The organism is Caldicellulosiruptor sp. DIB 104C (assembly GCF_028198085.1).
GTDB classification, from domain to species: Bacteria; Bacillota; Thermoanaerobacteria; order Caldicellulosiruptorales; family Caldicellulosiruptoraceae; genus Caldicellulosiruptor; species Caldicellulosiruptor saccharolyticus.
The window spans coordinates 1,321,886-1,379,556 of sequence record NZ_CP116337.1 but is presented as its reverse complement, the minus strand read 5'-3'; the positions used below and the strand labels follow the sequence as shown (position 1 = coordinate 1,379,556).

The window sequence follows — 57,671 nt, the reverse complement described above, 5'->3', positions numbered from 1 at the left end:
CAAACTTTCACACCACACAGCTTATTAAAAAGGAAAGGTATATTAAAATGAAAAACATTGTCCTAACAGGCTTTATGGGAAGTGGCAAGACAACTATAGGGAGATTAGTTGCAGAAAAATTGAATATTGATCTTGTTGATACCGACTCTGAGATAATAAAAGAGTTTGGACTGACAATTGACCAGATATTCGAAATACATGGCGAGAAAAAATTTAGAGAATGCGAAAAAAGAGTTATTGAAAGAGTTTCAAAGCTTGAAAATGTCGTTATATCAACAGGTGGAGGGGTTGTTTTAGATCCTGAAAATGTAAAACTTTTAAGAAAAAATGGAGTCATTTATTTTTTGTACGCATCTCCTGAAAATATTCTAAAAAGATTAAAAGACGATAACACAAGACCCCTTCTGAAAAATGGTGACAAGCTTAGCACCATTATAAGACTTATGAACATAAGAATGCCGTTTTATAAAAACTGCGATTTTGAGATAAACACAGATATCCTAAGTCCTGATCTTGTAGCTGAGAAGATAATTTCAATCCATATGGCAAAGGAGAGTAAGAGATGACAAGGTTTGGACCAGCAGGTAACTCTCAGAGCTTTTACGATGCAGGGCACAAATCGAGTGTTGAAGTACCAAGATGGCTTTATTCTATTGGGCTTTCGGCATATGAATACCAGTGCAACAAAGGCGTAAACATTTCAAAGGAAAAGGCAAGACAGATAGGAGATGAAGCTAAAAAATACGATATACTTGTGTCAATTCATGCTCCGTACTATATAAACTTTGGCAGTCAAGAAGAAGAGAAATTGCAAAAGTCTAAAGAATATATTTATGAGTGCGTAGAAGTTGCAAAAGAAATGAGAGCAGAGAGAATTGTATTCCATCCCGGGTCTTGTGCAAAAGTTGACAGAAAAATTGCCTTTGAGACTGCCAAAAAAGCTATACTTGAAGTTGTAAATGTGGTGAAGGAAATGAAAGCAGAAGGAATTTTTTTATGTCCAGAGACAATGGGAAAGAAAAATAATCTTGGAAGTGTTGATGAAATAATAGAGATATGCAAAATAGACGAGATTCTTCTACCAACAATTGATTTTGGACACATTAATGCATTCACTGGTGGGGGGTTAAAAACCAGAGAGGATTTTGAAAATCTTTTAAAAAAATTCATAAACCAGCTTGGATACGAGAGAATGAGAAGATTTCACAGTCACTTTAGCAGAATTGAATATACATCCCAAGGAGAAAAAAAACATTGGAATTATGAGGACAAACAATATGAGCCGGACTTTGAGCCACTGGCAGAGGCTCTTGTTGAGCTAAAGCTTGAACCTGTCATCATCTGTGAATCAAAGGATTATATGAGTGAAGACGCACTTGTGCTAAAGAAAATTTACCATGAAATATTAGAAAAAAGGATGTGAGGTACAGGGTGAAGAAGATTCTAGTGATAAATGGGCCAAATCTAAACCTTTTAGGTATCAGAGAAAAAAATATATATGGTAACACAAACTATGATGAGCTTTTGGAGATGATATCAAAAAAGGCAATAGAGCTTAATCTAAATATACTCTTTTTTCAGTCAAATCATGAGGGTGAGATTGTAGATAGAATCCACAAAGCTCTTGATGAAAATATAGATGGAATAATTATCAATCCAGGTGCTTACACCCATTACAGTTATGCCATTCACGATGCAATAAAAGCTGTAAATATTCCAACAATTGAAGTGCATATTTCCAACATCTATGCAAGAGAAGAGTTTAGAAAAAGAAGTGTAATTGCACCAGCATGTGTAGGACAAATCTCTGGTTTTGGTATAAAAAGCTATATAATTGCACTTTACGCATTAAAGGAGATTTTAGTTTGATCTAAAAAAAGTTACAAAAGTGAGGGATATTATAAATGACTGACAAGAGAATTGAAAAGGTTTTTACAAGGGATGAAAAAGTAGAGGCGGTATTTATCACAAAAAAAGAAAATGTGAGATATCTTAGCAATTTTAAAGGAGATGAGAGTTTTTTACTTCTCACCAGAGATAAAAAAAAATACCTACTTACAGATTTTAGATACGTTGAACAAGCAAAAAAAGAGGTAAGTGAATTTGAGATTATCGACTATAAGGGAAAGCTTTATGAAGCCATTTTGGATATTCTCTCTCAGAATCATATAAATTCACTTTATTTTGAAGGATACAACCTTACTTTTTCAACATTTTCTGATATGAAAGAGAAGATAGGGGATAGAATTTATCCTCTTTCCTTCAGCATTGATGAAATAAGAGCTGTGAAAGATGAGGAAGAGATTGAACTTATAAAGAGAGCTATTGAGATAACAGATAAGGCTTTTGAGCATATTTTAAGATTTATAAAACCGGGCGTATCGGAATATGAGGTTGTTGCAGAGCTTAACCATTTTATATTGAAAAACGGAGCCAAAGGGTTTTCATTTGAACCAATTGTAGCATCTGGAAAGAGAAGTTCGCTTCCGCATGGCACAGCTACAAACAAAAAGATTGAGTATGGAGATGTAGTAACAATAGATTTTGGCTGCAACTATGACGGCTACATGTCGGATATGACAAGGACAATATTTGTTGGAAAGCCTGACGACTCGATGATTCGAATATACAATATTGTAAAAGAAGCTCAGCAAAAGGCAGAAGAATTTATAAAAGAAGGGATAAAATGTCTTGAAGTGGACAAAATTGCACGTGATTATATAGGTTCCTTTGGTTATATAGAAAAATTTGGTCATTCATTAGGTCATGGAGTGGGGCTTGAAATACATGAACTTCCAAGACTTTCGCCAAAGTCAGAAGCAATTTTGAAAGAAAATATGGTTGTAACAGTTGAACCAGGCATTTATCTTGAAGAGGTGGGTGGTGTAAGAATAGAAGATTTAGTCGTTGTGAAGAAAAATGGATGCGAAATTTTAACAGGCTCCACGAAAGAAATAATAATATTGTAGGTTTAAAGTAAAAAAAGAAAATGATGTATGTAACCTGCTAACAAAAACAAATGATGATAAGATGTTCAAGAGGGGGAATAGAAACATCCACAGTATAGCAAGCAAAATTCCAAGATTTTCTATTGCCAACTGTCAACTTTTTTGATATACTAAAAATAACAGTTAGAGGTGAGAATTTTTTAGTTTTTGAGCTGAGACGAGATGAGAATAGAAAAGATGAGAGGAGATGAGCTACAAGATGAATAAGGTGGCAAATATGCGCCCCGATAGCTCATCGGGGCTTTTTTGCTATCAAGGTGTAAGTATAAATATTCCTTCCTTTGAGGAATATATTGACAGTTCAGTTGACATATCTCATATTGATTTTGAGTCAATAGGGGAAGATTATTTCTACTTTGAAAATTCCCAAATACTGGCATTTTGCTATGATACTCTTTTGGTTATAAAGGTATTTGAAAACAGAATTGAGATTGAAGATGGTTTCAATAAAGTGGTTGAACATGAAGGGGTTTTAGAAAAGCTCAATAAAATCTTAACGTATTTGATTGAGAAAAATGCATTTATATCAGCGCGTTTTAATTACCATGCTATAAACTTGATAGAGGACATTTACTCGACTGATGAGCCATACATTGTGTTTACTATATACAAAAAGAATTTCATAGTTGACAAAAACTTAGGGAATGGCAAAGTGCTTGTTTCCAAAGGCTTTGAGTTCAAAGGGGAAAAATTTAACAAGTTCAATGGGAAAAACCAAAAAGTCACGAGCAAGGTTTTGTACAATACTCCAAGAGATTACTATATCAGTATAGTTAAACAAGCAAAAGAGGATATAAGAAACGGAGAAATTTTTCAGATTGTACTGTCTCAAGTGATAAAGATAAAAAGCGATATTTCAACAAACCAGCTCTTTTACACAATGAAGGAAAAGAATCCGTCTGAGTACTCTGTTGTAATAAATACCAAAGATGAGCAGATTATTTGTTTTTCACCAGAGACACTGATTAAAAAGGAGAAAAACATAGTAAAGACGTTCCCTATTGCTGGCACATATAGAATCAATGATGGCGATGATGTTGCACAAAAAAAGATAGAGATATTAAAAGACAAGAAAGAAATCAGTGAACATGTGATGCTTGTAGACCTTGCCAGAAATGATTTGGGGAGAATCTCAAAACCCGGCACAGTAAAAGTAGAGGAATATCTACAAATTAAAAAGCTTTATAACCTCATACACATCTACTCAGTTGTCACAGGTGAGCTTGAAGAGAAAAACCTTGTGAAAGCGATACTTTCAGTATTTCCAGCGGGCACGCTGACAGGTGCACCAAAGGTAAGAGCAATGCAGCTGATAGAGAAGTATGAAAGGCAAAGACGCGGACTTTATGGAGGTGCGATAGGTTACATCTTCAAAGATTGTTTTGACTTAGCAATTGCAATCAGGATGGCCATAAAGGACAAGAAAGAAGATACATTCCTACTTCAAAGTGGAGCGGGAATTGTTAATCTTTCTGTTCCTGATAATGAATATCAAGAGTGTTTGACCAAGCTAAGAGCATTTTTGAAAATTATGGAGGTGGATGAGAATGATATTGTTAATAGATAACTACGATTCATTTACATTCAATATTTATCAGATGATTGCAAGCAAAACCAAGGTAGTAGTTTTTAGAAACGATAAGGTTACAATTGAAACTATACAAAAACTAAATCCTGCAGGAATAATAATCTCACCAGGGCCAGGAAGCCCAAAAGTTGCAGGGATCTCGTCAGAGGTAGTAAAGAGGTTTGCGGGAGTAGTCCCAATATTGGGGGTATGTTTGGGACATCAGGTGATAGGTGAATGCTTTGGAGCAAGAGTTGTGCATGCCAAGTCAATATATCATGGGATGAGGTCTCGAGTTGACTTATTAGAAGCAGGTAAAAGAAGTCCACTTTACAAAGGTGTGCCAGACAGGTTCTTTGCAGGCAGATACCATTCTTTGGTTGTAGAAAAGACAGCATCATTGCAGGGACTTGAAATAGCAGCAGTAAGTGAAGATGGTGAGGTTATGTCAATTTTGAATGATGAGCTAAAAATATATGGAATTCAATTTCACCCTGAATCAATATTGACACCTGATGGGGAAAAGATATTACAAAACTTTTTAGATTTGTGTTATGGGCAGGTGAAAGAAGATGCTCAAAGAAGCGCTTGAGGTTATAACAGCAAAAAAAGATTTGGATTATGTCCAAGTAAAAAGACTTTTGGAAAGCATACTTGATGGCGAGCTTGATGAGATAAAGTTTGGAGCTTTTTTGGCAGCACTTAAAACAAAAGGAGAGACAAAAGAAGAAATTTCTGCTTTTGTCGACGCGTTTTATGAAAAGGCTCAAAAGATTGAATATACTCATCCAAAGACGATAGACACATGTGGGACTGGTGGAGATGGCAAAGGTACATTTAATATTTCCACTGCAAGTGCAATAGTTCTCAGCTGTTTTGATTTAAAGGTTGCAAAACACGGTAATAGAAGCATTACAAGTAACTCTGGTTCTGCAGATATTTTAGAAAATTTAGGCATAGATATCCAGGCACCACCTCAAAGAATTTTAGAAGGTTTGGAGAAGCACAATTTTGCGTTTTTATTTGCTCCCAAGTACCATCCAGCAACGAAAAAAGTAGCAACTGTAAGAAAGTCGCTTGGTATAAGGACAGTTTTTAACATCTTAGGTCCACTTTTGAACCCTGTAAGTTTGAACTATCAAGTTGTTGGTGCTTTTGATTTTGAAGCACAGGAAAAGATAGCTTCTGTTTTGAAAGGAAAAAGAAAAAGAGCAGCTGTTATTCACAGCCTTGATGGGCTTGATGAAATTTCGGTTTCACAGAAAACAAGAGTTTTAGAGTTGCAAGGTGATAATATCAAAGAATACTACATAGACCCAAAAGAGTTTGGTATAGAGTACAAGCTTGATGATATTAAGGGGTATACCCCGCAAGAGAATGCGAAAATTTTGATGAGTATTTTAAATGGTGAGGTTTCTGCTTATTATTGGGCAGTTGTTCTAAATTCTGCTTTTGCTCTTTATATTGCAGAGATTGCAAATGATATTGAAGAAGGCATTGCCTTGTGCCAAAGTGCAATAAAAAAGGGTGATGCTATGTTAAAGCTTAAAGATTTACAGCAACACTACAAAGTGGGGGCTTAAAAAAGTGAGTGTACTTGAAAAGATATTAGAGGTCAAGAAGAAAGAAGTCGAAAAGTGCAAACAATTAGTTCCAGTTGAAAAAATGAAAAAATTAGCTATTGAAAAATGCACTTCTACATCTTGTGAGAACAAGTTCAGGAATATCTTTAAAAAAGAGAATTTTTGTATCATTGGTGAAATAAAGCGTGCATCTCCATCTGAAGGTATAATTTCTGAAAAGGTTGATGTCAAAGGAATGGCAAAGCTTTACGAGAGCTTAGGGTTTTTTGCAATATCTGTGCTGACAGAAAAAAACTTTTTTAAAGGCTCTGAACAGGACTTGATGGATGTCAAAAGTGCTACTTCTCTTCCTATTTTGAGGAAGGATTTCATCATCGACATATGGCAGCTGTACCAGACAAAGATGATAGGTGCAGATGCCGCTTTGCTTATCACAAAAGCCTTGAATGAGAAGCAGCTTGGCATTTTTATAAAGGTGTTAGAGATTCTTGACATTGTTCCTCTTGTTGAAGTTGAAAACGAATATGAGATTGAAAAAGCTTTAAATTGCGGGGCTAAATTGATAGGGATTAATAACAGAAATTTGAATGATTTAACAATTGACCTTAAAAAAAACAGAAAGACTTTTAAAATATATTCCAAAAGATGTAGCAGTCATAAGCGAAAGTGGGATAAAATCAAGAGAAGACTTTGAGTATATCCGTTCTTTGGGTGTAGATGGCTGTCTTATAGGAACATCTTTTATGAAGACTCAAAATCCTGTTGAGATAATTGGTGAGAGAATATGATAGTGAAGTTCTGCGGAATAAGAAGAGAAGAAGATGTTGAGTACTGCAACATCTTAAATCCCACTATGATAGGTTTGATCTTTGCCGACAGTCCAAGGAAAGTTGAAAAAGACATTGCGAAGAAACTGCTGGCCATGAAAAATTCTTCTATAAAATCAGTTGGAGTTTTCAAGAACCAAACTCTCAGCGAAGTCTTAAGTATCAGTAAAGATTTAAAACTTGACTTTATACAACTACATGGCAGTGAAAGTATCGAGTTTATCACATGCTTAAAAAGCCAGGGTTTCAAGATTATTAAAGCAGTTGAGGTAGAGAATATAAATGACATTGAAAGATCAAAAATTTATAAGGACATAGCAGACTTTATTCTTCTCGACAGACCAAAAGGAAAGGATGTAGATATAATAAAGCTTGCAAAAAATGCCGATTTTGATTTTATCATTGCAGGGGGAATTACACCCGAAAATATTGAAAAATATCTTGCGCTCAATCCTCTTGGGGTTGATGTTAGTTCAGGGATAGAGACAAATGGATTTAAAGATTTTAACAAAATGAAAACTATCATGGAAAAATTAACAAAATGCAAGGTTGGTGAAGTTAAAAATGGATAGGTATTTTGGCAGGTTTGGTGGCATGTATGCACCAGAAACATTGATGCCGGCTCTTTTAGAAATAGAAAAAGAGTTTGTGAGACTAATCGAAGATGAAAATTTTAAATCTGAATATGAGTTTTATCTCAAAAATTATGTGGGAAGACCATCTCCCCTCTACTGGGCAAAAAATTTGAGTAAACACCTTGGTGTCAAGATATACCTAAAAAGAGAAGATCTGAACCACACAGGCGCTCATAAGATAAACAACTGTATAGGCCAAGCACTTTTAGCAAAGCACATGGGCAAGAAAAGACTCATTGCTGAAACAGGTGCAGGTCAACACGGTGTTGCAACAGCTACAGTTGCAGCACTTTTTGGCATGGAATGTGAGATATTCATGGGCGAAGAGGATGCAAAAAGGCAGTATCATAATGTGCAGAGAATGAAAATGCTTGGCAGCAGTGTCAGAGTAGTTGACAAAGGTAGCAAAACGTTAAAAGATGCTATAAACGAAGCAATGCGTGACTGGAGTGAGACATATGATTACACTTTTTATCTTTTTGGTACTGCTGCAGGACCACACCCTTTTCCAAGGATAGTAAGGTATTTTCAAAGTGTTATTGGCAATGAGACAAAAAAGCAAATTTTAGAACAGGAGGGAAGACTCCCTAACTATGTTTTTGCATGTGTGGGTGGTGGGTCAAACGCAATTGGTATTTTTTCTGCCTTTTTAGATGAGCCTGAGGTAAAGCTGATAGGTGTTGAAGGTGCAGGCGAAGGTGTGAATACCGGAAAGACTGCTGCAACACTTTGCAGCGGCTCTGTGGGCATCCTTCATGGTGCAAAGACGTATGTACTGCAGGATGAAGATGGCCAGATTTTAAATACACACTCAATTTCAGCAGGGCTTGACTATCCAGGGGTTGGTCCTGAACACGCTTACTTAAAAGAGGTAGGAAGAGTTGAGTATGTGGGAATAGAAGATGAAAAGGCAGTAGAGGCATTTTTGCTTTTGTGTAAGTTGGAAGGGATTATTCCTGCTTTAGAGAGCTCTCATGCCATTGCAGAGGTTGTAAGAAGGGCAAGAAATGGTATGTTCAAAAAAGACGATGTGGTTGTTATAAATCTTTCTGGAAGAGGAGATAAGGATATTGCTACTATTTTACAGTTTTGGAGGGAAGATTAAAGGTGAATTTGATTGATAAGAAATTTGAGGAGCTAAAAATGAAAGGGAAAAAGGCGTTTATAGGTTATACAACATTTGGCTATCCAACTAAGGAGGAAACTCTTGATTATATAAAGCTTATCTATTCATATGTAGATGTTTTGGAGCTTGGCTTTCCATTTTCTGATCCTATTGCAGATGGTGAGGTTATTCAAAGAGCGTCGGTTAAGGCCTTGAAAGAAGATGTAAAATTAGACCATCTTTTTTATAGCATTGAAAAGTTTAAAAAGGACAAGCCCATTGCAATAATGCTTTATGCAAATACAGTTTACAAAAGGGGAATTGAAAAGTTTTTCAAAGACTGCAAAGACTTTGGTGCAGATGCAGTGATTATACCTGATGTTTCGTATGAAGAAAGCGCTGAGTTTAAGGCTGCTTGCAGGGAAAATGGAGTACATTATATTGACCTTGTATCTATAAGCTCAATTGAAAGAGCAAAAATGATTGCAAAAACTTCAAAAGGGTTTGTTTACTGTGTTACAAGAAAAGGTGTTACAGGCTTTAAAGGCGAAATTGACAAAAGCATTTACGAACTATTAAGTGAACTAAAAAAAGTTACTTCAACACCTCTTGCTGTAGGGTTTGGAATCAAGAGCAAAGAAGATGTACTGAGGCTTAAAGGGGTAGCAGACGGCATTGTCATCGGAAGTGCTATTATAAATAAGATTGATGAGGGAAAGGAAGATTTAGTAAGTTTCTTAGAAACAATTAGAAGTGTTTTATAGAAAACAAAAACAATAGGGCTCCATATCAATTTTTTTGGCTGTTGATATGGAGCCCTTTTTTTTAAATCATTTCATATTCTCCCTAAACACACAAACACCATAATAGCCTTGTGGGCATGAAGCCTGTTTTCAGCCTCATCAAAAACTTTGGATTGAGGACCGTCAATAACCTCAGGAGTAACTTCAAAACCTCTATAAGCAGGAAGACAGTGCAAGAATATTGCATCCTCTTTTGCAAGTTTCATTAGCTCTTGAGTTACCTGGTAACCTTCAAAATCTTTTATCCTCTTTTCTTTTTCCTCTTCTTGCCCCATCGAAACCCACGTGTCTGTGTAGACAACATCTGCATCTTTTACAGCCTCTTTTGGATTGTCGGTAAATATAAGATTGCTACCACTTCTCTTTGCCTCATCTTTAGCAAAGTCAACAACTTCTTTTTTTATTTCATATCCTTTTGGTGTTGCCACTGCTATATCAAGTCCAAGTTTACTTGCACCTACCAAAAGTGTTGCTGCAACATTATTTCCATCGCCAATGTAGGCAATTTTCAAATCTTTTAGTCTTCCTTTTTCCTCAAAGATTGTCTGAAAATCAGCTATTATCTGAGTTGGGTGATAGTCATCTGTAAGACCATTTATAACAGGGATTGAAGAATACTTTGCAAATTCTTCAACCTCACTTTGAGCATATGTTCGAATTACAATCAAATCAAGATACCTTGACAAAACCTTTGCAGTATCTTCTATTGTCTCACCGCGGCCAAGCTGCAAATCATTTTTACTAAGATAGAGCGAGTATCCACCCAGCTGATTGATTCCCACCTCAAATGATACCCTTGTTCGTGTAGAAGCCTTAGTAAAAATCAAACCTAATGCCTTGTGTTTAAGGTAAGGAAAGAAAAAGCCTCTTTTTACTTCACTTTTTAGCCTACAAGCAAGGTCAACCAAGTACAATATCTCATCTTTTGTCAATTCATTTAAGGAAAGAAAATGTCTCATATTGTTTCATCCTTTCTCCTTTGAATAAATCATTTAAACAGTAGATATCTCTTTCAAGCTCATCAAGTGATGTCAGTACGTCTACATAGTAAGTTGCTGTATCAATTGAGGTCAGGGTAGTGATGCCAAACTCAACAGAAAGTCTTCGCATTTTGAACCCAAATTCGTAATTTGAATCTTTTGATGGAATGTTTATAATAAATGAAAATTTATCTTCCATTAGCATTTTTTCAGCAATTTTCTCATCTATAAACTGGACATTTAAACCTTTTACAATATTTTTCATACTTTCAGGCAGATATACTCTATAGTTTATTTCATACAGTTTTCTTATAATCTGCAAAATTGAATCTCTTTCACTCTCAGGTGCCATGATAAAACAACTACCCTCTTTTACAAACTTATGATTTGATGCAACAAAAGCTTTGTAAAGAGCAACCTTAAGATTTTTAGAAATTCCAAGTACTTCACCTGTTGATTTCATCTCTGGTCCTAAATACGCATCCACTTTCGAGAGTTTTGAGAATGAAAATACAGGTGCTTTTACTGCGAAAAAGTCAGGCTCTTTTACAAGACCAGTTCTGTATCCCAAATCTTTAAGTTTTTTACCGAGTATCAATTTTGTGGCAATCTTTATCATTGGAATTCCTGTTACTTTGCTCAAGATTGGCACGGTCCTGCTTGCTCTTGGATTTACCTCGATGACATATACATTTTCATCCTTGTCAATTACAAACTGGATGTTAAAAAGTCCAACAACTTTGAGGGCACGTGCAAGTTTTATTGTGTAATCAATAATCTTTTCTTTTACCCTTTCTGAAAGTGTATGAGGAGGGAAGACTGCCATGCTGTCACCTGAGTGAACGCCAGCTCTTTCAATATGTTCCATAATACCAGGGATTAAAACGTCTTCACCATCAGAAATTCCATCAACCTCTGCCTCTTTGCCAACGATATACTTGTCAATCAAAATAGGATGCTTTATAGAAATTTCCATTGCTGCTTTAATGTACCTTTCAAGTTCTTGTCTGTTATAGACTATTTCCATTGCCCTTCCACCAAGTACATAAGATGGCCTTACCAAAACAGGATAGCCAATCTGCTCAGCTACTTTAATTGCATCTTCTAAGTTGTAAGCAGAGCCGCCTTGAGGATAAGGTATCCCAAGAGATTTTAAAAGATTCAAAAATTTGTCTCTGTCCTCAGCGATGTCAATGCTTTCCATTGATGTTCCTAAAATCTTTACTCCATTTTTAGCAAGGTAAGAAGCCATATTGATAGCTGTCTGCCCACCAAACTGGACAATTACGCCCATAGGTTTTTCTTGCTTTATAATATCAAGTACGCACTCTTTTGTAAGAGGTTCAAAAAAGAGCTTGTCAGATGTGTCAAAGTCTGTTGAAACAGTTTCAGGATTGTTGTTTATTATTATTGCCTCAACACCTTCTTCTTTGAGCGCAAATATTGAATGCACACAGCAATAGTCAAATTCAATGCCTTGCCCAATTCTAATAGGACCAGAGCCAATAACTATTGCTTTTTTGTTTGAGCTAACTTGAAGGTCGGTTTCACTTTCATATGTTGAGTAAAAGTAGGGAGTTTTTGCCTCAAACTCACCCGCACATGTATCAACCATTTTAAATGAAGGTTTTAATTTACACTTTTCTCTTATTTCAATTACATCATCTACGTCTTCTTTTAGAAGGTTTGCAATATAAGAATCGCCAAAACCAAGCCTTTTTGCCTTTTTTAAAAGGTCGTAGGGCAAAGAGTCAAGGTCATACTTTTTAAGCTGTTTTGACACCTCTACAATATTTTTGAATTTTTGTATGAAGAACAAATCAATTTTGCTAAGCTCACTTAAAAATTTGGGATCATAGTTTCTTGCCAGTGCTTCACAAATTGCAAATACCCTTTCATCATTGGGGATTTTTATATACTCCAAAAGTTCATCATCTTTCATTTCCTCAAATTTTTTAAGTCCAAGCTGGTAATTTATTTTGACATCTAATGAATCAATTGCTTTTAAAAATGCTTCTTCAAATGTTCTTCCGATTGCCATTACCTCGCCTGTTGATTTCATTTGTGTTCCCAGTCTTCTATCAGCTTTTTCAAACTTGTCAAAAGGCCAACGTGGAACTTTTACAACTACATAGTCAATAGAAGGCTCAAAACTTGCATATGTGTTTTGAGTAATTGGATTTATTATCTCATCAAGTGTAAGACCTATTGCAATCTTTGCTGCGATTCGAGCAATAGGGTAACCTGTTGCTTTTGATGCTAAGGCAGAAGAACGGCTCACCCTTGGATTTACTTCAATAACAACATATTCCATACTGTTTGGATTTAGGGCAAACTGCACATTGCAGCCACCTTCAATTTTGAGACTTCTGATAATATTTAATGCTGCGCTTCTTAGCATTTGATATTCTTTGTCAGAGAGCGTCTGGGATGGAGCAACAACAATACTGTCACCTGTGTGAATTCCAACTGGGTCAATGTTTTCCATGTTGCACACAGTAATACAGTTGTCTTGACTATCTCTCATCACTTCGTATTCTATTTCTTTCCACCCAAGAACGCTTTGCTCAATCAAAACCTGATGAATTAGAGAAAGTTTCAAACCTTTACTTGCGATATATTTGAGTTCTTCTTCATTATGAGCGATTCCGCCACCTGTGCCACCAAGAGTATATGCAGGGCGGACAATTACAGGATACCCAACCTCTTTTGCAAATTCTAAAGCTTCTTCCACATTATGTGCAATGATACTCTTGGGTACTGGCTCGCCTATCTCAAGCATTGTCTTTTTGAAAAGCTCTCTGTCTTCTGCTTTTTTGATTGTTTCTAATGATGTTCCCAATAGTTTTACATTGTATTTATCAAGCACACCGGCTTCAGCTAATTCAAATGCCATGTTTAAAGCAGTCTGTCCGCCAAGTCCTGCCAAAAGTCCCTGTGGCCTTTCTTTTTTTATTATTTCTTCAATATAGTCAACAGAGATTGGCTCAATATACACTCTGTCAGCTATTTCAGTGTCTGTCATAATTGTTGCTGGATTTGAGTTGACAAGTACAACCTCTATCCCTTCTTCTTTTAAAGCACGGCAGGCCTGAGTCCCTGAATAGTCAAACTCAGCAGCCTGCCCAATTACAATTGGTCCAGAACCAATGATTAAAACCTTTTTTATATCTTCTCTCTTTGGCATCTTTTGCTACACTCCATTCAAAAGCTTTGTATATTGGTCAAAGATGTATTTTGAATCATGTGGACCAGGGCTTGCCTCAGGGTGGTATTGAACAGAAACAATTGGAAGGTCTAAATGAGCAAATCCTTCAACAGTTTTGTCATTGACATTTATATGGGTTATCTTTATTTTGTCATATTCTTTGTACTCAATTGCATAGTTGTGATTTTGTGAGGTAATGTAGACTTTGCCAGTTGTTAAATCTTTTACGGGATGATTTCCACCATGGTGACCAAATTTTAGCTTATATGTCTTAAGTCCTAAACAAAGGCCCAAAAGCTGATGTCCTAAACATATTCCAAGGATAGGCTTTTTGAGGCTTATAATACTTTTTAGAGTATCAAATATTTCTTCAAGATCAGTAGGATCACCCGGGCCGTTTGAAAATACAAATCCATCTGGATTTACTTTCATTACTTCATCAAGTGAAGCATTGTATGGAAAAACATACAGATCAAGTCCTCTTTTTGACAGCTCTCTTAATATATTCTGCTTTATTCCAAAGTCAAGGACGGCAACCCTCTTGCCATTTCCTTTTATTCTATACATTTCTTTAGTTGAGACTTCTTTTACTAAATGAGGTTTTTGATTCTTGTATTCTGCAATTTTATTCAAAAGAAGCTCTTTGTTATCAGTTTCTGTTGAAATTATTCCAAACATAGAACCTTTGTTTCTTATATACTCTGTAATTGCACGTGTATCAACTCCTTCAATTGCAACTATACCATGTTCTTTTAGATACTCGTCTAACGTCTTTTTTGATCTAAAGTTAGAAGGTGCTTTACATGCTTCTCTTACAATAAAACCTTCAACGTGAGGTTTGTATGATTCAACATCTTCATCGTTTATTCCATAATTTCCTATTAAAGGGTAAGTCATTGTGACAATCTGTCCATTATAAGAAGGGTCTGTGAGTACCTCTTGATAACCTGTCATACATGTATTGAAAACAACCTCACCAATTGTTTCACCTTCTGCACCAAGTGAGATTCCTTCAAATGTAAGTCCATCTTCTAAAACAAGTATTGCTTTCTTCATTTTCATTCTCCTTTTTGACTTTTTGTATATAAGAGTACCAAAATAACATCGTAACTTCAATACTTAAATATTGCCTGATAAAATTATATCTCAAAGTGAATAAAAATACAACAACAATTTTATTTTTATTCGAAGTTGACATTATAGTTTTTTATCCAAAAGTCAAGTTGTACAATATATCCAAAAAACTGAGGAAGTGTCATGAGCTGCCCAAACCATGGTTTTTCAAATGTAAAGTTAAGATTATCTAAAATTTCTTTGAGCTGCTCTTTATTGATAATTTCAAAAATTGGTGAAGGAGATTCTACAATCTTTTTGACTTTTTCACTTACATTTTTTAAATATCTTGGATTATAGGTTTTTGGATAAGGACTCTTTTTGCGATTTCTTGCAATTTCAGGTATTAAGCCTTCAAATGCACTTCTTAGAAGTCCTTTTTCTGCATTTTCGAGATATTTTACTTTCCACGGAATGTTGTAGAGAAATTCAACAAGTCTATAGTCTGCAAACGGGACTCTTACCTCAAGAGAGTTTGTCATACTCATTCTGTCTTTTCTGTTTAAGAGAGTGAGCATAAACCATTTGACGTTTAGATAATAGAGGATCCTTTGACTTAGTTCTTCTTCCGGATCAGATTCTGGTAAAATAATTTTTGAAATTGATTGCTGATATTTAGAATTTACATACTCTTTAAGCTCATCTTTTGAATATTTTTGAGACAGGAGTTTTAACCTAAAATCCAAGGATGGCGACCATGGAAAGGTACTTACATCTTTGTAAATGCTGTTCCAATACCATGGGTATCCGCCAAAAATCTCATCGGCACATTCACCGGAAAGAGCTACTTTTGCATATTTTCTCACTTCTTTTGTAAATAGCAAAAGTGATGAATCAATGTCGGCCATTCCTGGAAGATCATTTGCAACTGTGGCTTGATAAAGACTTTCTGAGAGTAAATCGTTGTCAATTTCAATTATGGTGTGTTCTGTTCCAATTTCTTTCGAAGCTATTTTTGCAAAGTCTGTATCAAGCGTGGGCTGAAACATATTAAAGGTGTAATACCGTTTATTTTCTTTATAATCAATGGAAAATGTCTTTAACGTTTTGCATTCTCTTTTTAAAGCTTTAGCAGCTACTGTTGTAATAATTGTAGAGTCAAGTCCACCAGATAAGAATGAGCAAATTTCAAAGTCAGATACAAGCTGTCTTTCAATTGCATCAATTACAAGACTTTTAACCATCTCTTTTATTTCATCAACATTTTTATCAATACTTTGAGGCTTTAATTCCCAATATTCTTTTATTGTTATACCTTTTGGATCATATATGACATAATGTGCAGGAGGCAGCTCTATTATATCTTTAAAAATAGCACAAAAGGGTGACCTTGCAGGACAAAGTCCTATAAGTTCATATACTCCTTCCTTGCCGACTACAGGAGAGATAAGAGGATGTCTCAAGAGTGCCTTGATTTCGGAAGCAAACAAAAAGTTACCATTTTTTAAAGAGAAAAACAGAGGTTTTACTCCTAAGTGGTCACGAGCTAAAAAAAGTTCCTTGGTAGTTTCGTTATAAACTGCGAAAGCAAATATCCCATTCAAATGTTTTACACACTCTTCTTTCCAGTGAATATATGATGTTAAAAGTACTTCTGTGTCAGAGTAAGAAGAGAATGTATAACCTTGAGTTTGTAATTCTTTTTTAAGCTCTGGGGTATTGTACAACTCTCCATTGTAAACTATGATATACTTTTGATTGTTGTGCTCTTTTACCATTGGTTGTTTCCCACCTTCAGGATCGATTATGGTAAGTCGCCTGTGACCTAAAAGAGCATTTTTTGAAAGATAAAAACCACCTTCATCAGGGCCACGGTGTAAGAGTACATCTGCCATATTTTTTATGATGTCATCACAGTTTGAAATGTCCTTCCAGTAACATACCCAGCCACTAATTCCACACATGATGTTCTCCTTGTGCGTAGCTTGAAAAAGAATTTCATTTACAATATATTAAACAAGTAACAAATTTGTGATTTAAGGTTTTCTGATGCTTTGAACTTTTTAATTCCCTTTGGGGTTATTGACATATACGATAAGATGTTTTATAATAAATCTTGCTTTGAGAAAAAAATAGAATTGAAAATAAGCGGAAGGGTGTCCGAGTGGTTTAAGGAGCTGGTCTTGAAAACCAGTGACCCGCTTACGCGGGCCGTGGGTTCGAATCCCACCCCTTCCGCCATTAATTTTTTAAGGGAGACTTTTTGGATGGAATGACTTAATAAAAAGGCTTGCAAGTCTTAAGATAGATAGTGTAATATTATAATTGAGCATTATGTATTAAGACCATTAAGTAGAGTGGTCTTTTTTTATTACATTCCTATTCTTTAATTTTGGCACTTTGAATAAGATTTTTGATAAGCATTCCTAATATTTCTACAATTTTTTTGATAAAATAACTAAATAGAGAATACAATATACAACATCTTGCTTTTAATTACATCATTGCGAAAGGTGTGGAATGAATTGATACTAAAGGCTTATGCAAAGATCAACTTGACATTGGATGTGCTTTCAAAAAGAGATGATGGTTACCATGAAGTCAGAACAATAATGCAAACAGTGGATTTGTATGATATAATAAATATTGAAAAGATAGAAGAAGATAGTATAATTGTTACAACTTCAAGTGAAAACATTCCAACTGACAATAAAAACCATGCTTACATTGCAGCCTCTCTTGTCAAAGAACGTTTTGGCGTAAAAGAAGGAGTTAAGATACATATTCAAAAGAATATTCCAATTTCAGCAGGCTTAGCAGGTGGTAGCACTGATGCTGCGGCTGTTTTAAGAGGGTTAAACAAACTATTTGGCTTGAATTTAAGCCAAAATGAGCTAATTGAGTTGGGAAGAGAAATTGGAGCTGATGTTCCATTTTGTTTAATTGGTGGTACAGCACTTTGTGAGGGAATAGGCGAAAAGGTTAAAAAACTAAAATCAGCGCCAAAGATGAATATACTAATAGCAAAGCCAGAAGTGTATGTATCCACTCAGGCTGTTTATGAGGCTCTTGACCTTAGCAAAGTCAAAAAAAGACCCAATACAGATGCTATGATTGTAGCAATTGAAGAGGGCAATATTCGTGAGATTGCAAAAAATTTGTGTAATGTTTTAGAAACTGTTACAGTCAATCAGTATCCTGTGATAAACAGAGTAAAAGACATTATGAGGAACCACAACGCGCTTGGCACAGTCATGACAGGAAGTGGGCCTGCTGTATTTGGGATTTTTGCTAATAAATACGATGCACTAAAAGCTGCTGACAGACTTAAAGTCTTTATCAAGGAAATAATTCTGACAACCACGTGTGAAAACGAATTTTTTAGTAATGAGGAGTAGGAGTTGTGAGAAAAATGAATGAAAAAAATGATTCACACTATTTTTTGATTGAAAACTATAAGCCTTTGAGGGAGATTGTGTTTGAAAAACTCAGAGATATGATTGTCAATGGAGATTTGAGACCTGGAGAGAGGCTGATGGAGATAAAGCTTGCAGAGATGCTTGGTGTTTCCAGAACGCCCATCAGGGAAGCTATCAGAAAACTTGAGTTAGAAGGACTTGTGGTTATGCTTCCACGAAAAGGCGCTTATGTTGCGGATATTTCTAAAAAAGAGATTATGGATGTTTTAGAGATTAGAGCAGCTCTGGATAAATTAGCAGCAGGCCTTGCAACTCAGAGAATGACAAAGACTGAAAAAGAGGAACTCAAGAAAGTGCTTGCTTCATTTGAGAAGAATTTCAAATTGGGAAACATCGAAGGAATGATAACTGATGATATTAGGCTGCATGATATAATATATATAGGAGCAAAAAATGAAAAACTGCAACACATTATAAATAATCTCCGTGAACAGATTACAAGATTTAGAATTATCTATTTAAAAGAAATATACAGAAAAAATGAAAAACTATTAGACGAACATAGAGAAATTGTAGATGCAATCTTAAGTGGTGATATAGAAAAAGCCCAGAAGATGGCAGAAGAGCATATAAAGAATCAAGAGATGGAACTTATTAAAAGCTTAAAATTTTAATAAAAAAGGTGAAAATTATGGTAAATGCTATTATATTAGCGGGGTCTGATAAAAACAAATCAGGCACCCCTTATGAATGCAAAGCATTGATAAAGCTAAATAATAAGTTCATGATTGAATATGTATTAGATGCGGTGTGCAGCTCAAGGCATGTATCGCGAATAGTTGTTGTAGGACCGAGGAAACTTAAAGATTTATTTGAAACAAAATATCCAAGGGTAGAATTTGTAGAAGAAGATACTTCGATAATGAAAAATGCAAAAAAGGGAATTGAGTATCTAAATGACACTAAAAAAATTTTATTTTTAACTTCAGATTTACCATTTATAACCGCTGAGGCGATAGACCATTTTATTGAGGAGTCAATAAAAACAGGTGCTGATATTTGCTATCCTATTGTTGAAAAAAGTATAAATGATGAGAAGTACCCTCAAATGAAAAGAACATATGGTACTGTAAAAGAAGGGACGTTTACAGGGGGAAATGCAATAATAATCAATCCTTCAATATTTGACAGATGCTATAGTCTTGCCGAAAAGCTTGTAGAAAAGCGCAAAAACCCTATTGCGATGGCAAGATTGATAGGGCCAACCATTCTTTTACTCTTTTTGACAAAAAAACTTTCCATTCAAAAGGTTGAAAAGAGAGTTTCAAAGGTTTTTAAAGTGAAAGCAAAAGCCATAATCTCTACATACCCTGAAATTGGACAGGACGTTGACAAGGATTCTGATTTGACTGTGGCAAAATTCTATCTTGAAAAAAAATGATAGAATTCCTATTGAAATTGTGGTATAATATTTACATGTCAATATCCAAATAAAGGAGGCAAAAAAGATGCCAAGGATAACAACTGATACAATTATTGCGGATGTGCTCAGAATTGACAGAGGAACTATCCCTATATTTTTGAACAATGGACTTCACTGTTTGGGATGTCCATCAGCGCAAGGGGAGAGCATTGAAGAAGCTTGTGCTCTTCATGGGATAGACGCACAAAAGCTTGTTGATGAGCTGAATGAATATCTCAAGAGTAAGGGTCTTTTAGATTAAAAAACTCTTTACATCTTCAAAAAATAGTATTAAAATATAATTGCAGTGCGGGTGTAGTTCAATGGTAGAACACCAGCTTCCCAAGCTGGTAGCGTGGGTTCGATTCCCATCACCCGCTCCAGATTTAAAAAAAGAAGGGGGAGTAAATAAACCCCTTTATTTTTGTAAATGCCCACGTAGCTCAGTAGGTCAGAGCGTCACCTTGGTAAGGTGGAGGTCACCGGTTCGAACCCGGTCGTGGGCTCCATTTTAGTTATTGACAATTTTAATTGTTTATGATAGATTTAAAAAGTCAGACAAAGATGGCTTATTTTTTTTTGCTAATTTTTTGCTCTGATAGGTAAAAGGAAAATTGCAATACCAAATCTTAAAGAGAGTAAAAAGCAGCTTTTTTCAAAGGTTTTAGATAGTGGAGGTGAATAGAATAAGATGGCAGCAAAAGGAGCGAGAATGATAATCCATCTTGAATGTACAGAGTGCAAGAACAGAAACTACACAACAGAGAAGAACAAAAAAAACGATCCTGACAGGCTTGAACTCAGGAAATACTGTAAATTTTGCCGAAAGCACACCCTTCATAGAGAAACCAAATAGGAGAAAGAGGATGTGTGGATAATGGTGGAGAAGAAGAAAATAGAGAAGCCAGTTACAAAGCCTAATACTAATAGGAAAAAGGTAACATTTAAAGAATGGTGGACAAAAACAGTAAAGTTTTTTAAAGATGTTAGAATTGAAATGAAGAAGGTTGTATGGCCTTCTCAAAAACAGGTTATTAAACATACCATTGTTGTTTTGACATTTACATTATTTTTCACAGTGTTCATTCTACTTGCAGATGTGATATATGAACAGCTTATTTTCAAGTTCTTGCTAAAGATAAGATAATCAGTCCATTTTATTAACCAATTAAAGAAAAAGGAGGGCGGGCTTTTAGCCCTTCAAAATGAGTGATAAAAGAGCAAAATGGTATGTTGTTCATACCTATTGTGGGTATGAGAATAAGGTAAAAGCAAATTTAGAGAAGATAATTGAAAATAGAAATCTTTCTGATAAAATATTAGATATTAGAATTCCTACTGAACTTGTAACAGAGATTAAAGATGGTAAAAAGATTGTAAAGGAAAAAAAGAAGTTTCCTTCATATGTGCTAATAAAGGCAGTAATGGATAATGATATCTGGTATACAATTAGGAATGTCAGAGGAGTAACAGGATTTGTAGGACCTGAGTCAAAGCCCACACCTCTTACTGATGAAGAAATTGAGGCAATGGGGATAAAAGAAGAAGAGGTTGTTGAGGTATTTGACATTGAAGTGGGGGATAATGTGAAAATTGTCGCTGGTCCATTTGCAGATTTTTATGGACCTGTTATTGATATAAACAAAGAAAGAAAAAAAGTGAAGGTAATGCTGAACTTGTTTGGACGAGAGACTCCTGTTGAGTTTGATTATCACCAAGTAGAAAAGTTTTAACATAGACAAAAAGGATGATAGGAGGTGACAGCTTAATATGGCGAAAAAGGTTTTGACACAGATTAAACTTCAGATTCCTGCAGGAAAAGCAACACCAGCACCACCAGTTGGACCAGCATTGGGTCAACATGGTGTTAATATTATGCAATTTTGTAAAGAGTTTAATGAAAGAACAGCGAAAGATGCTGGGTTGATTATTCCAGTTGTTATAACAGTATATTCTGATAGGTCATTTACATTTATAACAAAAACTCCACCAGCATCAGTTTTGCTAAAGAAAGCTGCAGGAATTGAAAGTGGTTCACCAAAGCCAAACAAGCAAAAGGTTGCTACTTTGAAAAGAGATGTAATTAGGAAGATTGCTGAACAAAAGATGCCGGACTTAACTGCTGCAACTTTAGAAGCAGCAATGAGGACTATTGAAGGTACTGCAAAGAGTATGGGAATTGTTGTAGAAGATTAATTTATCCTCGCACAGGTTTTTAGATGTGGGAGGTTATTTGAAAGTAACCGCAAATACCACAAAGGAGGTTTTAAAGTAAGAATGTTCAGAGGCAAGAAGTATCAAGAAGCAGCAAAGCTTGTTGACAAAACCAAGTTATATGATCCAGAAGAAGCTATTGATTTGGCTTTAAAGACATCTTATGCTAAATTTGACGAAACAGTTGAAGTACATGTCAGATTAAACGTTGACCCAAGACATGCAGACCAGCAAGTAAGAGGTACAGTTGTCCTTCCAAATGGAACTGGAAAGAATGTAAGAGTACTGGTATTTGCAAAAGGTGACAAGGCAAAAGAGGCTGAAGAAGCAGGTGCTGATTATGTAGGTGCAGAAGAGCTTGTTGCAAAGATTCAAAATGAAGGTTGGACAGACTTTGATGTATGTATTGCAACACCTGATATGATGGGATTAGTTGGAAGGCTCGGTAAAGTATTAGGGCCAAAAGGTCTTATGCCAAACCCGAAATCGGGAACAGTAACAATGGACATTGCAAAGGCTGTCAAGGAAGCAAAGGCTGGTAGGGTGGAGTTTAGGCTTGACAAGACTGCAATAATTCACTGTCCGATTGGGAAGGTTTCATTTGGTAAAGAAAAACTTCTTGAGAACTATAGAACGCTTATGGATGCAATAATTAAAGCAAGACCAGCAGCAGCAAAGGGCCAGTTCATAAAGAGTATTACGGTTGCAACTACAATGGGTCCTGGCATAAAGGTAAATCCATTAAAACCTCTATAATTTTCATTGAAGATTAAAAAGTGAATATTCTACAACCGAAGACAGTAGGTGCAAAGCACTTTTTCAAAGGTGCTTTGCTTAAAGTTTGCCTACCGAGGTTGTAATTATTAAATCCGTCGGCTGATAAAAGCTTTTTTTAAGTGGTATTGTTAGCCGAGGGGAAGGGTAATTACAGCCTCTTTAAGGTAAACTTAAAGAGGCTTTAATAATTTTTATGGGTAGGAGGTGAGTTTAGTGCCAAAATCAAGAGCATTGAAGGAACAGCTTTTAAATGAGTACAAAGAAAAGCTCTCAAAGGCAAAAGCGGGCGTTATTGTATGTAATCATGGAATCACAGTTGAGCAGGATACAGCTTTGAGAAAAAAACTCAGAGAAGCAGGAGTGGAATACAAAGTAGTAAAGAAAACGTTATTTACCTTTGCAGTAAGAGAAAACAACTTGTCAGAACTTGAACAGTTTTTTGAAGGACCAATTGCAATTGCCCTTTCTTATGATGATCCTGTAAAGGTTGCAAAGGTTTTAAAAGAAGGTGCAAAAGACCTTGAAAAGTTAGAAATTAGAGGCGGGTTTATTGAAGGCAAAGTAATTTCTGCAAAAGAGGTTGATGCACTTTCAAAACTTCCATCAAAAGAAGAACTTGTTGCAAAGATGCTTGGCGGCTTGAATGCGCCTATGTCCGGGCTTGTTTATGTACTCTCTGGTACTATTCGAAAGCTTGTTCTGGCACTCGATGCTATTGCTAAGAAGCAGAGTGCTTAACATAAATAAAAAAATTTTAAAATGGGAGGTTGTTTAAAGATGGCAAGCGAGAAGGTTCAAAAATTAATTGAAGAGATTAAGACTTTGACAGTTTTAGAGCTTTCAGAAATGGTAAAAGCATTAGAAGAAGAATTTGGTGTTACAGCAGCAGCTCCAGTTGCTGTTGCAGCAGCTCCAGTTGCAGGTGCTCAGGCAGCAGCTCCAGCAGCTGAGGAGAAGACAGAGTTTAATGTTATCTTAGCAGATGCAGGTAGCGACAAGATTAAAGTTATCAAGGTTGTAAGAGAGATTACTGGTCTTGGTCTAAAAGAGGCAAAAGACCTTGTTGATGGTGCTCCAAAGCCAATTAAAGAAAATGTTTCAAAGGACGAAGCTGAGCAGATTAAGAAGAAGTTAGAAGAAGTTGGTGCAAAGGTTGAGCTCAAGTAATAAAACACAAGTAGCGTAAGTAAAAAACATAGCTTTTTGAAAAAGGGTGGGGAGTTTTTTCTTCCTGCCCTTTTTTAATTTTTGGGATGAAATTTTACTGAGATTGTGGTATTATAAAAGCATATAAAATTAGCCTTAAGTAAATTTAGAAATTATCAAAAGAAAGGTTGAGACAAAGAAGATGAATGAAAGGTACTTAGAAATTGTCCAAAGGATAAATGAGCTTACATCGACAATGTCAGAGGCTTTCGACCACATTGTAAATATCCAGATTCCAGAGCTCAGGTTTGAAGACTCTTTTTATCTTCTAAACGATATTATTGAGGCTTTTTTGAGTATTTCAAATGCCTTGAGAATAATTCAAGATGAGTTTGAGTTGCAAAATGTTATGTCTTTGGGAGATAAGCTGCATCAGAATTTAGAGGAACTTCTTGAACTATACAAAGAACCTGTTGAGGAAAGACTTTTGAAAAAATATAAAGATGACATAATTCCATCGTATGAAATGTGGCTAAACGAGCTTTTGGTCTCTATAAACAAATATCAAGCTTGAAAAAATTTGAAAGCTTAGAAGATATCTGAAGGACTTAAATAAAAAACAAATGGGCTGCACAAAAGTGAACTTGCAGCCTCTTTTTAAATAAAATCTTCTGCTCTTTTTCATTTTTCAAAGTATTTAAACTGTGATGTGTATAAATTATAATAGAAACCTCTTTTTTCAAGAAGCTGTTGATGATTTCCTTCTTCCACAATCTGTCCATTGTGTATTACGAATATCCTATCAGCATTTCTGATTGTTGAAAGCCTATGGGCAATAATTATTGAGGTTCTATCTTTTGTGAGCTTTTCAATAGCCTCTTGAATGAGAACTTCTGTTTGAGTATCCACAGCAGATGTTGCCTCATCCAGTATCAAAATCTTTGGGTCTGCTAAAAGAGCTCTCGCAAATGCAATGAGCTGTCTTTGACCGATAGAAAGCCTGCTTCCTCTTTCATTTACTTCTGTGTCATATCCATTTTCCATTTTCATTATAAATTCATGAGCATTTACAGTCTTTGCAGCCTTTATTACTTCATCCATGGTGGCGTCAGGTTTTGCGTATCGAATATTGTCTGCTACCGTTCCAGAGAAGATAAAAGTGTCTTGAAGCATAATTCCCATCTGTTTTCTTAGGGACTTTAAGGTTACATTTCTTATATCATGTCCATCAATTAGTATCCTTCCCATTTGTGGATCATAGAATCTTGCAAGAAGGCTTATTATAGTTGTTTTTCCCGCACCAGTTTCGCCAACTAAAGCTATTGTCTCTCCTGGTTTTATTGTAAATGACACATCTTTTAATACAGGCTTTCCTTCTTCATACGAAAAAGAGACATTCTCAAACCTGATTTCGCCTTTAATTGGGGGCAAATCATAAGCATGAGGGCTATCTTTAACATCAGGTTGGATATCAAGTATTTCAAATATTCTCTCTGTTGAGGCCATAGCAACAAGAAGCTGATTATAAAAGTTTGAGATATTGTTTATCGGCTGCCAGAACATACCCATGTAATTTGAAAATGCTATAACTGTGCCAAGTGTTGTATACCCTCTTTTCATCATCCACACACCAAATAGAAATATAAGAACAGTTGAAAGTGTTCCTGTAAAGTCAATTGTGGGCCAGAACAGGTTGTTTACCCTGATTGCTTTCATCCATGTATTTTTAAATATGGTGTTAAGTTCTTTAAAGATTTGCAAGTTTGTCTCTTCTCTGACAAAGGCTTGTGTTATCTTCATTCCTTGAATACTCTCGTGTATGTATGCATTCAAAGTGGAAGACTTTTTCCTCACATCTTGCCATCTTACCCTTATAGAGTTTTTCAAAAACATGATTACTACTATTAAAAAAGGTAGAACAAAAAAAGCAACCAACGACAGTTTGACATCAATAGAAAGCATTATTATTATGATAAAAGAAAGACTTAGTGTGTCAATCAGCACATTTAAAATACTATTTGACAAAAGCTCTGACAGAGAGTCTACATCATTCATTACTCTTACCATAATTTTCCCAGCAGGGCGGTTATCAAAAAAGTTAAGAGACAATTTCTGAAGGTGAGTAAAAAGATGCATTCGTATATCTGAAACAACATTGTTACCAAGTTTTGTCATAAAGATTGTACGAATTCTCAGGCTCAGGACATACAAAAGCGTCAATACCACATAAAAAGAGGCTTTATAAAAGAGGCCATGAATATTTCTCTTTGGAATGTCAATGTCAATTACAAGTCTTATCAAATAAGGTCCAGCAAGGTTGTAAAAGGTAGCAAGAATCATCAATAAAAATGAGTACAAAAAGTATTTTTTGTATGGTTTAATATAACTTAGTAACCTTATGAACTGACTCCAGTTGAAAGGTTTTGTTATAGGTTCATCTTCTTCAATTCTGAGTCTTTTTGATGTTGTGCTCAAAGCTTAATCACCTTCTTTCTGTGTGCTATAGATATCTTTGTATTGCTGGACAAAGATGTTATAATATTTGCCTCTCATTGCCAAAAGCTCATTGTGAGTGCCTTGCTCCACTATCTTACCATTTTCAAGATAAAATATGACATCACAATCTTTGATCATTGAGATTCTGTGAGCAATTATAAAAACTGTACAATCTTTAAAATACTCTTCCAAAGCCTGATGAATAAGATATTCTGTTTCCATGTCAACTGCAGAGGTTGCATCATCAAGTATTAATATCTTTGGCTTTTTTAAAAGAGCTCTTGCAATGGCAATTCTTTGCTTTTGGCCGCCTGAAAGTCCAATTCCTCTCTCACCAACAAGTGTCTCGTATCCTTCTGGAAACTCCATAATAAAATCGTGAGCTTGGGCAAGCTTAGCTGCCTTTACTATATCCTCAAACGTTGCATTTTCAACACCATAAGCAATGTTATTGGCAATTGTATCAGAGAACAAGAAAGTTTCTTGAGGAATAATAGATATCGCACTTCTTAGTTTTTTTAAGTCATATTCCCTTACATCAACTCCATCTACTAAAACTTTTCCTGCTGAAACATCATAAAATCGAGGTATTAAATTTACAAGTGATGATTTTCCTGAACCAGTTGGACCTATTATGCCTACTTTCATTTTCGGCTTTATATCAAAATTGATATCTTCTAAAACAATGTTTCCAAAGTGTTTAAAGTACACGTTTTCAAATTTTACAGAACCTTCTTTTAGTTCATATTGGGTAGGTTTTCCTTTAATTTTAATTGGTGTGTACAGAAGACTAAAAACTCTTTCGCATGAAGCATTTGCTCTTTCAACCATACTAATAATCCATCCCAAGGACCTGAGCGGCCAAACGATTGCCCACAAATAGCCTTGAAAGGCCATAAGAGTGCCAATTGTGATTGATTTATTTATGACCATAAAACCACCCAGTGCAAAGATAATTAAAACAAGCAAAGAGGTCACAGCTTCAATCATCGGGAAAAATCTTCCCCAGATAAGTCCCACTGTGATGTTCTGTTCTTTGTAATCTCTATTTGCAGACGAAAACTTTTCAATTTCAAAATCTTCTTGGGAAAATGCCTTTACAACCCTTATACCAGTTATATTCTCTTGTGTTGCTGTGTTCAGTTTTGAATACTTTTCGCGAATCTTAATAAATTCAGGTCTTATTGTCTTATCAAAAAAGTAAACAAGGACCAACAAAAGTGGAGTTGAAAGAAGCAATGCAAGAGTGAGCTTAACATTTAAAAGGAACATAATTGTAAGGGAAATTGAAAAGTTTAAAATGTTTTCAACAAGCAGGGATATAGCGGTTGAAAAAAACATCCTGATGCCTTCTAAATCTCCTGTCATACGTGCCATTAGTTCACCCGTTCGTGTTTTGTCGTAAAATTCATAGGTTTGCCTTTGTAAAAATTTGTAAAGGCTTTCTCTTAAATCATATAGAATATTCTGGGAAACGTTTTCAAATATATAAGAGTGTGTATAACGAATCAAGCCCCTGATAAGACTCACAAGAAGCATGCTTATTAAAAGTGGAGCAAGTAAATTATATTTTCTTTTAGTGATTGATTCGTCAATCACCATTTTCGAGATATAAGGATTTATCATACCGAGGGATATTGATAAAGCAATTAAAGTAAATCCAATTACTAAAAGCTTTTTGTATTTTTCAAAATAAGGTGATAGTTTTTTTAAATTGTCCACTTAATCAACACCTACCAACATCTGTTTAGTAATCTTATGAGTAAATTTTCACTACTTTAATACATTATAACCTCACAGTTTTTAAAAATAAATATAAAGATTTTAATATTTAGCTCAATTTTTTAAGATACATTTTGTTCATCATAAAAGTTTAAGTCCTTTAATAATATTGTTTATAGATACTTGCAGGGATATGAATTTTAGAAATGGTGAATAAGCTACTTGAATTTCATGGAAGTGGACTTTCATCAAATGAGGCAGAAAAGAATATTGAAAGATTTGGGCTAAACGAGATAAAGCTTGAGAACAAAAAAAGTGCTCTCTCAATATTTTTTGACCAATTCAAAGACATTTTAGTTGTAATCTTAGCCCTTTCTACGGCTGTGTCATTTTTACTTGGTGAGTTTTTAGATGCTGTGGTCATCTTTTTCTTGATAATTCTAAATGGAATATTAGGGTTTGTGCAGGAATTTAGAGCAGAAAGGGCTGTAGAATCGCTCAAAAACTATATCTCGTACAAAGCAAAAGTAATAAGAGATAGAAAGGTAGATGTGATAGAGACAAAATTCGTAACAATAAATGACATTGTAATAATTGAAGAGGGGGACAGAGTTCCTGCAGATGGCATTTTAGTCGAGGGTTTTTCTTTGTCTATAGATGAATCAATTTTAACTGGCGAGTCAATTCCGGCTGAAAAGGACGTAAAAGGCGAAAACAAGCTTTATATGGGTACTTATGTTATAAAAGGGAAAGGTGTGATGAAAGTAACATCAATTGGCCTTGACACAAAAATGGGCGGGATAGCTAAGGCTTTAACTGAGATTAAGGAAACTAAAACTCCGCTGGAGCTGAGGCTGAATCAACTTGGAAAGTTATTGGCCTTGATTTGTCTTAGCGTATGTGCCATTATAGTTATACTGGGGATTTTAAGAAAGCAGAACATTTATGAGATGTTTATGATAGGCATTTCTTTGGCAGTTGCGGCAATTCCAGAAGGGCTTCCTGCCGTTGTGACAATAACCTTAGCAATAGGTGTCCAAAGAATGGCAAAAAAGAATGCTCTTATAAGAAAACTTTCATCGGTTGAAACCTTAGGATGTGTGAATATTATTTGTTCAGATAAAACAGGGACATTGACAGAAAACAAGATGACAGTTAAGAGAATAGAAACAGTTGATATGAGCGTTGAAGTTGAAGGTACAGGATATGACTTAAAAGGAAGAATATTGTCAAATGGAAGAATTATAAAAAATCAATTACTTGACTACATAATGCTGTGTGCAATTAATTGTAACAATGCTGAGTTTGAAGACGACAAAAATGAACAATTTAAAATTTCAGGTGATCCAACAGAGATAGCACTTTTAGTTCTTGCTAAAAAATACCGCGAAAATTTAAATAAAGGTGTCAGAATTATAGAAATTCCATTTGATTCTCATAGAAAGTATATGGGGGTTGTTGTCAAATATGATCAAAATAGTATTTTATTTGTCAAAGGGGCCTTTGAAAAGCTAATTGATAAGTGCAAATATTACATGTCTGAATGTGGTACAATAAAACAATTAGGGTATAATGAAAAACGAATTATTACTAAGAAAAATGAGTCAATGTGTATGTCTTCTATGAGGGTTTTGCTTTTGTGTATGAAATACGGTTCAGATACAGTAGATGGCATGATTTTGTTAGGGCTTGTTGGGATGATAGACCCAGCAAAAAGGGGTGTTAAATTAGCAATTGAAAAGGCAAGAAAAGCAGGTGTAAAGACAATTATGATTACAGGTGACCACAAACTAACAGCCTTTTCAATTGCAAAAGAGCTTGGTATTGCATCTTCATTTGAAGAAGTAGTGGAAGGAGAAGAATTAGAGAAAAACGAAAAAGTATTTGAAAGAAATATTGATAAAATTTCAGTATTTGCGAGGGTTGACCCATTGCACAAACTAAAGATTGTAAGGATGCTCAAGAAAAAAGGGAATATTATTGCAATGACAGGAGATGGAGTAAATGATGCGCCGGCAATCAAAGAAGCGGACATAGGAATTTCAATGGGAATAAGCGGTAGTGATGTTACAAAAGAAGCAGCGTCAATGATTTTGCTTGACGATAACTATACCACCATTGTCCACGCAATTGAAGAGGGAAGACTTATTTATAACAATATAAAAAAATTTATAAAATACCTACTTGCCTGCAACATTGGAGAAGTTTTGATAATGTTTTTTACATCCCTTTTAAATTTGCCAATTGCACTTTTGCCAATGCAAATTCTATGGATAAACCTTGCAACAGATGGTCTTCCTGCAGCAGCTCTTTCAATGTCAAAGAGTGAAGATAGTCTCATGAGACAAAAGCCAAGACCCAAAGATGAAAGTATTTTTGCGGAAGGACTTTTAAAAGAAATAGTTTTAAGAGGTTTTGCAATTGGCTGCTTTGCAACTTTGTCATTTTACCTTCCTATTATGAAAGGATATGATATAAAAATGGCAAGAACAATTGCATTTGCAACACTTGTTTTATCCCAGCTGATTTATTCATTTGAGTGTTCAACGCAAAAAAGGAATATCTTCAACATGTTATTTGGAAATTTATATCTATTATTTAGCGCAATTATATCATTTGTATTATTTTTACTGGTAATATATATACCACAGCTGGGTATAGTATTTGAGATAAATCGCTTGGGATATCTGGAATGGGGGATTATCATAATTTGTTCATTATTTCCTTCTCTGCTTCATTCTATATTTGCAAAAAATATCTAAAGTGATAAAATAATATAAGAAGGTCATTTGATAAAAAAATGTCACATTCAAGATAAAAAAACACCGTGAGAAAGGAGATTTGTAAGAGAATGAAGATTGTCATAATTGGAGGCGTTGCAGCTGGAGCATCTGCTGCTACAAAAGCGCGCAGAACTAATGAAAATGCTCAAATTATTCTCTTTGAGCAAGGTGAATATGTATCTTTTGCAAACTGTGGTCTTCCTTATTATGTTGGTGGTACAATTCCAAAACGGGAAAGCCTTTTGGTGGTAAGAGAAGAGCTGTTTAGGAAAAGATACAATATCGATGTGAGGGTGCTGTCTCAAATTACAAAAATCAACCGAGGCAGAAAAACAGTAACAGTTTTTGATAAGAAAAACAATACAACTTATGAAGAGAGCTATGATAAACTGATTATAGCAACTGGTGCAAGGCCTTTTGTTTTGCCATTTTTAAAGGATTGTGAAAATTCTTATACCTGTTTTACACTATATGATGTGGATAAAATTAAAGAAACTCTCACAAACAAGCTGATAAAAAAAAGCTGTAGTAATTGGTGCTGGGTATATTGGTATGGAACTTGCTGAGCAATTACGTGAGATAGGGCTTGAATGCACAATTGTAGAGTTAAAAGACTCAATCTTGCCACAGTTTGACAAAGAGATGACAAATCCAATTTTAGATATACTAAAGACCAAGGGGATTGAGGTTAAAACTGGGGTTTCTGTAATTGATGCTAAAATTGAAAATGACGTTGCAAAGAAATTGATACTTTCAAATGATGAAGAGATAGAATGTGATGCAGTATTTCAGACAGCAGGGGTAATTCCAAATGTAGAGCTTGCAAAAGAGGCAGGGCTTGAAGTTAACAGAGGTATTGTTGTCAATAGCAAAATGCAAACATCTGATCCTGACATATATGCAGCAGGAGATGCAGTTGAAGTCAAAAGCATTATAACAGGCAAAAATGTATGGATACCACTTGCAGGTCCTGCTAACAAACAAGGAAGAGTTGCAGGGTGTAACGCAGCAGGTGGCAATTTGGAGTTCAAGGGCGTTATAGGTAGCTCTATTATTAAAGTGTTTGATTGGGCATTAGCAAAGATAGGTCTTAGTGAGAATGAATGTAAATCTCTGGGGCTTGACTACAATGTAACAATTGTTCATCCTCTTCACCATGCAGGGTACTATCCAGGTGGCAAACAACTAACCATAAAACTTATGTTTGATAACAAAACAGGTAAGATTTATGGTGCAGAGATTGTTGGAAAAGAAGGAGTGGACAAGCGCGCAGATGTAATTGCAACTGCTATATATGCAGGGCTTACAGTATTTGATTTAGAAAATCTTGACCTTGTTTATGCACCGCCTTTCTCTTCAGCAAAAGACCCTGTTATAATGGCAGGGATGACAGCTGCAAATATCATTAGAGGCGAGGTCAAGAATATCTTACCTGATAGAGTATATGACCTTCTTGATAACAAAGAATATTTTATACTTGATGTCAGAACTCCAGAAGAATATGAGTTTGGGCACATTAAAGGTGCTGTGAATATTCCCGTTGATGAGCTAAGAGGAAGGATAAATGAGCTTCCGAAAGACAAAAAGATAATTGCTTATTGCGGTGTTGGATTTAGGTCATACCATGCATGTTTAATTTTGAAGGCAAATGGATTTGACTGTCTGAATATGAGTGGTGGCTGGACTTCGTGGAGAATGTACTATCCTGATTTTGTAGAATAAATGGGGGACTCTAAAATGAGAACTTTTGCTCTTGTATGTGCTGCAGGTAGCGGCAAAAGGTTTGGGGGTAGCACCCCCAAACAATTTTTGTTTTTAGAAGACAAAATGGTAATTGAATATTCACTTTGCGTGTTTGAAAACTCACCTTTTATAGACGGTGTTGTAATTTTAATTCCGAACGGTTATAAAGATATTGGAGATGTACTCAAAGAAAAATACAAGAAAGTGCTCTTTTGGGATTATGGAGAAGATGAGAGAGCAAAGACGGTGAAAAAAGGCCTTGAACTTATAAAGGGCATGTGTGATTTTGTTGCTATACACGATGCTGTCCGTCCTTTTATTGATCTGGAATTAATAGAAAAATTAATTTTAGAGGTGAAAAGCAGCTTTGCAGTTGCACCAGCTGTGTCAGCAAAGGATACTGTAAAGTATGTAGTTGATGGATATGTACAAAATACAATTCCAAGAGAAAATGTCTATTTGGTCCAGACACCACAGGTTTTCAAGTTTGATTTGATATATGGGGCGTATGAAAAGTTTGAAGACACCTGTTTTACTGATGATCTGCAATATGTAGAGGCGCTTGGCGTAAAACCAAAGATAGTGGAAAATAGCAGTTTGAATTTTAAGATTACCACAAAAGAGGATATGATTTTTGCAAAGGCTATTGTGGAGCAGTTTTTAAAATAGTAAAATATCTTTTGAGAAATCTTTCAAAAAGAGGTAGTTTGATAGTGAAGGTATATGCACTGGTTGGACCAAGCGGTTCAGGGAAAAGCTATAAAGCATTGATTGTTGCTAAGATGATAGATGCAAACGCCATCATTGATGATGGCATTTTGGTGTATAATTCAAAGTTAATAGCAGGAAAATCGGCCAAAAAAGAGCCTACATATTTAGCATCCATAAGAAGAGCTCTTTTTATGGAGGATGACCATGCAAATGAGGTAAAGGAGGCTATAAAGAGGCTTAACATTGACAAAATATTGATTTTGGCAACTTCAAAGCAGATGGCACAAAAAATTGTGCAGCGTTTAGAGCTTGGTAGAATTGAAAAATTTATTGACATTCGTGAGGTTTCGACCGACTCAGAGATTAAAAAAGCAATGATAACAAGAAATAAAGAAGGAAAACATGTTGTGCCAGTGCCCACATTTGAGATAAAAAAGGACTTTTCTGGGTTATTGATATATCCTTTAAGACTTTTTAAAAGAATAAATCTAAACGACTACATTATTGCTGAAAAAACAATTGTGAGACCTACATTTAGTTATCTTGGAGAGTATACAATTTCTGAAAATGTTTTAATTGCCTATATAAAAAATGTGTTAAAGAAAAATCCAAATATTGCAAGAATACTATCAATCAATCTTGCTATAAGAAACAATCTTTTATATATAAAAGTAGAACTTATCTTGAAATTTGGCTGCAATATTAAGTTGGCACTTGAAAAGGCTCAAAAGGAAATAAAGGAAGAAATAGAATATTACACATCCATAAATGTTGAATACATTCATCTTATTGCGAAGGGCGTCCAAGTTTGAACTCAAAGAATTTTTTATTTGTATTTTCCCAATTTTTCTGTTGCATTTATCAGTGAGTTTCTAACCTCAAACGAGACAACGTTATTTGCATTCCTATAATCAAATTGTTTGTTAAACTCACATATGTTTTGATAAAGGCGAGAAATTGCATCAAGCTCAATTTTACAGATTTTTTCAACAAAATTGTCAAGTTCTTTTGAGCGCAGATGGTTTTGAGAAAACTCTAATAAATCACAAAAATGGTAGAAGCAAAAACCTTTTGAGCTAAGTACCTTTTGCTGAAATTCCTTGTTTGTTTTCCACATAAAGAAGAACACATCAAAATAATTTTTCATTCTCGCATTTATTCTTTCACATATGACACATTGTGAGTTTATATTTTCTAAAAATTCAAGCAAATTATTTAAAAGAGCCTCTTTTGAGGTATGGTTATTTAAGATTCGCTTTAAAAACCCTTCTTTTTTTTGAAAATTTAAAAGCATAAAATGTGAAGAAAGAATCTTTTCAAAGTTAGTTTTTATTTCATAAAGATGAGTTTCTAACATAAGACCATAAGGAAGCTTATTTTTTTGCTCAAGCAACATGTGAAAATGTCGGGAGCAAAATCCTTTCTTATTTGTTTCAAGCCGCGAATCAACTTCCATGACACTTTCACCCAAGACAATTTCCAAACACTGTTTTTCAAAATTGTTTTCAAGATAACAAAATGCACATTCACAATCAACTGAGAAAGCATCATTTACAGGAATCATGTATATCTTTTCGTCACCCATTTGTTTTCAGCTCCTTTTTGAACTTGTATTCTCACTTCTTAATTTTTGCCATTTGATAATAATATGATAACTTTAATTTTACAGTTTTTGTGTTGGTAACTCAATATTGAATTGTTTTAATAGAATATTTATAAAAAAATTGGGTATAAAACTTTTAAGATAAATATAAAAGCTGGAGTGAGAAATTTGATGAAAGTTACACCAGACAAATTAAAAAGGTATGTAAACTTGTCTGAATTCAATTTTACTACTACTGATGAAGTTGAGCCATTGAGATCAATAATTGGTCAAGAAAGGGCAAGAAAAGCGTTTGAGTTTGGCCTTAAGATTAACACAAAAGGTTATAACATTTATATGTGTGGTCCAACAGGTACAGGCAAGACAAGTTTTACCGAAAGCTATCTTAAAGAAGTTGCAAACCAAAAACCTGCTCCAAATGACTGGGTATATGTATATAATTTTTCCAACCCTGACTCACCAATTGCAATTGGTCTTCCGAAGGGTATGGGAAAAGTTTTTAAAAAGGATATGTCAGATTTTGTTGAATCTGTTGTAAACGACCTAAAAAAAGTGTTTGCAAGCGAAGAGTATGAAAATGACAAGAATAATATCTATAACGAGTATCAGGAAAAAAGGACTCAGCTTTTAGATGACTTAGCTGAGGAAGCAAGAAGGTATGGCTTTGAAATAAAGTATACACCAAGCGGTGTATATTTTATCCCAATTGTGAATGGAAAAGCCATTTCGGATGCTGAGTATCCTGAGCTTGATAAATCAATAAGAGATGAGATGGAGAAAAAGATTAAAAAGCTTCAGCTTGATACGCAAGAGGTACTAAAGAAGATAAAGCTTCTTGAAAAAGAGTCAAAAGAAAAAATAAAAGAACTTCAAAAGAGAATTGCAGTGTTTACTATAAGTCATTATGTCTATGAAATCAGAAACAAGTACAAAGAAAATAAAAAGATACTTGACTTTATTGACGGTGTTACAAATGATATAGTGGAAAATCTTGAAGAATTTTTGGACAGAGACGATGAAGAACAAGGCTTACCTTTTCAGTTTCTTCAATATAAAAAGATTCCTAATTTAGACAAGTACAAGGTGAATGTAATTGTAGACAACTCAGATTTAGATGGTGCACCTGTTGTATATGAGGTAAACCCTACTTACTATAATCTCGTAGGGAAGATTGAATATGAAAATGAAATGGGGAATGTTTTAGTCACTGATTTTACAAAGATAAAAGCTGGTGCAATTCACAGGGCAAATGGTGGATATTTGATACTCCAAGCGAAAGACATTTTAAGCTATCCTCAAGCATGGGAAGCCTTAAAAAGAGTCTTAAAAACAGGTGAGATAGTTATTGAAAATCTAAAAGATGTTTATGGACTTTTTATTACATCAACTCTAAAACCAGAACCAATACCGGTTGATTTAAAAGTAATTCTGATTGGAAATGAATACATCTACAATATCTTATATGCTTATGACGAAGATTTCAGAAAACTTTTTAAGATTAAAGCTGATTTTGACAGTGAGATGGAGTATACTCAAGAAAATGTATATAAAATGATTCAATTCATAAGTTCATTTTGTAAAAAGGAAAATGCTCTGCCATTTTCAAAAGAAGCGGTTGAAAAAGTGGTTGAGTATTCATGTAGGCTTGTTGAAAATCAAGAAAAGCTCTCAACACGCTTTAATGACATTGTTGAGATATTGGCAGAGGCAAGCACATGGGCACAGCTTGAAACAAGCGATGTGGTAAAGAAAGAACATGTCATAAAAGCAATTTGCGAAAAGGAATACAGAAGTTCAAGATATGAAGAAAAGATAAATGAGATGATTGAAGATGGAACAATACTTGTTGATGTTGACGGTTATAAGGTTGGCCAGATAAATGCGCTTGCAATTTTGGATGTGGGCGATTATGTGTTTGGGAAACCTTCACGTATAACAGTTACCACAAGCAGCGGCAGAAGTGGTATAATAAATATTGAACGCGAGGTGCAGATGTCAGGCAAGACTCACAGTAAAGGCATAATGATAATCTCAGGGTATATTGCCGAGATGTTTGCTCAAGATATGCCGCTTACACTAAATGCTACAATATGCTTTGAGCAGCTGTACTCTGGCATTGAAGGTGATTCAGCATCAGTTGCCGAACTGTGTGCTCTTCTTTCTGCCTTGAGTAGTGTTCCAATTTACCAGGGAATTGCAATCACTGGTTCGATCAATCAAAAAGGAGAGATTCAGCCTGTTGGTGGTGTGACAAAAAAGGTAGAGGGGTTTTATTATGTCTGCAAGAAAAAAGGGTTTACAGGTAAGCAAGGTGTGATAATTCCTTATCAAAATATAAAGAATTTAGTTTTGTGTGATGAGGTTATAGAGGATGTTAAAGATGGCAATTTTCATATCTGGGCGGTAAAATCAATTGGTGAGGCTATGGAGATTTTGACAGGGAGAAAGTTCGAGGAGGTTGTGATGCTTTCAAAACAGAAGCTTAGAAGATATTTAGATAATCTTACAAATATAAATCAACAAAACAAAGAAAAGGAGGCGTGAAGTTGATGGATGTATTAGAAGTTTTAAGGGGAAGAAGAAGCATAAGAAAATACAAAAAGAACATGCCACTTGACAAGGAGACTATTGAAAAGATAATTGATGTTGCGCGTTTTGCGCCAACAGCCCGCGGAAATCAAGGATGGGAGTTTGTTGTTGTAACAGATGATGAGCTAAAAAAACAGATTGCGCAAAAAGCGCGTTATGGAAGGTTTATAGAAGATGCTTCGTGTTGTGTTGCAATTTTGTATGAAAAGGGCTTTGAGTATATTTTAGAAGATATGGCAGCAGCTTCGACTTATATCTTAATCGCAGCGAAGGCGTTGGGACTTGGTAGTTGTTGGGTTGCAAGCTATAAAAAAGAACACTCTGAGGAAGTAAAAAGGCTTTTGAATGTACCTGAGCATTTAGAGCTATGTGCGCTAATTAGCATAGGATATCCCGACGAAAATCCTGTGAGAAATAAAAAGGAGCTATCTTCAATCTTGCACTGGAATAAATACTAAAGATAAGTTTAATTTTTTAGAATGGGGGGGTTAAAAGAGTGTTCAAAGAACTTGAGATAAGGACAAAAGATAGGATTGACTTTGTAGACATTACAAGTAAACTTAAAGAGATTGTAAGACAGTCAAATATTGAAGAAGGGCTTATGACTGTGTTTGTTCCTCACACCACGGCAGGTGTTACAATCAATGAACATGCTGACCCTTCGGTTGTGACTGATATCAAAAAACAACTTGAAAAATTGATACCCGTAAACAATGGTTATAGCCACAGCGAAGGCAATTCTGATGCACATATAAAAGCAAGCTTGATAGGTTCATCTGTCAATATAATAATTAGAAACGGTGAGCCTATGCTTGGTACATGGCAGGGGGTATTTTTCTGTGAATTTGACGGACCGAGAAGAAGAAAAATTTACGTGTATATAAAGTGATATGTTGCAAAAAATATTAAAGTGATAAAAGCCAACGCCTGCACACCTGCCAAAATATAATTGTTTTTACTTAAAACGGCAGGTGTTCCAGGCTTATTATTGTATTTGACAAAGCAAAGACCTTGTGCTAAAATAAATTACGCAAAGAAAAGCGGGTATGGCGGAATTGGCAGACGCGCTAGACTTAGGATCTAGTGGCAACAGCCGTGGGGGTTCAAGTCCCTCTACCCGCACCAAAAAATGAATACTCTTGACAAGGGGAAGGAAAGAGAGTAAAATATATAATTGCGATGCCGGAGTGGCGGAACTGGCAGACGCACAGGACTTAAAACTGCCAAATATGGATGTAATTAGAAACTAAGAATTAGCAAGGCTTTGAACATTTTAAATTTACAGAATTGAGTAAAAAGGTCTGTTATGGTCATGAAATAAAAACAGGAGAACAAAGTATTATCCAAACGCAGCCACCAAACACCGAAAGAATAAAAGTAGGTGTGAGGTGGTTTTTATTATGCCTAAACAACTCAAAGTCAACAATTCAAATTCAGATTGGGAAGACGCATTACAGCTTTTCTTATCTTACAAAAAAGCACAAGGTAGAAGTGATTTAACGATTAGGGACTATGAACGTCACATCAGTTCATTTTTTAAACGTTACCCAGATTGTTTTAATGACACAGAGAAGTTAAGAAAGTGTTTGATTGAGTATTTATCACAACCTATGAAACCAGTGACTTACAATCTAAGAATGAAAAACTTGAAAGCATTTTTGAATTGGTGTGTTGAAGAGGGTATTATTCCGACAAATCCCATTGCTAAATTCAAGCCAAGAAAGACAGATGACAGAATTGTTGAAATTGACATTGAAACACTTCAAAAGCTACTCCAGTTGCCAGATAGAAAGACATTTGCTGGTTTACGTGATTATGCATTGATGTTATTGACACTTGACACAGGAATAAGACCTAAAGAAGCCTTTTCATTGCTAAAAGACCATTTTGATTTTAAGAATTTGCAGGTTGTAATTCCTTCAGATGTGGCAAAGACAAGAGTATCAAGAGTGCTGCCAATCTCACCAGTAACAGCAAACGCAATTAAAAAACTCATATCTTCAAGGCATCCACAATGGGATGACAGCGTTCCTGTATTTTGTTCAGTTACAGGAAAGCCTTTAAACAGGTATAGATGGAATGAAAGAATGAGAGAGTATAGTAAACAATTAGGTGTGAAAATAAGACCATATGATTTAAGGCATATGTTTGCTTTGCTGTATCTCAAAAATGGTGGTTATGAATTGAGTTTGCAAAAGATAATGGGACATACAACATTGGAAATGACAAAAAAGTACGTCCACTTTACACAGAAAGACTTACAAGAAATTCATGCTAAGGCTACACCGATTAACACTTTGCTAAAACAACCCTTAAACAGGGTTGGAAATATAAAAAATCAAAATAAAAAGAAGGAGTGAGTTTAAAGATGTTATACCATTTTTATGATGAGGAAAGCAAAATAGACTTCTTTGTTGGCTACAGTGACGTGTTTAAAGACAATCAGGTTGCAGGTGGTGGTTGTTTAATTTTAGAGGAAATGGGCATTAAAAATGTTTATCTTCAAGTGAACAGAAAAATTGACAGAGACAAAAGAATAAAAGCGTGGTTTAAGCTATTAGAAGGGATTGATAAGGCTTTAGGAATGTTACCATCTCAAAGTAGTGTTGTAAGAGTGTATGCCGACGAGGACAAGCTTTCAGGTGTAATTGCTGTAGTGGACGAAAAAGAAGACGCAGAAGTTGTAATGACATACTGAGATAAAAAAGTTGTATGCACAAGTTTAAAAATTGTATTATGTAAACCTTGTCGATACAGAACATACGTTTTTATATACCCAAACAGGGTATGGTATTAGAAAGAAAATCAGTAATACCAAGCATTTGAATTGATAGCAAAATGCACAACAAAAATGTAGTATTCACTATCATGTGACGTTATCACTACCTTTTATTTCAATAGTATCAAGCCTTTTAAAATAGTGCATTTTTCACAACACAGCTAAAAAATAGGGTTTTTTACATGGTTTGTGGTATAATATTTATAGAAGGGTAAAAAGTGAACACGCAAAATTGAAAAAATTAGGCTGCCTTAAAGAAGTTTTAAAACTTCTTTGGGGCAGCTTTTATTTTTGAAAAACACTGGAAAGGGGTTGATTTGAGATGACGAAATTAGAGTATTTGAAGAAACAGCATAATTTATCATCAGCAAAGTTATCTTTGGCAGCTGGTATCAATTACACTTTGTTGACTTCAATTGAGAGAGGCGAAAGAAAAGCATATCCAAAGGTCAAAAAGAGACTGGCTGAGTTTTTCAATGTGGCAGAAGATGAGTTATTCAATGAAGATGGGTCGTTGAAAGAGATTGAAAGTTAGACATTTAAAAAAAATAAAAAAAAACATTGATGTTGACCATTGTTTGGAATATATTAAATAGTGGTAATTAGTAAAATATTCCTAAAAAAGAGGTGAATTAAACGACAAAAATAGAATATTTAAGAAAGCAGAAGAATATTTCTCAAAGTAAGTTAGGACTTACAATCGGTGTAAATCCTAACCTAATTTCACAAATCGAAAGGGGTTGGCGAAAGCCTTATCCCAAACTGTTACAATCTTTGGCAGCATATTTTGGTATATCTGTTGAAGAGATTGCAAATCCTGATGGAACATTAAAAAAAGTCAACGACCAAATTGCATAAAAAATGGTGGTTTTGAACCACCTTCTTAAAGTGGGGTGTTTGAAATGGTTATGTATGCTTACAACAAAATTCTAAACAAAAAAGTTAAAGCAGGGTCGTTTGACGCAAAAACAAAAATTTTTAACAAAACAGTCAAACTAAAAAGCAAATGTTGGAAGTATAACACCTATGGTATAGAACAAGAAATTATCGACAAATTAAAAATGCTAGACTGTCAAGAAATTGTTATTAAAGAACAAGATACAGCCAAAGAATACCATATTCCCTTTAATGAATATATCAAACATGCTTTTGTTGATGTTTTAGGAAATTCGACACCGCAATATTATTTGTCATTGAAATACTTTACTTGCATAAACAAAAAAGAAGCAGTTTGATATTGTATCGGGCGGTTGGGGCGGGGATTTTATTTTAAAAAGGCAAAAACTTTTTATTATTTTTCACATTTTCACATTCAACTTCACTACTTAAATTTTAAATCATTTATTTACAAAAGACAATATCTTTTTTGAAGTGTTGCATTAAATTTTGAATTAACACAAACAAATACAAATTAAGCAAATAGGGGGGGTTGCAATGCAAGGTATTGTAAAGACAATCAAAGACAAAATAGACATTATCGACTACATAGGAAGATACCTACCTTTGCAAAAGGAAGGTAGTAACTACAAAGCTTGCTGTCCCTTCCATCCTGATAAAAACCCATCATTCTACATTAAACCCAGCGAACAGTTTTTTCATTGCTTTGGCTGTGGCGTTGGTGGCGATGTTATCAAATTTGCACAGCTTTACCATAAAATATCCTTTGGGAAGGCGGTAAAAATGTTAGCTGAGGAAATAGGCTTGTCTATTGGCAGCAAGCAAACAGAAGAAAACACGCAAGAAGAAAAGCCTTCTATTGACCAGATTATAGCATATGTCGAGACATGCCATCAATACGCAAGTTTGACAAGTTACTTTGCTGATAGGGGGATTCCCACTTCTCTAATTGACAAATACAAGATGGGCTTTGATGTGGAAAACAATGCAATTGTTTTACCCATCTTTCAAGACGGGCAGATAATAAGCTATGTGCGTCGCAATCTTGATGATAACAAGCCACGATATGAATTTCCTAAAGGACACAAAGCTATGCCGTTTAATTTGGACATTCTCAAAGACGACTTACAAACTGATGTTTTTATCACTGAAGGCATTTTTGACGCACTAACAATAGAAGCTGCTATTGGGTTGCCAGCAATTGCCCTAAATGGCTGTGAAAATCAAAACGAGTTTGTACAAACCCTAAATCGTATCAAACCACAGAACAAGAAATTTTACATCCTGTTTGACAACGACGAAGCAGGCAGCAAAGCAGCAAAACAACTTTTTGATAAGATGAAAACCCAGTATGAAGTGGCTATTTGCAGATGGGAAGGGACACCTTACAAAGACATCAACGAGTTTTGGCAAAATTCTCAAGACAAGTGTATAGAGTTTTTAAGATGGCAGCTTAAAGCGGCTTTTTATCCCTATGCACTCATTAATTTTGCTGCACAGTATGTTGACTTTCTCAAGTCTGATAAATTCAAAGCTATTTCCACAGGATTTAAGCAATTAGACGATGTGTTAAATGGTGGTTTTGTAGCAGGAAACCTGTATGTCTTTGGTGCAAAGCCCAGCGTCGGTAAAACAACATTCTTGTTGCAGCTTATAGACAACTTCTTACAGCAAGGTTATGAATGCGTCTTCCTATCGGCTGAAATACCCAAAGAAGAGATTTTGACAAGGATTTTCTGTCGTGAATATGGACTCAAAAAAGTTAGTGTTAAAGTAGCTGGATTTGATTTTTATCGAAAACTTAGAACAAGTACAGCAACTCAAGAGGAAATGCAAGAGTTCATGTCTGTTATGCAAGACTACATCATGCGTTATGCTTTCAAGCTTCACATTTTAGAAGGACAAAGACTTGATGAGGTCTATTATGTCCTTGACCGCTTGCAAAAGCCTATCCTGTTTGTTGATTACTTACAGCTTTTGCAACCAGCAAAACCATATCAAAGCGACAAGCAAAGAGTTGACCTGATAATGCAGGAATTGTTTGAGATTAAAAACCGCTTTCTAATACCAATTGTCGCAATCAGTAGCCTTAATAGGGAGAATTACAATAAAGACAAAGACGACAAAGACGTGATGGCAGCATTTAAGGAATCTGGGTCTATTGAATATGGCACAGCAGCAGCGTTTTTAATGCAAAGAGACCACGACCGTGTTGTCCACGATAACTATAAAGGAAACGGCTATACAATCAACTTCAAATGCGTCAAAAACAGATATGGAAGCATAGGGGATGATATTACAATGCGTTTTTGGGGTGGCATTTACTTGTTTGAAGAAATAGCCGACAATGACAACAGCTTATAATCCAAACACGCTGCCTTGTACGGGAATCGGCAAGGCGGCGTGGTAAATTAAAAATCTGCATTTAGGAGGGGTTGAAATGGACAAGCAAACCAATGAAAACTACTACATTACAGACGCAAATTTGCCTATCAATATCTTTTCCCTATTGGAAGATAGCATACAACCACGGCAAGGGCGAGAATGCAAGCTTGTTTACGAATATGAAACAAATGACGGCGGCAAAGTACAAATCGGCACAAACTACTACATGCTAACACCAGCCGACATAAACACATTGTACATCTTGACCACCTATAGGCAGGAAACAGGACAGACAGGAGATACTTTCGAAATACCGCTTAAATACATCATGGAGAAGCGGGGAATGGATGTAAACCAGCCAGAGAACATTAAATTGGTTTTGCAATCACTTGACCGCTTAATGATGACAAAAGTTATTGTAGAAAGATACGGTTTTGCTAATGGAAAAGAATTTAAGCGGGATATAGCAAAGTTTGTGCTTTTGCCTTCCTATCGCATATCACAGAAAGGCAGCAAAGGGCGGGGATACAAAACAAAGCTTACTGTAACACTTGCTAAAGAAATTTGTCGCAATTTAGATAATGGCTATGTTGCACGTGGAGATTTGGACGTTGCAAAACAGCTTGTTAAATACAAGATAGCACACAGGCTTTATCACTTCCTAATGGGAAAATGTACACGCAACAAGACCTACAAACGCAACTTTGCACAGTTTGTGCAACAAGATATTTGCCCAGAACTACCATTAGAGGAAGGCAAAGAAAAGGTAATAAACGCACTTATAAAACTGGAAAGCATGGGTCTAATAACCTACAAAATTGACAGGAATATTATCTGCATAAATATACGAAAATAATTGCATAAGTATACAAGAAAAAACGGCTGGTATCAATTGGAAAAACCATAGTATATACCTACAAAAAACCATAGTATATACCTATGAAAAACCATAGTATATACCTGCCTAAAACCATAGTACGCAAAATAAAGAATGCAGATAGGACAAGGCTTTGCGGGCACAAAAACGGGTAAAATTAAAATTAAAATTAAAAGAGAGAATTTTACAACTCTCTCTATTAGCTAAAAATTGGTTTTGTATTTATGCATATTCCCCCTGCTGCATAAACTTGAAGCCAGATACTGGCAAGTGGAGGTGGTGGTGAGAATGCGACCGTGGGAGTGGCTTTCCCTAATTGAAAAGCCAGAAAATCTTGAAAGTAATGTTGGTGTTGCTGTTGGCTTGCCGACGTTTGCGGCTGGTAGGAAAGGCAAGATTGAAACAGTGTTTGTTAAGCAAGCCGACCAAAACAAGCAAGTCAGCCGCACAATCCGACTTATGACTGAACTTGAGATAAGGGAACTTGCTGCCAAGCAAAAGCCTTCCTACTTTGCAAAGCTGAAAAAGAAGGCTTATGACAGGCAACTTTGCAGCAAGGAAGGGCATTTTTGGGCAATGTTAGAGAGGCTTTCTCAAGAGTTTACAAAGAAGAATCCTAATAAACTTGACCTGCGGCTTTGGGCAAAGTTTGTAAAGTGTGCACAGCGAGACTGGGAAATCGAAAAGCTGCAATCTTCCCTAAATGCAAAGTGTCCTGTATGTGGCAGCAAGGATTTTGAGTTTGCCGAGAAAGGACAGGAAAAAGGCTTTGTGTGTTTGCCGTGTTTAAAGGCAAGTGGCAACGTTGATTTTATAGCTTGTGTGTTAATCGAAAATGATGTGCCAGAGTGGAAAAATCGTATAACATTGGGGACTGGGGAACTTGTTCCTAACAGTTTGTGTACACGTTGCGGGCAATCTTTTAAATGGTTTAGTAGCGATGATTGGGAAGGCTGGCTGTGTAGTGGTTGTGGAGAAGAATTCTATTGTTTGGGATGAATTAGTACTTGCTGGAAGTGAAAAATGTTTAGAGAATCCCAGACATTTAAATTAGCCTACCCATCGGGGTTTTAAAAACAACAGCATACAAAGGCAGCCAATAATGGCTGCTTTTTTGTTTTAAAAACACATCAATAACAAAAGAGAGGTGTTTTAAATGATATGGATTTTAGCTTTGTATTTTATTACTCTTTTAGTCTTTCTACCAGCTTATTTCTGGTACAAACGAAAAGATATTGTTTGTTCACTTCAACACAGCTTGTTTTTGGCAATTAGTGCTATGTTTGACAATGTGTTTTTAATTGCAGCTGGGATTTGGGTTGTGATTATTTTAACAGTGTCTCTAATTGGGCTAATACAAACAAACAGAAAACAAAGGGGGTCTTTATCATGATGACAAAAACAAAGAGAAATTACATTGATGAGTGGTATTTTTTCAAAAACGACAAGGGTAAAATTCAATACCATTCTCTTTGTGAGAAGTGTAAAAACAATTGCAAACAGAGTTTTAGAGTGAAAGAAATACATTGTCCAAAATATATTGCCAAGTAGTAAGAGACCACCTTAGTTGTGGTCTCTTTTATTTTTTTTAGCCACTTTGTAGAATTGCATACCCTACCAGCTTGAAATGTGCTTAAAAACTGAATGTGGTAGGGGAAATAAAGGCAGTAACAAAAGTAAAATCAAAAGTTGATATAAATTATCAAATCAAAACTTCAAAGTAAATTATAGCACAAATTAAGTTTTAAAACTTTAAATGTTCAAGCAGCATTTATCTTCTAAATCAAGAAAAAGTAAAATAATGGAATTCAAGAATTTATTCATGTTGTGAATGTCAATCTATTTGATTGGTTTACTTTAAATTGTGCTAAATGGCTTGAAAATTGAAGGTTGGCAATTAAAGACATTAACAGATTATCCACTGCAAAGAATAATTATGCACTAAACTTTGAATAATTATGAAAATCAATTGCCAAAGATAAATTTAGAATAAAAGCCTTAAATTAAGCAAGCTAAAAATAAAAAGAAATTAAACTTGAACAAAGAATTTGTGCAGCTTAAAACAAGTATTTCTTATTCTAAACAGCAAATAAGATTTAAAGAATCACAGTTAAAATTTTAAAAACCTGGACTTTATTTTGCATTGTTCTTTGTGGTCTAAATGTGGTTATGACTTATTTTATCCTGTCCACATCTTTTAAGTCAAATCTATTCTTTGGCTGCTGATTTTAGCTTGACAAATTAGTCATGAGATTTTAAAAAAATATCATACGAAAAAAACGAAAAAAGGGTAAAAAGTCGGTTGACATTGGAAATATCAAGGCTTTTAAGACATAGCCCTTTTACGAAAAAAGTACGAAAAAAAGTACGAAAAAAGTCCAAAGGCATGTCATTTCTATGTTTGTGATAATTCTCATTGATTTTACAAAGTACATTCCAAATTTTAAGGCTGTAAATCTAAAGTGTATTTGGAATTGTCAAGATTTAAAAATACAGCTTCATAGAGAAGCGAAAAATTGAAAGGTGGTATAAAGATATTACCCAGCTATTTTTTGAAGCTTATAAAGGCTTTATACACAAATCTTATTGTGAAAATGGCTTTTATTGTAGGTGTATCAAGGTTTTGTAGAAAATCATTTCAAATCGAGCAGTATCAAGCTTTTGACAGGGTTTTTAATTTTTTGTTATTGGCTAATTTAAAAATGATAATTTATAATACAGTTTTTAGTTAGTGTGATATAATTGTGAAAAGAAATATAATGAACAGGAGGATAAACATTGAAAAAAGCAATAATTATTTGCATTATACTTGTTGTTATATCACTATCTTTTTATTTTTGCTATAAGATTTATTCGTTTTATCATTATTCTGGTGAATTAATTGGAGTCAAAGGGACAGGTATTTATCATAGAGATAATTGTAAATTTATCAGAAATATCTCAAACGAAAAGTTGGTATTTTTTTCTGATAAGATGGCTGCAGCAGAAGCAGGTTATAGGGCATGTAAAACTTGTAAGCCACCTGATAATAAAAAAGAATTAATTGAGGTAGAAAAAAGGAAAGCAGAAGAAAGAAAACGTGAAGAGGAAGAAAGAAAAAATAAAATGAACACAGTTGATGGACCAGACTATAGTAAAGTAAAAATATTAGGTTCAAGTTTTAAAAAGAATATGATAATGGTAGAAGTCACAGGTACTATAAAGAATGAAAACAGTGAAAATGAATCATGGGGAGTTAGTTGTAGAGTTCAGGCAATCTTTTTTGATAAACACAAAAAACCTATATTCGAAGCAGTCTCTGATAACATATCATTGGCATCAGGTCAAATAAAAAGTTTTGATATTCAGGTAATTAATTCTATTGCAGAAAATATTGAAAGTTATAAATTGCAATTAGTAAATTTTTCTGCAGTTCCTGATTGGCTTGTTGCTCCATAATGTATAACTTGATAGACTCAAAAAATGTTAAATAAAGTTTTAAATCATTAATAAAGATAAAATCAAATTGTGCCTTTTAAGTGTGATGGACAATATTGTCCAATCAGTTTAGTGATATTGCCTTAAGGAATAGCTTTTGTTTGTGTTCTAATCCAGATATTGATGACACTATAAATTATATAAGCTTATCAACATATGCTTTACCAGTTACAATTTTAAAATTGTCAGGTTATGGGTGTGAAGAACTAAATTTAATGAGGTTAATATAATGCATCAAAATTGCACAAAATGAGTATACCCAAGCAGGGTATTAGGTTTACACATTTAAGTGTTGAGAATTGGCTAATTGAAAATCATTTTCAATTGAGAAAATAGTGTCAAAGTGTGCCATTTTGTAACTGGTAATGAAGGAAACAGGGCAGTTTACAGAACAGAAAATAAATTACACCAAAGTTGATTATTAGCATTTGAAAAGTCAAAACCATGGCATAATAAAACAAATAAGGTGGCATTGTTAATTTATGTTTGCACAAAAATATGTTTTTGTGCAATGCTAAAATGTGGCAATTATTTGGAGACTAAAGCTTTTGGTTTTAGGAAAGTCTCTTCAATGGTTGTGTTATGGGTTCGCAAGCCAAAAGCAAGGGGTAGGGGGCCAGAATTTGAAGAAGGTTCATTGTTGCGTGCTGCCTTTAGCCGATATTTTGAAGCATAAAATTGGATGTTATGATATGCTGTTATGGCAACAGATAGCAATTAAACTCAAACAAATTTTCTCTATTGAGAATTCTTTACTTTGGGGTTAAACTGATAACGAACAAACCATACAGGATTTTTGAATGTTTTAATTTGAGAACACTTAAAAGTCCTGTTCGGTAAATGAGTTTTTTAAAGGTGTTTGGTGGTTTTTGCGAGTAAAAAAACTCTTGACAATGCTTGAAAACCCTATTAAAATATATAATTGCGATGCCGGAGTGGCGGAACTGGCAGACGCACAGGACTTAAAATCCTGGGACCTGAATAAGGTCGTACCGGTTCAAGTCCGGTTTCCGGCACCAGATATCGCGGGGTGGAGCAGCTGGTAGCTCGTCGGGCTCATAACCCGAAGGTCGGAGGTTCAAATCCTCCCCCCGCAACCAAAAATTTTAAAATATCAAAGATGGCGGCGTAGCTCAGTTGGCTAGAGCATGCGGTTCATACCCGCAGTGTCAGCGGTTCGAATCCGTTCGCCGCCACCATTTTATGTCTAAAAAAGTAGATGGCCCCGTGGTCAAGTGGTTAAGACACAGGCCTTTCACGCCTGTAACAGGGGTTCGAATCCCCTCGGGGTCACCAAAACAGAAAATATGAGCAAAAAGGGCTTTGTAAAAAGCCCTTTTTTATTTTAATTGTAAAAAATACAAAAATTTTTTATAATAAAAGTAAGTAAGTACTTACTAAAAAACTTAGGGGAGGGAGAGATATTAAAATTGAGGAAAAGTGAAGATACTAAGAACAGAATAATTCAATCAGCCATAAAGTTGATTTCACAAAATGGTTATGCTGCCACAACAACAGCACAAATAGCAAAAGATGCAGGGATTTCTGAAGCTACACTGTTTAAGTATTTTAAAGACAAGGAGAATTTACTTCATAAAGTTGTAAGTGTTGCCCTGACACAAATCTTAGATTCTATTGCTCTTTCTCCTCTTAAAGAAAATATCAAAAAGAACAAGGATTTAAAAACTTCTGAATTTTTGAGGTCTATAATAAATGAAAGACTTGAAATGCTGGACAGAAACATTGACCTTTTTAAGATTATTCTAATAGAGATTCAGTATAATGACTCTCTCAAGAATGAGGTTATAAAAAATATGGTGCCTAAAACCTGTGAGGCAAAGGGTTTGATTGAGAGGATACTCATACGAAAAGGGAATATTTCAAAAGAGATGGCAAAAGGCATTTCAAGAATGATGATAGGCACTCTTCTTACTTTTTTATTCCAAAAATATATTCTGGGCATTGAGACAACAAGTGATGAGATTGAAGAGGAGATAGAAAATGTATTAAATGTGATAAAAAAGTCTATTGGGGAGGAGTAAAAGGATGATAAAGGCGATATTGCAATCTAAAAACTTTAAGGTATTTTCTACTGTCCTTTTTTTAATTTCAATTTTTACTTTCTTTTTGACAGGGTGCAGAGAAGAAAATGCTGAAGATGTGTACTCATCAACTGTAGAGGTATCGACTATTGATATAAACACTGAGATTGCTGGGAGAGTAGAGAAAATCTTTATTGAAGAAGGCTCTAAGGTTAAAAAAGGTGATATAATAGCAAAGATTGATTCAAACCTTTATGAAATTCAAAAAAATATAGCACAGGCAAACCTTGAAGTTGCTAAATTGTCTGCGGATATCGCTGAGCAAAATTGGGAATTAGCAAAACTAAAATATCGGCTTCTTTCTAAAAAACCATCGAAATACCAGATTAATCAGATAAAAGAAAATATTCTACAGCTACAAGATATAAAATCAGGAAATGAAAATAACATTGAATTTTTAGAAGAGAACATAAAAAATTTAGAAAAGATGAAAATGGCTAATTTGGACACAATAAAGCTATTATCAGAGCTAAAAATGCAATTAAATTCCCTAAAGGCTCAAAATAGTAGTCTGACACATCAGATTAATTCATTAGAAAACCAACTTGAAATGGTGAAAAACGAATCTGTTACAGATGAGGATAAAATGATTACTGAGATTTCTGTTGACATTGCAAAGAGAAACTATTTGCAAGCTCTCTCTTATGTAAATATGGCAGAGCAGAACTTAAAAATTGGTAATTTGAATCTGAGAAAGACCACAATTACCTCACCTGTTGATGGTATTGTTTTAACAAAAGGGGTTGACCAAGGACAGTTTGTTGGTATTGGTACGTTTATAGCTCAAATAGGCTTAAGCGACTACTATCTTAAGATATATGTTCCTTCAGCACAGCTACAAAAACTTTCGCTTGGTAAGAAGGTTGAGATTATCTTAGATAGCAACAAAAAAGCGTATGGTGAGATTGTGTTTATTTCTGATAAAGGAGAGTTTACACCAAGGAACGTAGAGACAAAAGAGGAAAAACAAAAAGTGGTTTTTATGGTCAAGCTAAAGATAATAAAGAATAAAGATATTTTAAGACCTGGGATGCTTGTTGATGTAAAGATTTGATTTTACAAAATTTGGGGTGATGATAGGTGGAATATGCAATCAAGGTAGAGGGGCTTACAAAAAGGTTTGGAGAGTTTGTTGCGGTAAATGACATATCATTTAGTATTCCCAAAGGTAGCCTCTTCGCCTTGCTTGGGCCAAATGGGTCTGGGAAGACAACTACAATTAAAATAATATGTGGTGTTTTAAGAGCAACAAAAGGATACGTAGAAGTACTTGGAAATGATGTCTCAAAATATCCAGAACAAGTAAAGCAAAATATAGGTTATGTTTCTCAAAAGTTTAGTCTGTATGAGGATTTAACAATTGAAGAGAACATTGAATTTTATGGTGCGATATATGGCCTTTCTAAGGACGAGATTGAAGAGAAAAAGGCAAAGCTACTTAAATTTTTTGGGTTTGAAGGCAGAGAAAAATCGCTTGTCGGCACGCTTTCTGGCGGAATGAAACAAAAACTTGCCTTTGCCTGTGCCACACTTCACAATCCACAAATCTTAATCTTAGATGAGCCAACAGCTGGAGTTGACCCTATTTCAAGAAAAGAGTATTGGGAGATGATAAGAGTTTTTTCTCAAAGTGGTGTGACGGTATTAGTAACCACCCATTATATGGATGAGGCTGAGAGGTGTGACTATGTCGCTTTTATGTTCAATGGGATTTTGAAAGAGGTAGACACACCTGCAAATGTCAAGACAAAGTATTCGTCACATAGTATTGAAGATGTGTTTGTGAAGGTATTCTCACAGTAAAAAGATTGCTTTAAGATAGAGGTGAGATTTAAAATGAATGATTTCTCAATAAGAAGATTTGTTGCCATTGCGAAAAAGGAGTTTATTCAAATTAAAAGAGATAAGGCAATTTTTGTTATAGCATTTGTAGCACCATTTATTATGCTTATGCTCTTTGGCTATGCTGTCAAGATGGATGTCGAAAATGTGAGCATAGGAATACTTGACATGGCAAAGACACAAGAGAGTAGAGAACTTATAAGAAAGCTTCAGAACACAAGGTATTTTAAGCCAACCTTTTTTGCACAAAATCAGGTAGAGATAGAAAGTAGTCTTGACAGTGGAAAAATCAAAGCAGCTTTGATTATCCCTTCTGACTTTACAAAACTTCTTAAACAAAACAAAAGTCCTGAGGTACTTTTCATAGTAGATGGGACAGACCCCACAATTGCAAAGACAGTATTTTCAAGCGGTATTTTGACAATGCAAAACTTTGCACAGAAAAACTATTTTGTAAAACCTATTGTTGATGTCAGAACACGTGTAAAATACAATCCTTCTATGAAAAGCGAACTTTTTACAATCCCTGGTCTTATGGGACTTATTATGCAAAATATAACCATAATACTTACAGCCTTCGCAATTGTAAGAGAAAGAGAAAAAGGTACAATGGAACAGTTAATAGTAACTCCAATAAAATCTATCGAGCTAATTTTAGGGAAACTTGTTCCTTATACATTTCTTGGACTGGGTGACTTTTTAGTTGCGCTCCTGTTTGGAATACTATGGTTTAAGGTACCTGTGAGAGGCAATATTCTTTTGCTGTTTATCTTGGGGATGGAATTTGTCATTTGTGCGCTCATGATAGGAATGCTCATATCTTCTGTCTCGAAAACACAGCTTCAGGCAATGCAGCTTGCACTTTTGTTTTTGTTGCCAAGTGTGCTGCTTTCAGGTTTTATGTTCCCCCGCGAAGCAATGCCAGCTGTGATAAGGTTTGTAGGTAATTTTGTTCCTCTTACTTACTTTTTGATAATATTAAGAGGCATTGTTCTCAAAGGTGTCGGGATAGAATATCTGTGGGATGAGGTCTTGGTGTTGATATTTTTAGGGCTTGTACTTCTTTTTATTTCAATAAAGAGATTTTCAAAGAGGCTTGACTGATTTAAGCATCTTGGAAAAATTGAAAATCTTTTTGGTTGACATCTGGTGGGAGTTTGGCTTAAAATATTATAATGTAAAGAAGAATTTATAAGCTTTTGCGGATGTGGCGGAATTGGCAGACGCGCAAGACTCAGGATCTTGTGGGGCTCTCCCCATGGGGGTTCAAATCCCCCCATCCGCACCAGATGAGAAAATATAAAAAATGACCTCACCAGGGAACAAAGCTGGTGAGGTTTTTATTTTTTGGAGTAATAAAAATAACTATTACTACCATGCAAAACATTTACCAAAGCCAATTTTATTCTACTTATTCAAAAATTTTTCACAAGTTCTCTCTATTCTTTTTACAACCTCTTTCTTACCAAGTACCTCCATCATCTCAAAAAGCCCGGGAGTAACTGTTCTTCCACTTATACAAACTCTGATTGTATGAATAATGTTTGCCGCCTTTACATTTAAGCTTTCGGCTTTTTTACGAACAAGACTTTCAATCTCAGGAGCTGAAAAAGGTTCTAAGTTTTTTAGCTCATCTGAAAGAGATTTAACGATATTGAGATTTTCAGGTGTTAGGTATTTTTCAACTCCTTTTTGATCATATTCGTAGCTATCATCAAAAAAGTATGTGCTTGCATCCACAACCTCGACTAAAGTCTTTACCTTTTCACGAACAAGTTTCAAAGCAGATTTTACATACTCTTTGTCAAACCTCTCAATTTCGATGCCTTTTTTAGAGTAGAAATATTTCATTCTTTCATACAAGTCTTCAATATGAATCTCTTTCAGATAATGACCATTTATCCATGTGAGCTTATTTATATCATATATAGCAGCATTTTTGGACACTTTCTCAAGCTCAAATTTTTCAATAGCTTCATCAAGTCCAATTATTGTTCTATCTTCTCCAGGTGACCAGCCGAGCAACAAAAGATAATTCACAATAGCCTCTTTTAAATAACCATTTTCAAAAAACTCTTCCACAGAGGTTGCACCATGGCGTTTGCTCAATTTGCTTCTATCTGGCGCTAAAATCATTGGAACATGAGCAAATTGGGGCGGGGTTAGATTTAAAGCTTGATAAATAATAAGCTGTTTTGGCGTGTTTGAAAGATGTTCTTCAGCTCTTATTACATGTGAAATTTTCATAAAATAGTCGTCAACCACACATACAAAGTTATACGTTGGATTGCCGTCTGATTTTAATATTATAAAATCATCCAACTGGTCATTTGAAAACTCAACATCTCCTCGAATTATGTCATGGACTACTGTAATACCATCTTGTGGTGCCTTTATTCTGACAACTGCCTTTTCACCATTTTTTATTCTTCTTTTTGCTTCCTCTAAACTTATATTTCTGCATTTTTTGCTGTATTTGTAAGATACCTTATTTTGCTTTGCAATTTCCCTTTCCTTTTCAATCTCTTCTTGGGAGCAAAAACAGTAGTAAGCCTTACCTTCTTCTAATAGTTTATTGATGTACTCCATATAAATGTCTTTCCTTTGAGATTGGAAATATGGTCCAAACTCTCCACCAATGTCAGGTCCTTCATCCCATTCAATTCCAAGCCATCTCAAGCTTCTCATAATACCTTCTGCCCACTCTTCTCTTGACCTCTCAAGGTCAGTATCTTCTATACGCAAAATAAATTTTCCATTGTGTTTTTTGGCAAATAGATAGTTAAAAAGTGCTGTCCTTGCACCACCTATGTGAAGCTGACCTGTTGGACTTGGTGCAAATCTAACTCTTACCATCTTTTTACTCCTTTCGTTTAAAGCTTTGTTTTGGTTCAGTGTTAGTTTTGTGACAGATTGTATTATAACATAAAAATGTTAATGAAAGAGTATCTTATCTTTTTATCTACCTTATAATTCATGATAGAGCAAAAATATATTACATTTGCAAAAAACTGTTTAGGATTTGTAAATAAAAAATTAATTTTAATTTATGAAAATTTCCAATTATAACATAAAAAATTTATCTAATTTGCCCATTGCATTATGTTTTTTTTTTGATATAACTATTTACAGTTACTTTATCCAATGAAAGGAGTTGATGATTGTTTGTATATATGACACCTTTTAAATACTTCAAACCTATTTCCCGTCAAAAAGGACTCAAAGTTGATTAATAAACATTAAAAATTTATTATTCTGACAAGGTTTATTTTTACAATTCTGATATTAATAACTATTAGTAATAACTGTTACCTTGTTCTTCTTAAATTGCTTTAATGGAATATAGACAAAGGAAAACTTTTAGAAAGTTCTTATAATAACACTCATATTGAGTTTTTACTGTAAAAAATTTAACAAAAGCAAGGGGGCTAAGTAGAATTGATTAAAAATAAATTTTATATTTCTCTTGCTTTAATTATAATACTGATATTTAACTTTTGTGTAGCTTTTTCGGCAGATTTAAAAGGTATTTACCTTGGCGTTAGCACTTACAGTAGTCCAAATGGCTCATGCACATATGGCGATAGAGCAGGTGCTCATTATGTTTATAATTTAGCTGATAGTTTATGGAGAAATGCATGGGTAACTGCTTATCTTATAAAACTCAATAGTGAAGCGAATGAATCCTATTTGAAGGATACTTCACTTACGTCACAGGCTGATTTGTTAGTTTATTCTGGACATGGACTGTGTCTTTCTAAAGAGAATGCTGCTCACTTTTTTGCAAGAAGTACAGGTGAAACTTGGCATAACAGTTCGATGGAATATAATGATGAGGTGAATGCAAGAACAAACGAAGTTCGATTTGGGCACAGTAATCTAAAATGGGTTATAATGTATACATGTAACTGGCTAAATAGCAACGGGGATCAAGAAAAATTAGAGAATATTTATAAAACATTTGAGGGCGCAACACTTGTTATGGGTTTTGCATCTACCATGTATTTAGACAGTCGTGAAGCAATTAAATTTGCGCAGTTTTTGGTAGCGGATAAATTAAGTTTTAAAGATGCATTTGTGCAAGCTGCAAGAATTTATCAGCCACAAAGGCAAGATGGTCAAAGCAGTATTGTTCGTATAATGGGATATAAATTAGCAGCGAATGATTCGCTTTATAGTTTTTATGGCTGTCGACCTGAAAAAGAATGGTATAGAAATTACAAGCAAGGATATAGTATAATAGCAGATGTAAAAATACCTGCAACTGGGGTAGTTATTAGGTAAATGAGAGGGGTTGAGCTAAATGAAAATAAAAAATGCTAAAATGCAAAGTATATTAAAAATTTCTTTTATAGTGCTAATAATTGCTTTTATAACGGGTTATTTTTTGTATATTAAAGCAAACAGGATACCGCCGCTTAATATTCCTATGCCAGGAAATGAAATACCTGACATAGACTATAAAGTGACAGCCAAATTTGACAATTTGCCTGTTGAAGCTATGGTATACAAATTTAAAAAGCCAAAAAACATAGATACAGAGATTAAATCTTTAGCTAAAATATTTGGACTAAAAGGTGAAGTGGAATATCAACCTATATGGAGAGCTTATTCGATAAAGGAGAAAATAGATGAAAAGTATTATCGTGAATTTGAATATGAAATTGATACAGGGAGATGGCATTATGTAGATAGAAAAGAACTTAATAATGATGATCCACAAAATCTACCTTCTGATGAAGAAGCAAAAAAAATTGCACTTGACTTTTTGAAAAAGAATGGTATTTATGATAAAAGATTTATTTATTGTGCAGTTACAGACGATTCCTCTGGCGATAAAATTACAAATGATTATAAGGTTCATCACAAGAGTGTATATTTTTATCCCGTGGTAGAAGGAAAGCCTGTGTATGGTGTTTCGAGGATAATAGTGGTTGTAGGTGATAATGGTAAGATAGTAGAAGTTTATAAATGGTATAAGGAGTTTGAAGAATACAATAAGGTAAAGATAGTGCCTGCAGAGAAAGCTTTTGAAAAAGTTAAAAATAGAGAAGCATCGAATAATATCAATCCTATGGCAAAGTCTGCAACAATCAAAGAAGTTGTTCTTGCTTACTGGGAAGATGCAGGTACAATTGAAGAGCAGCCATATTTGCAACCTGTTTGGGTATTTGTTGGTGAGGCAGTGACAGAAGATGGAAAGGTGGAAAAATTTGATGCGATTGTTCCGGCTATAGAGTAAAAGTTCGGACTGGTTGTTTATGTAGGGATGTCTCAAGATAATAATTATTGATAATTAATATACAGTAAAAAATAAGAGGGTTGAGGTAAAGTTACCAACCAACCCTCTTGCTTTTTCTATTTCCTCTTGGCTACAAAAACAATAATAAGCTTTTCCTTCATCCCATTCAATTCCAAGCCACTTTAAGCTTTTCATAATCGCTTTTGCCCATTCTTCTCTTGACCTTTCTAAATCGGTATCTTCTATACGCAAAATGAACTTTCCATTGTGTTTTTTGGCAAATAGATAGTTAAAAAGTGCTGTCCTTGCACCACCTATGTGAAGCTGACCTGTTGGACTTGGTGCAAATCTAACTCTTACCATCTTTTTACTCCTTTCGTTTAAAGCTTTGTTTTGGTTCAGTGTTAGTTTTGTGACAGATTGTATTATAACATAAAAATGTTAATGAAAGAGTATCTTATCTTTTTATCTACCTTATAATTCATGATAGAGCAAAAATATATTACATTTGCAAAAAACTGTTTGGGATTTGTAAATAAAAAATTAATTTTAATTTATGAAAATTTCCAATTATAACATAAAAAATTTATCTAATTTGCCCATTGCATTATGTTTTTTTTTTGATATAACTATTTA

The 57,671-nt window shown here is 34.8% G+C and carries 57 protein-coding genes, 9 tRNA genes, 1 pseudogene and 1 other annotated feature; of the genes and pseudogenes, 58 read left to right on the top strand and 9 right to left on the bottom strand.

All coding sequences use genetic code 11. From position 1 onward, the window contains the following. Nucleotides 1-47: 47 nt before the first annotated feature. The 12 genes from PGC14_RS07005 (at nt 48) to trpA (ending at nt 9,489) form a co-directional block, all read left to right on the top strand. The gene (locus PGC14_RS07005) at nt 48-566 is read left to right on the top strand and encodes a shikimate kinase (protein ID WP_271628531.1); all 519 of its coding nucleotides are present in this window, start codon (nt 48-50) and stop codon (nt 564-566) included. Then, a complete protein-coding gene (locus PGC14_RS07000) occupies nt 563-1,423 on the top strand; it encodes a TIM barrel protein (RefSeq protein WP_271628530.1) in 861 nt (286 codons plus the stop codon). The genes PGC14_RS07005 and PGC14_RS07000 overlap by 4 nt, the downstream gene beginning before the upstream one ends. Nucleotides 1,424-1,431: 8 nt before the next feature. Next, complete coding sequence (gene aroQ / locus PGC14_RS06995; RefSeq protein ID WP_271628529.1) at nt 1,432-1,869, top strand: type II 3-dehydroquinate dehydratase; 438 nt, start codon at nt 1,432-1,434, stop codon at nt 1,867-1,869. A gap of 35 nt (nt 1,870-1,904) precedes the next feature. Then, nucleotides 1,905-2,969 carry a M24 family metallopeptidase gene (locus PGC14_RS06990; protein ID WP_271628528.1) on the top strand — a complete coding sequence of 355 codons (1,065 nt, stop codon included), beginning with the start codon at nt 1,905-1,907 and terminating at the stop codon, nt 2,967-2,969. 238 nt (nt 2,970-3,207) lie between these two features. Then, on the top strand, nt 3,208-4,575 hold the full coding sequence (locus PGC14_RS06985) for an anthranilate synthase component I family protein (protein WP_271628527.1): 1,368 nt from the start codon (nt 3,208-3,210) through the stop codon (nt 4,573-4,575). Continuing rightward, the gene (locus PGC14_RS06980; RefSeq protein WP_271628526.1) at nt 4,556-5,167 is read left to right on the top strand and encodes an anthranilate synthase component II; all 612 of its coding nucleotides are present in this window, start codon (nt 4,556-4,558) and stop codon (nt 5,165-5,167) included. The genes PGC14_RS06985 and PGC14_RS06980 overlap by 20 nt, the downstream gene beginning before the upstream one ends. After that, a complete protein-coding gene (trpD, locus tag PGC14_RS06975) occupies nt 5,148-6,158 on the top strand; it encodes an anthranilate phosphoribosyltransferase (RefSeq protein WP_271628525.1) in 1,011 nt (336 codons plus the stop codon). The genes PGC14_RS06980 and trpD overlap by 20 nt, the downstream gene beginning before the upstream one ends. A gap of 4 nt (nt 6,159-6,162) precedes the next feature. Next, on the top strand, nt 6,163-6,852 hold the full coding sequence (locus PGC14_RS06970; protein WP_271628524.1) for an indole-3-glycerol phosphate synthase TrpC: 690 nt from the start codon (nt 6,163-6,165) through the stop codon (nt 6,850-6,852). Continuing rightward, a complete protein-coding gene (locus PGC14_RS13370; protein ID WP_271629866.1) occupies nt 6,794-6,946 on the top strand; it encodes a hypothetical protein in 153 nt (50 codons plus the stop codon). Before PGC14_RS06970 ends, PGC14_RS13370 begins: the two co-directional genes overlap by 59 nt. Then, nucleotides 6,943-7,557, top strand: a complete 615-nt coding sequence (locus PGC14_RS06960; RefSeq protein WP_271628523.1) for a phosphoribosylanthranilate isomerase — start codon at nt 6,943-6,945, stop codon at nt 7,555-7,557. Before PGC14_RS13370 ends, PGC14_RS06960 begins: the two co-directional genes overlap by 4 nt. Continuing rightward, on the top strand, nt 7,550-8,725 hold the full coding sequence (gene trpB / locus PGC14_RS06955; protein ID WP_271628522.1) for a tryptophan synthase subunit beta: 1,176 nt from the start codon (nt 7,550-7,552) through the stop codon (nt 8,723-8,725). Before PGC14_RS06960 ends, trpB begins: the two co-directional genes overlap by 8 nt. A 2-nt stretch (nt 8,726-8,727) precedes the next feature. Continuing rightward, nucleotides 8,728-9,489 carry a tryptophan synthase subunit alpha gene (trpA, locus tag PGC14_RS06950; protein ID WP_271628521.1) on the top strand — a complete coding sequence of 254 codons (762 nt, stop codon included), beginning with the start codon at nt 8,728-8,730 and terminating at the stop codon, nt 9,487-9,489. A 71-nt stretch (nt 9,490-9,560) separates the two neighbouring features. On the opposite strand, the gene argF is transcribed toward trpA, so the two are convergent. The 4 genes from argF to asnB all read right to left on the bottom strand — a co-directional run bounded on the left by argF (nt 9,561) and on the right by asnB (nt 16,733). Then, nucleotides 9,561-10,487 carry an ornithine carbamoyltransferase gene (argF, locus tag PGC14_RS06945; RefSeq protein WP_011917733.1) on the bottom strand — a complete coding sequence of 309 codons (927 nt, stop codon included), beginning with the start codon at nt 10,485-10,487 and terminating at the stop codon, nt 9,561-9,563. After that, on the bottom strand, nt 10,462-13,695 hold the full coding sequence (gene carB / locus PGC14_RS06940; protein ID WP_271628520.1) for a carbamoyl-phosphate synthase (glutamine-hydrolyzing) large subunit: 3,234 nt from the start codon (nt 13,693-13,695) through the stop codon (nt 10,462-10,464). The genes argF and carB overlap by 26 nt, the downstream gene beginning before the upstream one ends. A gap of 6 nt (nt 13,696-13,701) precedes the next feature. Further along, nucleotides 13,702-14,772 carry a glutamine-hydrolyzing carbamoyl-phosphate synthase small subunit gene (gene carA, locus PGC14_RS06935; protein WP_039764569.1) on the bottom strand — a complete coding sequence of 357 codons (1,071 nt, stop codon included), beginning with the start codon at nt 14,770-14,772 and terminating at the stop codon, nt 13,702-13,704. Nucleotides 14,773-14,897: 125 nt separating this feature from the next. Continuing rightward, nucleotides 14,898-16,733, bottom strand: a complete 1,836-nt coding sequence (gene asnB / locus PGC14_RS06930; protein ID WP_271628519.1) for an asparagine synthase (glutamine-hydrolyzing) — start codon at nt 16,731-16,733, stop codon at nt 14,898-14,900. A gap of 186 nt (nt 16,734-16,919) precedes the next feature. Between asnB and PGC14_RS06925 the strand changes: the two genes are divergently transcribed. The 15 genes from PGC14_RS06925 (at nt 16,920) to PGC14_RS06855 (ending at nt 24,361) form a co-directional block, all read left to right on the top strand. Further along, nucleotides 16,920-17,010: transfer RNA gene (locus PGC14_RS06925), tRNA-Ser, on the top strand. Between the two features lie 284 nt (nt 17,011-17,294). Next, nucleotides 17,295-18,167 (top strand): 4-(cytidine 5'-diphospho)-2-C-methyl-D-erythritol kinase, encoded by an 873-nt coding sequence (ispE, locus tag PGC14_RS06920; protein WP_039764565.1) that lies wholly within the window; start codon nt 17,295-17,297, stop codon nt 18,165-18,167. A gap of 14 nt (nt 18,168-18,181) precedes the next feature. Further along, nucleotides 18,182-18,862, top strand: a complete 681-nt coding sequence (locus tag PGC14_RS06915; protein ID WP_011917728.1) for a GntR family transcriptional regulator — start codon at nt 18,182-18,184, stop codon at nt 18,860-18,862. Nucleotides 18,863-18,879: 17 nt separating this feature from the next. Continuing rightward, on the top strand, nt 18,880-19,629 hold the full coding sequence (locus PGC14_RS06910) for a nucleotidyltransferase family protein (RefSeq protein ID WP_011917727.1): 750 nt from the start codon (nt 18,880-18,882) through the stop codon (nt 19,627-19,629). Between the two features lie 67 nt (nt 19,630-19,696). Then, nucleotides 19,697-19,912: a DUF1858 domain-containing protein gene (locus PGC14_RS06905; RefSeq protein ID WP_011917726.1), complete on the top strand. Its 216-nt coding sequence runs from the start codon at nt 19,697-19,699 to the stop codon at nt 19,910-19,912. A 47-nt stretch (nt 19,913-19,959) separates the two neighbouring features. Beyond that, a tRNA-Gly gene (locus PGC14_RS06900) sits at nt 19,960-20,033 on the top strand. Between the two features lie 49 nt (nt 20,034-20,082). Continuing rightward, nucleotides 20,083-20,159 (top strand) — tRNA-Thr (locus PGC14_RS06895). Between the two features lie 182 nt (nt 20,160-20,341). After that, the gene (gene rpmG / locus PGC14_RS06890; protein WP_011917719.1) at nt 20,342-20,506 is read left to right on the top strand and encodes a 50S ribosomal protein L33; all 165 of its coding nucleotides are present in this window, start codon (nt 20,342-20,344) and stop codon (nt 20,504-20,506) included. Nucleotides 20,507-20,527: 21 nt separating this feature from the next. Further along, the gene (gene secE / locus PGC14_RS06885) at nt 20,528-20,797 is read left to right on the top strand and encodes a preprotein translocase subunit SecE (RefSeq protein ID WP_011917718.1); all 270 of its coding nucleotides are present in this window, start codon (nt 20,528-20,530) and stop codon (nt 20,795-20,797) included. A 58-nt stretch (nt 20,798-20,855) separates the two neighbouring features. Further along, nucleotides 20,856-21,383, top strand: a complete 528-nt coding sequence (gene nusG / locus PGC14_RS06880; protein ID WP_011917717.1) for a transcription termination/antitermination protein NusG — start codon at nt 20,856-20,858, stop codon at nt 21,381-21,383. Between the two features lie 37 nt (nt 21,384-21,420). Next, a complete protein-coding gene (rplK, locus tag PGC14_RS06875) occupies nt 21,421-21,846 on the top strand; it encodes a 50S ribosomal protein L11 (protein WP_011917716.1) in 426 nt (141 codons plus the stop codon). 81 nt (nt 21,847-21,927) lie between these two features. After that, the gene (gene rplA, locus PGC14_RS06870) at nt 21,928-22,620 is read left to right on the top strand and encodes a 50S ribosomal protein L1 (RefSeq protein ID WP_039764558.1); all 693 of its coding nucleotides are present in this window, start codon (nt 21,928-21,930) and stop codon (nt 22,618-22,620) included. A gap of 17 nt (nt 22,621-22,637) precedes the next feature. Beyond that, nucleotides 22,638-22,836: a sequence feature (ribosomal protein L10 leader region), on the top strand. 18 nt (nt 22,837-22,854) lie between these two features. Beyond that, nucleotides 22,855-23,379 (top strand): 50S ribosomal protein L10, encoded by a 525-nt coding sequence (gene rplJ, locus PGC14_RS06865; protein WP_039764557.1) that lies wholly within the window; start codon nt 22,855-22,857, stop codon nt 23,377-23,379. Between the two features lie 39 nt (nt 23,380-23,418). Then, complete coding sequence (gene rplL, locus PGC14_RS06860; protein ID WP_011917713.1) at nt 23,419-23,808, top strand: 50S ribosomal protein L7/L12; 390 nt, start codon at nt 23,419-23,421, stop codon at nt 23,806-23,808. Nucleotides 23,809-23,989: 181 nt separating this feature from the next. After that, nucleotides 23,990-24,361: a hypothetical protein gene (locus tag PGC14_RS06855; protein WP_039764554.1), complete on the top strand. Its 372-nt coding sequence runs from the start codon at nt 23,990-23,992 to the stop codon at nt 24,359-24,361. A gap of 107 nt (nt 24,362-24,468) precedes the next feature. Here PGC14_RS06855 and PGC14_RS06850 read toward each other — a convergent pair whose 3' ends face one another. Continuing rightward, a complete protein-coding gene (locus PGC14_RS06850) occupies nt 24,469-26,262 on the bottom strand; it encodes an ABC transporter ATP-binding protein (protein WP_271628518.1) in 1,794 nt (597 codons plus the stop codon). Nucleotides 26,263-26,265: 3 nt separating this feature from the next. After that, a complete protein-coding gene (locus PGC14_RS06845; protein ID WP_039764548.1) occupies nt 26,266-28,005 on the bottom strand; it encodes an ABC transporter ATP-binding protein in 1,740 nt (579 codons plus the stop codon). 206 nt (nt 28,006-28,211) lie between these two features. On the opposite strand from PGC14_RS06845, the gene PGC14_RS06840 reads away from it, so the two are divergent. The 5 genes from PGC14_RS06840 to PGC14_RS06820 all read left to right on the top strand — a co-directional run bounded on the left by PGC14_RS06840 (nt 28,212) and on the right by PGC14_RS06820 (nt 34,054). Continuing rightward, nucleotides 28,212-30,767 (top strand): calcium-translocating P-type ATPase, PMCA-type, encoded by a 2,556-nt coding sequence (locus PGC14_RS06840; protein WP_039764544.1) that lies wholly within the window; start codon nt 28,212-28,214, stop codon nt 30,765-30,767. Between the two features lie 89 nt (nt 30,768-30,856). Further along, on the top strand, nt 30,857-31,354 hold the full coding sequence (locus tag PGC14_RS13365; RefSeq protein WP_271628517.1) for an NAD(P)/FAD-dependent oxidoreductase: 498 nt from the start codon (nt 30,857-30,859) through the stop codon (nt 31,352-31,354). Continuing rightward, complete coding sequence (locus tag PGC14_RS06830) at nt 31,341-32,510, top strand: FAD-dependent oxidoreductase (protein ID WP_271629843.1); 1,170 nt, start codon at nt 31,341-31,343, stop codon at nt 32,508-32,510. Before PGC14_RS13365 ends, PGC14_RS06830 begins: the two co-directional genes overlap by 14 nt. Nucleotides 32,511-32,525: 15 nt before the next feature. After that, entirely contained in the window at nt 32,526-33,200 is a 675-nt protein-coding gene (gene ispD, locus PGC14_RS06825) for a 2-C-methyl-D-erythritol 4-phosphate cytidylyltransferase (RefSeq protein WP_039764540.1), read from the top strand. Between the two features lie 44 nt (nt 33,201-33,244). Further along, nucleotides 33,245-34,054 carry a hypothetical protein gene (locus PGC14_RS06820; RefSeq protein ID WP_271629842.1) on the top strand — a complete coding sequence of 270 codons (810 nt, stop codon included), beginning with the start codon at nt 33,245-33,247 and terminating at the stop codon, nt 34,052-34,054. A 14-nt stretch (nt 34,055-34,068) separates the two neighbouring features. On the opposite strand, the gene PGC14_RS06815 is transcribed toward PGC14_RS06820, so the two are convergent. Then, nucleotides 34,069-34,827, bottom strand: a complete 759-nt coding sequence (locus PGC14_RS06815; RefSeq protein WP_271629841.1) for a DUF6062 family protein — start codon at nt 34,825-34,827, stop codon at nt 34,069-34,071. 189 nt (nt 34,828-35,016) lie between these two features. Here PGC14_RS06815 and PGC14_RS06810 point away from each other — a divergent pair, with 189 nt between their 5' ends. The 24 genes from PGC14_RS06810 (at nt 35,017) to PGC14_RS06695 (ending at nt 53,081) form a co-directional block, all read left to right on the top strand. Further along, complete coding sequence (locus PGC14_RS06810) at nt 35,017-37,389, top strand: Lon protease family protein (RefSeq protein ID WP_039764535.1); 2,373 nt, start codon at nt 35,017-35,019, stop codon at nt 37,387-37,389. A 5-nt stretch (nt 37,390-37,394) separates the two neighbouring features. Further along, nucleotides 37,395-37,892 (top strand): nitroreductase family protein, encoded by a 498-nt coding sequence (locus PGC14_RS06805; RefSeq protein ID WP_271629840.1) that lies wholly within the window; start codon nt 37,395-37,397, stop codon nt 37,890-37,892. 38 nt (nt 37,893-37,930) lie between these two features. Further along, the gene (locus PGC14_RS06800) at nt 37,931-38,323 is read left to right on the top strand and encodes a secondary thiamine-phosphate synthase enzyme YjbQ (protein WP_271629839.1); all 393 of its coding nucleotides are present in this window, start codon (nt 37,931-37,933) and stop codon (nt 38,321-38,323) included. 151 nt (nt 38,324-38,474) lie between these two features. After that, nucleotides 38,475-38,559 (top strand) — tRNA-Leu (locus tag PGC14_RS06795). Between the two features lie 275 nt (nt 38,560-38,834). Beyond that, nucleotides 38,835-39,794 (top strand): tyrosine-type recombinase/integrase, encoded by a 960-nt coding sequence (locus PGC14_RS06790; protein WP_271629838.1) that lies wholly within the window; start codon nt 38,835-38,837, stop codon nt 39,792-39,794. 8 nt (nt 39,795-39,802) lie between these two features. After that, nucleotides 39,803-40,132, top strand: a complete 330-nt coding sequence (locus PGC14_RS06785) for a hypothetical protein (protein WP_271629837.1) — start codon at nt 39,803-39,805, stop codon at nt 40,130-40,132. A 403-nt stretch (nt 40,133-40,535) separates the two neighbouring features. Further along, nucleotides 40,536-40,748, top strand: a complete 213-nt coding sequence (locus PGC14_RS06780; RefSeq protein WP_271629836.1) for a helix-turn-helix domain-containing protein — start codon at nt 40,536-40,538, stop codon at nt 40,746-40,748. A 110-nt stretch (nt 40,749-40,858) separates the two neighbouring features. Next, nucleotides 40,859-41,071 carry a helix-turn-helix domain-containing protein gene (locus PGC14_RS06775; protein WP_271629865.1) on the top strand — a complete coding sequence of 71 codons (213 nt, stop codon included), beginning with the start codon at nt 40,859-40,861 and terminating at the stop codon, nt 41,069-41,071. A 50-nt stretch (nt 41,072-41,121) separates the two neighbouring features. Beyond that, a complete protein-coding gene (locus PGC14_RS06770) occupies nt 41,122-41,448 on the top strand; it encodes a hypothetical protein (RefSeq protein WP_127351603.1) in 327 nt (108 codons plus the stop codon). A 199-nt stretch (nt 41,449-41,647) separates the two neighbouring features. Next, entirely contained in the window at nt 41,648-43,474 is a 1,827-nt protein-coding gene (locus tag PGC14_RS06765; RefSeq protein ID WP_271629835.1) for a DnaB-like helicase C-terminal domain-containing protein, read from the top strand. A 76-nt stretch (nt 43,475-43,550) separates the two neighbouring features. Further along, a complete protein-coding gene (locus tag PGC14_RS06760; protein ID WP_271629834.1) occupies nt 43,551-44,351 on the top strand; it encodes a hypothetical protein in 801 nt (266 codons plus the stop codon). Between the two features lie 309 nt (nt 44,352-44,660). Further along, entirely contained in the window at nt 44,661-45,371 is a 711-nt protein-coding gene (locus PGC14_RS06755; RefSeq protein WP_271629833.1) for a hypothetical protein, read from the top strand. Nucleotides 45,372-45,528: 157 nt separating this feature from the next. Next, nucleotides 45,529-45,765: a hypothetical protein gene (locus PGC14_RS06750; RefSeq protein ID WP_127351605.1), complete on the top strand. Its 237-nt coding sequence runs from the start codon at nt 45,529-45,531 to the stop codon at nt 45,763-45,765. After that, nucleotides 45,765-45,923 (top strand): hypothetical protein, encoded by a 159-nt coding sequence (locus PGC14_RS06745; RefSeq protein ID WP_206516927.1) that lies wholly within the window; start codon nt 45,765-45,767, stop codon nt 45,921-45,923. Before PGC14_RS06750 ends, PGC14_RS06745 begins: the two co-directional genes overlap by 1 nt. A 1,227-nt stretch (nt 45,924-47,150) precedes the next feature. After that, the gene (locus PGC14_RS06740) at nt 47,151-47,810 is read left to right on the top strand and encodes an Ada metal-binding domain-containing protein (protein ID WP_271629832.1); all 660 of its coding nucleotides are present in this window, start codon (nt 47,151-47,153) and stop codon (nt 47,808-47,810) included. A 968-nt stretch (nt 47,811-48,778) separates the two neighbouring features. Next, nucleotides 48,779-48,868: transfer RNA gene (locus PGC14_RS06735), tRNA-Leu, on the top strand. Nucleotides 48,869-48,873: 5 nt separating this feature from the next. Next, nucleotides 48,874-48,949, top strand: a tRNA-Met gene (locus tag PGC14_RS06730). Nucleotides 48,950-48,971: 22 nt separating this feature from the next. Continuing rightward, nucleotides 48,972-49,048, top strand: a tRNA-Met gene (locus tag PGC14_RS06725). A gap of 22 nt (nt 49,049-49,070) precedes the next feature. Continuing rightward, nucleotides 49,071-49,145: transfer RNA gene (locus PGC14_RS06720), tRNA-Glu, on the top strand. Nucleotides 49,146-49,279: 134 nt separating this feature from the next. After that, entirely contained in the window at nt 49,280-49,891 is a 612-nt protein-coding gene (locus PGC14_RS06715) for a TetR/AcrR family transcriptional regulator (RefSeq protein ID WP_271629831.1), read from the top strand. Nucleotides 49,892-49,895: 4 nt separating this feature from the next. After that, the gene (locus PGC14_RS06710) at nt 49,896-51,005 is read left to right on the top strand and encodes an HlyD family secretion protein (protein WP_039764529.1); all 1,110 of its coding nucleotides are present in this window, start codon (nt 49,896-49,898) and stop codon (nt 51,003-51,005) included. Nucleotides 51,006-51,031: 26 nt separating this feature from the next. Next, on the top strand, nt 51,032-51,754 hold the full coding sequence (locus PGC14_RS06705) for an ABC transporter ATP-binding protein (protein WP_271629830.1): 723 nt from the start codon (nt 51,032-51,034) through the stop codon (nt 51,752-51,754). A 33-nt stretch (nt 51,755-51,787) separates the two neighbouring features. Next, complete coding sequence (locus PGC14_RS06700; RefSeq protein WP_271629829.1) at nt 51,788-52,897, top strand: ABC transporter permease; 1,110 nt, start codon at nt 51,788-51,790, stop codon at nt 52,895-52,897. A gap of 97 nt (nt 52,898-52,994) precedes the next feature. Next, nucleotides 52,995-53,081, top strand: a tRNA-Leu gene (locus PGC14_RS06695). A 119-nt stretch (nt 53,082-53,200) separates the two neighbouring features. Here the strand turns inward: PGC14_RS06695 and gltX are convergent. Continuing rightward, nucleotides 53,201-54,649 carry a glutamate--tRNA ligase gene (gltX, locus tag PGC14_RS06690; protein ID WP_039764522.1) on the bottom strand — a complete coding sequence of 483 codons (1,449 nt, stop codon included), beginning with the start codon at nt 54,647-54,649 and terminating at the stop codon, nt 53,201-53,203. Between the two features lie 582 nt (nt 54,650-55,231). Here gltX and PGC14_RS06685 point away from each other — a divergent pair. Next, the gene (locus tag PGC14_RS06685) at nt 55,232-56,077 is read left to right on the top strand and encodes a DUF6345 domain-containing protein (protein WP_271629828.1); all 846 of its coding nucleotides are present in this window, start codon (nt 55,232-55,234) and stop codon (nt 56,075-56,077) included. A 19-nt stretch (nt 56,078-56,096) separates the two neighbouring features. Further along, nucleotides 56,097-57,035 (top strand): hypothetical protein, encoded by a 939-nt coding sequence (locus PGC14_RS06680; RefSeq protein WP_039764518.1) that lies wholly within the window; start codon nt 56,097-56,099, stop codon nt 57,033-57,035. A 105-nt stretch (nt 57,036-57,140) separates the two neighbouring features. Here the strand turns inward: PGC14_RS06680 and PGC14_RS06675 are convergent. Then, nucleotides 57,141-57,398 (bottom strand): annotated as a pseudogene (locus tag PGC14_RS06675) (glutamate--tRNA ligase family protein); the annotation flags it as partial. Nucleotides 57,399-57,671 lie beyond the last annotated feature (273 nt).

Bases quoted from the DNA above. Each gene is read 5' to 3' on its own strand.
- PGC14_RS07005 (WP_271628531.1), top strand. From the start codon at position 48: ATGAAAAACATTGTCCTAACAGGCTTTATGGGAAGTGGCAAGACAACT.
- PGC14_RS07000 (WP_271628530.1), top strand. From the start codon at position 563: ATGACAAGGTTTGGACCAGCAGGTAACTCTCAGAGCTTTTACGATGCA.
- PGC14_RS06990 (WP_271628528.1), top strand. From the start codon at position 1,905: ATGACTGACAAGAGAATTGAAAAGGTTTTTACAAGGGATGAAAAAGTA.
- PGC14_RS06985 (WP_271628527.1), top strand. From the start codon at position 3,208: ATGAATAAGGTGGCAAATATGCGCCCCGATAGCTCATCGGGGCTTTTT.
- PGC14_RS06980 (WP_271628526.1), top strand. From the start codon at position 4,556: ATGATATTGTTAATAGATAACTACGATTCATTTACATTCAATATTTAT.
- trpD (WP_271628525.1), top strand. From the start codon at position 5,148: ATGCTCAAAGAAGCGCTTGAGGTTATAACAGCAAAAAAAGATTTGGAT.
- PGC14_RS06960 (WP_271628523.1), top strand. From the start codon at position 6,943: ATGATAGTGAAGTTCTGCGGAATAAGAAGAGAAGAAGATGTTGAGTAC.
- trpB (WP_271628522.1), top strand. From the start codon at position 7,550: ATGGATAGGTATTTTGGCAGGTTTGGTGGCATGTATGCACCAGAAACA.
- argF (WP_011917733.1), bottom strand. From the start codon at position 10,487: ATGAGACATTTTCTTTCCTTAAATGAATTGACAAAAGATGAGATATTG.
- carB (WP_271628520.1), bottom strand. From the start codon at position 13,695: ATGCCAAAGAGAGAAGATATAAAAAAGGTTTTAATCATTGGTTCTGGA.
- carA (WP_039764569.1), bottom strand. From the start codon at position 14,772: ATGAAGAAAGCAATACTTGTTTTAGAAGATGGACTTACATTTGAAGGA.
- asnB (WP_271628519.1), bottom strand. From the start codon at position 16,733: ATGTGTGGAATTAGTGGCTGGGTATGTTACTGGAAGGACATTTCAAAC.
- PGC14_RS06915 (WP_011917728.1), top strand. From the start codon at position 18,182: ATGAATGAAAAAAATGATTCACACTATTTTTTGATTGAAAACTATAAG.
- PGC14_RS06910 (WP_011917727.1), top strand. From the start codon at position 18,880: ATGGTAAATGCTATTATATTAGCGGGGTCTGATAAAAACAAATCAGGC.
- PGC14_RS06905 (WP_011917726.1), top strand. From the start codon at position 19,697: ATGCCAAGGATAACAACTGATACAATTATTGCGGATGTGCTCAGAATT.
- rpmG (WP_011917719.1), top strand. From the start codon at position 20,342: ATGGCAGCAAAAGGAGCGAGAATGATAATCCATCTTGAATGTACAGAG.
- secE (WP_011917718.1), top strand. From the start codon at position 20,528: ATGGTGGAGAAGAAGAAAATAGAGAAGCCAGTTACAAAGCCTAATACT.
- nusG (WP_011917717.1), top strand. From the start codon at position 20,856: ATGAGTGATAAAAGAGCAAAATGGTATGTTGTTCATACCTATTGTGGG.
- rplK (WP_011917716.1), top strand. From the start codon at position 21,421: ATGGCGAAAAAGGTTTTGACACAGATTAAACTTCAGATTCCTGCAGGA.
- rplA (WP_039764558.1), top strand. From the start codon at position 21,928: ATGTTCAGAGGCAAGAAGTATCAAGAAGCAGCAAAGCTTGTTGACAAA.
- rplL (WP_011917713.1), top strand. From the start codon at position 23,419: ATGGCAAGCGAGAAGGTTCAAAAATTAATTGAAGAGATTAAGACTTTG.
- PGC14_RS06855 (WP_039764554.1), top strand. From the start codon at position 23,990: ATGAATGAAAGGTACTTAGAAATTGTCCAAAGGATAAATGAGCTTACA.
- PGC14_RS06840 (WP_039764544.1), top strand. From the start codon at position 28,212: ATGGTGAATAAGCTACTTGAATTTCATGGAAGTGGACTTTCATCAAAT.
- PGC14_RS13365 (WP_271628517.1), top strand. From the start codon at position 30,857: ATGAAGATTGTCATAATTGGAGGCGTTGCAGCTGGAGCATCTGCTGCT.
- PGC14_RS06830 (WP_271629843.1), top strand. From the start codon at position 31,341: ATGGAACTTGCTGAGCAATTACGTGAGATAGGGCTTGAATGCACAATT.
- ispD (WP_039764540.1), top strand. From the start codon at position 32,526: ATGAGAACTTTTGCTCTTGTATGTGCTGCAGGTAGCGGCAAAAGGTTT.
- PGC14_RS06815 (WP_271629841.1), bottom strand. From the start codon at position 34,827: ATGGGTGACGAAAAGATATACATGATTCCTGTAAATGATGCTTTCTCA.
- PGC14_RS06810 (WP_039764535.1), top strand. From the start codon at position 35,017: ATGAAAGTTACACCAGACAAATTAAAAAGGTATGTAAACTTGTCTGAA.
- PGC14_RS06805 (WP_271629840.1), top strand. From the start codon at position 37,395: ATGGATGTATTAGAAGTTTTAAGGGGAAGAAGAAGCATAAGAAAATAC.
- PGC14_RS06790 (WP_271629838.1), top strand. From the start codon at position 38,835: ATGCCTAAACAACTCAAAGTCAACAATTCAAATTCAGATTGGGAAGAC.
- PGC14_RS06785 (WP_271629837.1), top strand. From the start codon at position 39,803: ATGTTATACCATTTTTATGATGAGGAAAGCAAAATAGACTTCTTTGTT.
- PGC14_RS06780 (WP_271629836.1), top strand. From the start codon at position 40,536: ATGACGAAATTAGAGTATTTGAAGAAACAGCATAATTTATCATCAGCA.
- PGC14_RS06770 (WP_127351603.1), top strand. From the start codon at position 41,122: ATGTATGCTTACAACAAAATTCTAAACAAAAAAGTTAAAGCAGGGTCG.
- PGC14_RS06765 (WP_271629835.1), top strand. From the start codon at position 41,648: ATGCAAGGTATTGTAAAGACAATCAAAGACAAAATAGACATTATCGAC.
- PGC14_RS06760 (WP_271629834.1), top strand. From the start codon at position 43,551: ATGGACAAGCAAACCAATGAAAACTACTACATTACAGACGCAAATTTG.
- PGC14_RS06755 (WP_271629833.1), top strand. From the start codon at position 44,661: ATGCGACCGTGGGAGTGGCTTTCCCTAATTGAAAAGCCAGAAAATCTT.
- PGC14_RS06750 (WP_127351605.1), top strand. From the start codon at position 45,529: ATGATATGGATTTTAGCTTTGTATTTTATTACTCTTTTAGTCTTTCTA.
- PGC14_RS06745 (WP_206516927.1), top strand. From the start codon at position 45,765: ATGACAAAAACAAAGAGAAATTACATTGATGAGTGGTATTTTTTCAAA.
- PGC14_RS06710 (WP_039764529.1), top strand. From the start codon at position 49,896: ATGATAAAGGCGATATTGCAATCTAAAAACTTTAAGGTATTTTCTACT.
- PGC14_RS06700 (WP_271629829.1), top strand. From the start codon at position 51,788: ATGAATGATTTCTCAATAAGAAGATTTGTTGCCATTGCGAAAAAGGAG.
- gltX (WP_039764522.1), bottom strand. From the start codon at position 54,649: ATGGTAAGAGTTAGATTTGCACCAAGTCCAACAGGTCAGCTTCACATA.
- PGC14_RS06680 (WP_039764518.1), top strand. From the start codon at position 56,097: ATGAAAATAAAAAATGCTAAAATGCAAAGTATATTAAAAATTTCTTTT.